This window comes from Actinoplanes sp. NPDC051388, from assembly GCF_055586225.1.
The window spans coordinates 131,503-189,173 of the sequence record NZ_JBVJIP010000007.1; the positions used below are offsets into that span (position 1 = coordinate 131,503).

At 71.7% G+C, this 57,671-nt stretch carries 49 protein-coding genes (2 of these 49 only partly in view); 29 read left to right on the forward strand and 20 right to left on the reverse strand.

The window, feature by feature from the left end:
• Positions 1-571, forward strand: partial view of a glycosyltransferase family 2 protein gene (locus ACZ6TI_RS19270; protein WP_465346442.1) — the 3' portion only. It extends 371 nt beyond the left edge of the window; 571 of the gene's 942 nt are visible here — the last part of the coding sequence; the start codon falls outside the window, past its left edge; its stop codon occupies positions 569-571.
• On the opposite strand, the gene ACZ6TI_RS19275 is transcribed toward ACZ6TI_RS19270, so the two are convergent.
• From ACZ6TI_RS19275 to ACZ6TI_RS19285, 3 genes are read right to left on the reverse strand one after another with little or no spacing between them, the layout of a single operon-like run.
• A complete protein-coding gene (locus tag ACZ6TI_RS19275; protein WP_465346443.1) occupies positions 555-1,211 on the reverse strand; it encodes a polysaccharide deacetylase family protein in 657 nt (218 codons plus the stop codon). The genes ACZ6TI_RS19270 and ACZ6TI_RS19275 overlap by 17 nt on opposite strands.
• A 5-nt stretch (positions 1,212-1,216) precedes the next feature.
• Positions 1,217-2,068 carry a glycosyltransferase family 2 protein gene (locus ACZ6TI_RS19280; RefSeq protein ID WP_465346444.1) on the reverse strand — a complete coding sequence of 284 codons (852 nt, stop codon included), beginning with the start codon at positions 2,066-2,068 and terminating at the stop codon, positions 1,217-1,219.
• Entirely contained in the window at positions 2,065-3,384 is a 1,320-nt protein-coding gene (locus ACZ6TI_RS19285; RefSeq protein ID WP_465346445.1) for a glycosyltransferase family 4 protein, read from the reverse strand. Before ACZ6TI_RS19285 ends, ACZ6TI_RS19280 begins: the two co-directional genes overlap by 4 nt.
• A 424-nt stretch (positions 3,385-3,808) precedes the next feature.
• Between ACZ6TI_RS19285 and ACZ6TI_RS19290 the strand changes: the two genes are divergently transcribed.
• From ACZ6TI_RS19290 to ACZ6TI_RS19340, 11 genes are all read left to right on the forward strand, one after another.
• Complete coding sequence (locus ACZ6TI_RS19290; RefSeq protein ID WP_465346446.1) at positions 3,809-4,777, forward strand: hypothetical protein; 969 nt, start codon at positions 3,809-3,811, stop codon at positions 4,775-4,777.
• Complete coding sequence (locus ACZ6TI_RS19295; RefSeq protein ID WP_465346447.1) at positions 4,774-6,153, forward strand: O-antigen ligase family protein; 1,380 nt, start codon at positions 4,774-4,776, stop codon at positions 6,151-6,153. The genes ACZ6TI_RS19290 and ACZ6TI_RS19295 overlap by 4 nt, the downstream gene beginning before the upstream one ends.
• A 111-nt stretch (positions 6,154-6,264) precedes the next feature.
• On the forward strand, positions 6,265-7,125 hold the full coding sequence (locus ACZ6TI_RS19300) for a hypothetical protein (RefSeq protein ID WP_465346448.1): 861 nt from the start codon (positions 6,265-6,267) through the stop codon (positions 7,123-7,125).
• An 11-nt stretch (positions 7,126-7,136) separates the two neighbouring features.
• Complete coding sequence (locus ACZ6TI_RS19305) at positions 7,137-8,693, forward strand: acyl-CoA ligase (AMP-forming), exosortase A system-associated (protein WP_465346449.1); 1,557 nt, start codon at positions 7,137-7,139, stop codon at positions 8,691-8,693.
• On the forward strand, positions 8,690-9,916 hold the full coding sequence (locus ACZ6TI_RS19310; RefSeq protein ID WP_465346450.1) for a pyridoxal-dependent decarboxylase, exosortase A system-associated: 1,227 nt from the start codon (positions 8,690-8,692) through the stop codon (positions 9,914-9,916). Before ACZ6TI_RS19305 ends, ACZ6TI_RS19310 begins: the two co-directional genes overlap by 4 nt.
• Positions 9,913-10,197 (forward strand): acyl carrier protein, encoded by a 285-nt coding sequence (locus tag ACZ6TI_RS19315; protein ID WP_465346451.1) that lies wholly within the window; start codon positions 9,913-9,915, stop codon positions 10,195-10,197. The genes ACZ6TI_RS19310 and ACZ6TI_RS19315 overlap by 4 nt, the downstream gene beginning before the upstream one ends.
• Before the next feature lie 363 nt (positions 10,198-10,560).
• On the forward strand, positions 10,561-14,199 hold the full coding sequence (locus tag ACZ6TI_RS19320) for a DUF4082 domain-containing protein (protein WP_465346452.1): 3,639 nt from the start codon (positions 10,561-10,563) through the stop codon (positions 14,197-14,199).
• A gap of 34 nt (positions 14,200-14,233) precedes the next feature.
• Positions 14,234-15,343, forward strand: coding sequence for a glycosyltransferase family 2 protein (locus ACZ6TI_RS19325; protein ID WP_465346453.1), 1,110 nt, complete (start codon positions 14,234-14,236; stop codon positions 15,341-15,343).
• Positions 15,340-16,350, forward strand: coding sequence for an ABC transporter ATP-binding protein (locus tag ACZ6TI_RS19330; protein ID WP_465346454.1), 1,011 nt, complete (start codon positions 15,340-15,342; stop codon positions 16,348-16,350). Before ACZ6TI_RS19325 ends, ACZ6TI_RS19330 begins: the two co-directional genes overlap by 4 nt.
• The gene (locus ACZ6TI_RS19335) at positions 16,347-17,177 is read left to right on the forward strand and encodes an ABC transporter permease (protein ID WP_465346455.1); all 831 of its coding nucleotides are present in this window, start codon (positions 16,347-16,349) and stop codon (positions 17,175-17,177) included. The genes ACZ6TI_RS19330 and ACZ6TI_RS19335 overlap by 4 nt, the downstream gene beginning before the upstream one ends.
• Entirely contained in the window at positions 17,174-18,385 is a 1,212-nt protein-coding gene (locus ACZ6TI_RS19340; protein WP_465346456.1) for a rhamnosyltransferase WsaF family glycosyltransferase, read from the forward strand. Before ACZ6TI_RS19335 ends, ACZ6TI_RS19340 begins: the two co-directional genes overlap by 4 nt.
• A gap of 2 nt (positions 18,386-18,387) precedes the next feature.
• Here the strand turns inward: ACZ6TI_RS19340 and ACZ6TI_RS19345 are convergent, their stop codons facing one another.
• The 9 genes from ACZ6TI_RS19345 to ACZ6TI_RS19385 all read right to left on the reverse strand — a co-directional run bounded on the left by ACZ6TI_RS19345 (position 18,388) and on the right by ACZ6TI_RS19385 (position 28,639).
• Positions 18,388-20,154 carry a hypothetical protein gene (locus ACZ6TI_RS19345; RefSeq protein ID WP_465346457.1) on the reverse strand — a complete coding sequence of 589 codons (1,767 nt, stop codon included), beginning with the start codon at positions 20,152-20,154 and terminating at the stop codon, positions 18,388-18,390.
• Positions 20,155-20,169: 15 nt separating this feature from the next.
• Positions 20,170-21,285 carry a hypothetical protein gene (locus tag ACZ6TI_RS19350; RefSeq protein WP_465346458.1) on the reverse strand — a complete coding sequence of 372 codons (1,116 nt, stop codon included), beginning with the start codon at positions 21,283-21,285 and terminating at the stop codon, positions 20,170-20,172.
• A 26-nt stretch (positions 21,286-21,311) separates the two neighbouring features.
• Positions 21,312-22,331: a TolB family protein gene (locus tag ACZ6TI_RS19355; RefSeq protein WP_465346459.1), complete on the reverse strand. Its 1,020-nt coding sequence runs from the start codon at positions 22,329-22,331 to the stop codon at positions 21,312-21,314.
• Positions 22,328-23,575, reverse strand: a complete 1,248-nt coding sequence (locus ACZ6TI_RS19360) for an MFS transporter (protein WP_465346460.1) — start codon at positions 23,573-23,575, stop codon at positions 22,328-22,330. Before ACZ6TI_RS19360 ends, ACZ6TI_RS19355 begins: the two co-directional genes overlap by 4 nt.
• Before the next feature lie 114 nt (positions 23,576-23,689).
• A complete protein-coding gene (locus tag ACZ6TI_RS19365; RefSeq protein WP_465346461.1) occupies positions 23,690-24,784 on the reverse strand; it encodes a DegT/DnrJ/EryC1/StrS family aminotransferase in 1,095 nt (364 codons plus the stop codon).
• A complete protein-coding gene (locus tag ACZ6TI_RS19370; RefSeq protein WP_465346462.1) occupies positions 24,781-25,452 on the reverse strand; it encodes an acetyltransferase in 672 nt (223 codons plus the stop codon). The genes ACZ6TI_RS19365 and ACZ6TI_RS19370 overlap by 4 nt, the downstream gene beginning before the upstream one ends.
• Positions 25,453-25,476: 24 nt before the next feature.
• Positions 25,477-26,589 carry a DegT/DnrJ/EryC1/StrS family aminotransferase gene (locus ACZ6TI_RS19375; protein WP_465346463.1) on the reverse strand — a complete coding sequence of 371 codons (1,113 nt, stop codon included), beginning with the start codon at positions 26,587-26,589 and terminating at the stop codon, positions 25,477-25,479.
• An 8-nt stretch (positions 26,590-26,597) separates the two neighbouring features.
• Positions 26,598-27,563 (reverse strand): NAD-dependent epimerase/dehydratase family protein, encoded by a 966-nt coding sequence (locus tag ACZ6TI_RS19380; protein ID WP_465346464.1) that lies wholly within the window; start codon positions 27,561-27,563, stop codon positions 26,598-26,600.
• Entirely contained in the window at positions 27,560-28,639 is a 1,080-nt protein-coding gene (locus ACZ6TI_RS19385; RefSeq protein ID WP_465346465.1) for a Gfo/Idh/MocA family protein, read from the reverse strand. Before ACZ6TI_RS19385 ends, ACZ6TI_RS19380 begins: the two co-directional genes overlap by 4 nt.
• A 346-nt stretch (positions 28,640-28,985) precedes the next feature.
• On the opposite strand from ACZ6TI_RS19385, the gene ACZ6TI_RS19390 reads away from it, so the two are divergent.
• A complete protein-coding gene (locus ACZ6TI_RS19390; RefSeq protein ID WP_465346466.1) occupies positions 28,986-29,597 on the forward strand; it encodes an acyltransferase in 612 nt (203 codons plus the stop codon).
• Here ACZ6TI_RS19390 and ACZ6TI_RS19395 read toward each other — a convergent pair.
• Together ACZ6TI_RS19395 and ACZ6TI_RS19400 are read right to left on the reverse strand one after the other, a co-directional pair.
• The gene (locus ACZ6TI_RS19395) at positions 29,587-30,762 is read right to left on the reverse strand and encodes a hypothetical protein (RefSeq protein WP_465346467.1); all 1,176 of its coding nucleotides are present in this window, start codon (positions 30,760-30,762) and stop codon (positions 29,587-29,589) included. The genes ACZ6TI_RS19390 and ACZ6TI_RS19395 overlap by 11 nt on opposite strands.
• A gap of 4 nt (positions 30,763-30,766) precedes the next feature.
• Positions 30,767-31,948 (reverse strand): PucR family transcriptional regulator, encoded by a 1,182-nt coding sequence (locus ACZ6TI_RS19400; RefSeq protein WP_465346468.1) that lies wholly within the window; start codon positions 31,946-31,948, stop codon positions 30,767-30,769.
• A gap of 90 nt (positions 31,949-32,038) precedes the next feature.
• Here ACZ6TI_RS19400 and ACZ6TI_RS19405 point away from each other — a divergent pair, with 90 nt between their 5' ends.
• Both ACZ6TI_RS19405 and ACZ6TI_RS19410 read left to right on the forward strand, forming a co-directional pair.
• Positions 32,039-32,818, forward strand: a complete 780-nt coding sequence (locus tag ACZ6TI_RS19405) for an SDR family NAD(P)-dependent oxidoreductase (protein ID WP_465346469.1) — start codon at positions 32,039-32,041, stop codon at positions 32,816-32,818.
• A 28-nt stretch (positions 32,819-32,846) separates the two neighbouring features.
• Positions 32,847-33,698 carry an alpha/beta fold hydrolase gene (locus ACZ6TI_RS19410; RefSeq protein WP_465346470.1) on the forward strand — a complete coding sequence of 284 codons (852 nt, stop codon included), beginning with the start codon at positions 32,847-32,849 and terminating at the stop codon, positions 33,696-33,698.
• Here the strand turns inward: ACZ6TI_RS19410 and ACZ6TI_RS19415 are convergent.
• From ACZ6TI_RS19415 to ACZ6TI_RS19425, 3 genes are all read right to left on the reverse strand, one after another.
• The gene (locus ACZ6TI_RS19415) at positions 33,670-34,836 is read right to left on the reverse strand and encodes an RNA polymerase sigma factor (protein ID WP_465346471.1); all 1,167 of its coding nucleotides are present in this window, start codon (positions 34,834-34,836) and stop codon (positions 33,670-33,672) included. The two genes, ACZ6TI_RS19410 and ACZ6TI_RS19415, sit on opposite strands and share 29 nt — an antisense overlap.
• Complete coding sequence (locus ACZ6TI_RS19420) at positions 34,818-35,198, reverse strand: YciI family protein (RefSeq protein WP_465346472.1); 381 nt, start codon at positions 35,196-35,198, stop codon at positions 34,818-34,820. The genes ACZ6TI_RS19415 and ACZ6TI_RS19420 overlap by 19 nt, the downstream gene beginning before the upstream one ends.
• 77 nt (positions 35,199-35,275) lie before the next feature.
• A complete protein-coding gene (locus tag ACZ6TI_RS19425) occupies positions 35,276-36,112 on the reverse strand; it encodes a hypothetical protein (RefSeq protein ID WP_465346473.1) in 837 nt (278 codons plus the stop codon).
• A 70-nt stretch (positions 36,113-36,182) separates the two neighbouring features.
• On the opposite strand from ACZ6TI_RS19425, the gene ACZ6TI_RS19430 reads away from it, so the two are divergent.
• Positions 36,183-38,207 (forward strand): alpha/beta fold hydrolase, encoded by a 2,025-nt coding sequence (locus tag ACZ6TI_RS19430; protein ID WP_465346474.1) that lies wholly within the window; start codon positions 36,183-36,185, stop codon positions 38,205-38,207.
• Here the strand turns inward: ACZ6TI_RS19430 and ACZ6TI_RS19435 are convergent, their stop codons facing one another.
• The 3 genes from ACZ6TI_RS19435 to ACZ6TI_RS19445 form a co-directional block, all read right to left on the reverse strand.
• Positions 38,208-39,299 (reverse strand): hypothetical protein, encoded by a 1,092-nt coding sequence (locus ACZ6TI_RS19435; protein WP_465346475.1) that lies wholly within the window; start codon positions 39,297-39,299, stop codon positions 38,208-38,210.
• Complete coding sequence (locus ACZ6TI_RS19440; RefSeq protein WP_465346476.1) at positions 39,296-39,805, reverse strand: SigE family RNA polymerase sigma factor; 510 nt, start codon at positions 39,803-39,805, stop codon at positions 39,296-39,298. The genes ACZ6TI_RS19435 and ACZ6TI_RS19440 overlap by 4 nt, the downstream gene beginning before the upstream one ends.
• A 72-nt stretch (positions 39,806-39,877) precedes the next feature.
• A complete protein-coding gene (locus ACZ6TI_RS19445) occupies positions 39,878-41,290 on the reverse strand; it encodes a diguanylate cyclase domain-containing protein (RefSeq protein WP_465346477.1) in 1,413 nt (470 codons plus the stop codon).
• A gap of 187 nt (positions 41,291-41,477) precedes the next feature.
• On the opposite strand from ACZ6TI_RS19445, the gene ACZ6TI_RS19450 reads away from it, so the two are divergent.
• The 13 genes from ACZ6TI_RS19450 to ACZ6TI_RS19510 form a co-directional block, all read left to right on the forward strand.
• Complete coding sequence (locus tag ACZ6TI_RS19450; protein ID WP_465346478.1) at positions 41,478-42,749, forward strand: alpha/beta hydrolase; 1,272 nt, start codon at positions 41,478-41,480, stop codon at positions 42,747-42,749.
• 68 nt (positions 42,750-42,817) lie between these two features.
• Complete coding sequence (locus ACZ6TI_RS19455) at positions 42,818-43,510, forward strand: hypothetical protein (RefSeq protein WP_465346479.1); 693 nt, start codon at positions 42,818-42,820, stop codon at positions 43,508-43,510.
• Between the two features lie 75 nt (positions 43,511-43,585).
• Complete coding sequence (locus ACZ6TI_RS19460) at positions 43,586-46,126, forward strand: M64 family metallopeptidase (protein ID WP_465346480.1); 2,541 nt, start codon at positions 43,586-43,588, stop codon at positions 46,124-46,126.
• A 36-nt stretch (positions 46,127-46,162) separates the two neighbouring features.
• Complete coding sequence (locus tag ACZ6TI_RS19465) at positions 46,163-47,407, forward strand: SGNH/GDSL hydrolase family protein (protein WP_465346481.1); 1,245 nt, start codon at positions 46,163-46,165, stop codon at positions 47,405-47,407.
• Between the two features lie 134 nt (positions 47,408-47,541).
• A complete protein-coding gene (locus tag ACZ6TI_RS19470) occupies positions 47,542-48,054 on the forward strand; it encodes an SMI1/KNR4 family protein (RefSeq protein ID WP_465346482.1) in 513 nt (170 codons plus the stop codon).
• A 146-nt stretch (positions 48,055-48,200) separates the two neighbouring features.
• Positions 48,201-49,301, forward strand: a complete 1,101-nt coding sequence (locus tag ACZ6TI_RS19475; protein WP_465346483.1) for a ScyD/ScyE family protein — start codon at positions 48,201-48,203, stop codon at positions 49,299-49,301.
• A 230-nt stretch (positions 49,302-49,531) separates the two neighbouring features.
• Positions 49,532-50,815, forward strand: a complete 1,284-nt coding sequence (locus ACZ6TI_RS19480) for an extracellular solute-binding protein (RefSeq protein WP_465346484.1) — start codon at positions 49,532-49,534, stop codon at positions 50,813-50,815.
• Positions 50,812-51,693 (forward strand): carbohydrate ABC transporter permease, encoded by an 882-nt coding sequence (locus tag ACZ6TI_RS19485; RefSeq protein WP_465346485.1) that lies wholly within the window; start codon positions 50,812-50,814, stop codon positions 51,691-51,693. The genes ACZ6TI_RS19480 and ACZ6TI_RS19485 overlap by 4 nt, the downstream gene beginning before the upstream one ends.
• Positions 51,690-52,508: a carbohydrate ABC transporter permease gene (locus ACZ6TI_RS19490; protein ID WP_465346486.1), complete on the forward strand. Its 819-nt coding sequence runs from the start codon at positions 51,690-51,692 to the stop codon at positions 52,506-52,508. Before ACZ6TI_RS19485 ends, ACZ6TI_RS19490 begins: the two co-directional genes overlap by 4 nt.
• Positions 52,505-53,569 (forward strand): glycoside hydrolase family 130 protein, encoded by a 1,065-nt coding sequence (locus tag ACZ6TI_RS19495; protein WP_465346487.1) that lies wholly within the window; start codon positions 52,505-52,507, stop codon positions 53,567-53,569. Before ACZ6TI_RS19490 ends, ACZ6TI_RS19495 begins: the two co-directional genes overlap by 4 nt.
• Positions 53,566-55,506 (forward strand): hypothetical protein, encoded by a 1,941-nt coding sequence (locus tag ACZ6TI_RS19500; protein WP_465346488.1) that lies wholly within the window; start codon positions 53,566-53,568, stop codon positions 55,504-55,506. Before ACZ6TI_RS19495 ends, ACZ6TI_RS19500 begins: the two co-directional genes overlap by 4 nt.
• Before the next feature lie 10 nt (positions 55,507-55,516).
• The gene (locus ACZ6TI_RS19505) at positions 55,517-56,617 is read left to right on the forward strand and encodes a DNA glycosylase AlkZ-like family protein (protein WP_465346489.1); all 1,101 of its coding nucleotides are present in this window, start codon (positions 55,517-55,519) and stop codon (positions 56,615-56,617) included.
• 101 nt (positions 56,618-56,718) lie between these two features.
• Positions 56,719-57,671, forward strand: partial view of a restriction endonuclease gene (locus ACZ6TI_RS19510; RefSeq protein ID WP_465346490.1) — the 5' portion only. The gene runs 595 nt beyond the window's last position; only the first 953 of its 1,548 coding nucleotides appear in the window; its start codon is at positions 56,719-56,721; its stop codon lies beyond the right edge, outside the window.

Genomic DNA, 57,671 nt, shown 5'->3' on the forward strand with positions numbered 1-57,671 from the left:
CGGCGACGGCGAGCTGATCCAGACGATGCGCCGCGAGCCGTCGATCCTGCGGACGCTCGGCGACGCCGTGCTCGGCGCCGGCCGGGCCGGTCGCCGCCCGGCGCTCGGCGAGGTGGTCACCGACGAGCGGCGGTACGAGACGCCCGCGGTCACCGACTGGGCCGAGGGCTCGACGGTCCTCTTCAGCGCGGAGTGCTGGGAGCGGTGCGGGCCGTGGGACGAGTCGTTCTTCCTCTATTCGGAGGAGACCGACTTCGCGTTGCGCGCGCGCGACGCCGGCCTGGTCACCCGTTTCACCCCGGCCGCCCGGGCGGTGCACCTGGAGGGCGACTCGCGGGTCTCCCCCGGTCTCTGGACGGTGCTCACGCTCAACCGGGTGCGGCTCTACGGCCGCCGGCACGGGCGCATCGCCACCGCGGGCTTCTGGGCCGCGCTGCTGCTGCGCGAGACCAGCCGGGCCGCCCTGGGCAAGGTGCCGAGCCGGCGAGCCGCCCGTGCGCTGCTGAGCCCGGCGCGCCTGCGCGAGACGCCCGGCCCGCAGATGGTGCAGCGAGTCAACGCAGGCGCTTAGCCACCCCGACCGCTTCGAGCTTCAGCTTGCGGAGCAGGCCGGGGCCGGCGAGCGCCTCGGCGCGCAGCGACTCGGGCGTGTCGTCGCGCCGCACGCTGTAGCGCGGCTGCAGCCAGTCGCCGGCCCGGGCGGCCCGGCGGTCACTGGTGAACACCCTCGCATAGCCGAGCCGGCGCATCCTGCCGATCAGCTCACGGTCATAGCGGCCGAGCGGGCAGGCGGCCGTGTCCACCGGCACGCCGGCCACGGCGGCCAGCCTCTCGCGGGCCACCACCAGCTCGTCTTCGCTGGTCGCCGCGTCCATCCCGCGCCACGGCCGGTGCCACATGCCGTGGCTGCCGATGGTCATGCCGGCGTCGTGCAGCTCGCGGACCGCCTTCTCGTCCAGGCTGCCGGGCAGCTCCAGGCGCGAAGCGAGCACGAAGAAGTCGGCGGTCAGCTCACGCTTCTGCAGCGCGGGCAGCCCGATCTCGACGTCCGAGGCGTTGCCGTCGTCGAAGCTGATCCGGATCGAGGGCCAGGTGCGGATCTCGTCGAGGACCGCGTGGAACAGGTCCTCGCCGATCCAGTAACGGTCCTCGCCCGGCTCCATCTCCCGCTGCGGTGTGCCGATGCCGTGGAAGCAGATGTTGATGACCATGACCCCTACCGTCCCACTGCCTGCCTGGATGACTCGTCCCGTCCCCACGCCGCGCCGCCGTCCCCGGCCCGGCGGGCGGCGAGCGCGGCCAGCACGGTGATCGCCACGTAGCACACGGCCGCGGGCGCCAGCCAGGGGCGTGGCAGCACCACGTCCCGCAGCCACGACATCCGGGCGGCCGACCGTACCGGCGCCGCCACCTCGCCGCTCGCCGCCGCCGAGCGCAGCGCGGCGTTGCCGCCGCGCACCCGCACCAGCCGGCGCACCAGATCGCGGGTGCGCCGGGGCGTGCCGACCGTCGCGGCGAAGGACGTGACGTGCCGCTTCTCGGCGCCGGTGAACAGCGAGTCGAGGAAGAGGTCGTCGGCGACCAGGTCCGGGAAGCGGTCGAACCGGGCGCGGCCCGCCGCGGACAGCGCGATCACGCCCCGGCCGAACAATCCGTCGCGGAACACCGGCAGTCGCCCGTGCACCGCGAAGTAGGCACGGACCGGTAGCGGCCGGCCCGTGAGCTCGAGTCGGCGGCCGACGGTCGCGGCCAGCCCGTTGTGCGCCAGGACCCCGGCCACCGACCGGGCCGCGGCGGTGGTCAGCACGATGTCGGCGTCCAGGTAGATCCGGGGGAAACCCTCGGCGACGTCGTCGCCGGCGTTGAGCGCGCCGACCTTGCCGGCGGCGGCGAGTTCCACCACGCGTACACCAGCCCGCGAGCCCGCCACCGCGGCGGTGTCGTCGGAGCATCCGTTCGCCACGACGGTCACGTCGAACTCGCCCGGCGCCGCGTCGGCGAGCAGCGCGTCGAGACAGCGGCCGATGACCGCCGCCTCGTCGTGCGCCGCGATGACTACGCTCGTCATCCCTGCTGCTTCGCGGTGAACTTCCGGTCGCCGGCCGCCTTGTGCGGCTCGGGAACCTTCTGATCGTTGACCGGGCGCCGCTGCGCGGGGATGCGCGGGGCGGGCGGCGCCGGCTTGCGCAGCCGCCGGGCCAGCAGCCGCTGGAACACCGCGGCGTAGGCGTCGGCCTGGTGCTCCCAGGAGAGCTTGCTGCGGAACCGGTCGCGGCCCAGCTTGCGCATCTGCAGGCGCTGGTCCGGGTCGTCGAGCAGGGCGTCGATGGCCGCGGCGAACTCGGCCGGGGCGCCGGTCGGCACGTAGACGCCGGCGTCGCCCAGGGTGCGGCGGGTCTCGGTCAGGTCGGCGGCGACCACCGGCACGCCCCGGCCCACGTATTCCACGGTCTTCGCCATCGTCGAGAGGTGGTTCATCCGGGTGGGCAGATCGGGCTGGATCGCGATGACGGCCTCGCGGAGCAGGTCGTCCACCGCGGCGCCGTCCAGCCAGCCGGCGAACGTCACGACGTCCTCGACCTTGCGGTCGGCGGCCAGCCTGCGCACCGAATCCATGCTCTCGCCGTCCCCGGCGAGGACCATCCGCCAGCCCTGGCGGCCACGCCGGCGGGCCAGCTCCTCGGCGGCCAGCACACAACCCTCCACGTTGTCCTGTGGCCCGAACACGCCGAGATAGACGATCGTCTGCACGTCTCCGGCCGGCTCGACGTCGTCCGGGTCGCCGGCGGTCGCGATCTCGGCCATTCGCGGACCATTCCGGACCACGGTCACCTTGTCCGGATTTATCCCACGGCGGACCGCGTTGTCCTTGAATGATTCGTTCGTCGCAACAACTTCGGTCGCGGTGCGCAGAGTGAGCCACTCGAGGGCCGACAATGTGCGGGAAACCCACTTCTTGGGCGTTCCGACACGGGCCGCATAAACCTCTGGGCAAAGGTCGTGGTGGTCGAATACCCAGGGCCGGCCGATGGCGCGGAGCAGCAGCGCGAGGGGCCAGTAGACGTCCGGTGGATTACAAACTTGGACGGCATGGGCACGTCCGGCGAAAACCTCACCGATAAGCCGGACCGCGATGCAGAGGAAAGACCAGCCGAATTCGAACGCATAGGACAGCACGCCGCCGCCGTACACCGGCACGGGGTACGGACGCAATCGGGTGTTTCGACTGCCCGGCAAGACGTTCAGGCTCCGGTCGCCACGTGGTGCGATGACCGTGACGTCGAACCCCTTCTCCTCCAGCGTGAGGCACTCACGAATCACCCGGCGGTCCCGCTCGGCCGGCAGATTGGCGATGAGAATGGTGACGTGCGGATTTCCGGCCATCGTCTCGTCCGTCCCCCTTGACTCGCAGCGAACTGGCTACGAAACAGTGCCGGGACAGAGGTGCCAGGAACAATTGGCCATCCGGGCGGGACCGAGTCATCCGTTTCTTTAAAGCGCTCGTCTTGCCAGGAATAGCAACCTTAAGCCCAGATTAAGCCGGACTTGGCGCTGATCCGCCGCGATCGTCCGGATTGGACTGAAGAGCTTGGCCGGATATGGCCGATATCGTGGTTTCGTGGGCGGAAGTGGCATGTCGTGCGATGGCTTGTCAGCTTGGTGACAGGTGCCCTGGTGGCAGCCGGTACAGTCCGGCTGGCTGATTGCCAAGTGGTCGAAAGCTGTTGAAACTTGGCTCCACCGCTGCCGCCTCGCATCGAGCAGCGACGGGTCTGCCACCGCGGCCCCGTGGAGGAAAGGGACTTCGTTGGATCTCTGGGATCTCACCAGGCTGCTGCTTCGCCGGTGGTACTTCGCCGTGCCGATGTTGCTGCTGTCGATCACGGCTGTGGTCATGGCCGCCCAGACGGTCTCGCCGGACTACAAGGCGATGGGTTACATGCAGCTGATTCCCGCGCCCAGCGCGGGAAAGCCGCAGAATCCGGACGCCAAGCCGCGGCCCGCCAACCCCTGGCTCGACCTGGGTTACGCGGCCCTCGGCAACGCGGCCGCCCTCACCGTCACCGACTCGACGGCGCTGGAGAAGCTCAAGGCCGACGGCTTCACCGACAGCGTCACGGTGGTCCTCAACGAGCGCACGCCGCTGTTCGAGATCGAGGCGGTCGGCAGCTCCAAGGACCAGGCCACGGGAACCGTGCGGCAGATCATCAACCTGCTGAAGACGGACATCGAGGCCAAGCAGAAGCAATACGGCGCGCTGCCCGAGGACACCATCTCCACATTGGTCATCAACGACGGCAGCTCGCCGGAGCAGGACAGCGGGAAGGTCAAGCGGGTCCTGATCGTCGCGGCCGGCGTAGGCGTGTTGCTGACCACCGCCTTCACCATCGCGCTGGACTACTGGCTGCGCCGCCGCTCGCGGCGCAGGGCAGGCGAGGACGATCCGGCCGACGAGCCGATCGAGCCGACCGGCAAGTCCGAGATGCCGGCACCGCCGGCCGCCACAGCGTCACCAAGGGCCGGGGCGGCCAAGGCCGAGGCGCCCGAACCGGTGCGGTCCGGCTCGCTCGAGTCGGCCGAGAAGACCCGCGTCATCCGCCCGGCCCGCACCGAGCCCCGCAAGGTGCCCGCCAACGGAAACGTCTACGGCGGGCGTCCGGCCAACGGGTCCTCGGAGCCCGCCGTGCAGGCTGATTCGCAGCCGAGCGTGGACGCCACCATCGTCCTGCCGACCTCGCACCCGGCTCGGCGGGCCGCGCAAGACAAGAGGCCATGACGACGTCGACGGTGCATCCGGTCGATCTCGAGCCGTCCCTGATCGCACCGAACACCTACACGTCCCGTCGCCTGCAGGTGCGGCTGGACGTGGCGACCGTCATCATGCTGCTGGTCTGCCTGCTCTACATGCTGCCCGCCCCGCTGATCGTGCCCGGCCTCACCTTCGCCGGGCGCCCGGCGCTGGTGCTGGCGCTGGGGCTCTTCGCGTGGTGGCTGCTCGCCCGGCTCAGCCCCACGCTGTTCCTGGTCGGCCCGCAGCCCTTGCGCTGGGCCAGCCTGTTCTTCCTGCTGTCGATCCTGCTCTCCTACATCGCCGGACTGCTGCGCGGTCTGCCGACCCTGGAGGCCAACCGGCAGAACTTCACGCTGCTGGTCACCTTCGAGTTCATCGGCCTGGTGCTGATGTCCGCCGACGGGGTGGCGAACTGGGCCCGGCTCCGGAAGATCCTGCGGATCTTCGTCTACGCCGCCGCCTTCATGGCGGTCGTCGGCCTGATCCAGTCGGTCTTCGAGTACGACATCGCGCAGCGCCTGATCCTGCCGGGCTTCGAGATCGCCGGCGACCTGGCCGACTTCCAGAAGCGTGGGGACGGTCTGTTCCGGGTGGCCGGCACCGCGATCCACTACATCGAGTTCAGCACCGTGCTGGCGATGGCCGTGCCGTTCGGACTGCACTTCGCCCGGTTCGCCCCGCGCAAGCGCAGCCGCCGCGTCTTCACCGTCCTCACCCTGCTGATCGCCGCCGCGGTGCCGGTGGCCATCTCGCGGACCGGCGTGGTGGCGCTCGCCGCGGCAATGGCGGTGATGTTCGTGGCGGCGTGGAACTGGCGGATGCGCTACAACATGCTCATCATCACGCTGGCGGTGACCGCCGCGCTGACCATCCTGCGGCCCGGGCTGCTCGGCACGCTGCAGTCGATGTTCATGGCCGGGGAGAAGGATCCCAGCATCACCGGGCGCACCGACGACTACGCGATGGTCGAGCATTGGTTCGCGCAGCGCCCGTGGCTGGGCCGCGGGCCCGGCACCCTGATTCCCGACCTCTACATCATCCTCGACAACCAGTGGCTGATGACCCTGGTGACCGGCGGCCTCATCGGGATCGCCGCGCTCGCGGTCTTCCACATCACCTGCATCAGCCTGGCGACCATCGCGCTGCGGCGCTCGGTCACCGACGAGGACCGGCACCTGTGCGCCGCGCTCATCTCCTCCCAGGTCGTCGCGGTCCTGGTCGGCGCCACGTTCGACTCGTTCAGTTTCACCACTTTCGCCTTCACTCTCGCCCTGATGTCCGGTCTGTGCGGCGCGGTCTGGCGCTTCACGCACCCGGCGCGGGTGATCCGGACGTCCACAGTCAACCGGCTGTTCGAATGAGCCGGGGACGCACGGACTGAGTCAGGCACGGTCCGGACCGAGGGCGCGGACGCCGCCCGGAACCGACAAGAATGTTCCTCGCGTACAGGAAAAAGGTCAGGAGCACACACGGTGGCCATCCGGGTCGAGCCCGTCACGACAGCCGAGATCCCGGCGGTGGCACGGTTCCTGCACGAGCATCTCAACGACCGGGTCACGCCGGACGCCTGGGAGCGGGCGCTGCAGGTGCCGTGGAAGGTGTCCGCACCCAACCACGGCTTCCTCCTGCGCGACGACGAGGGCGCCGTCGTCGGGGCCTATCTGGCGTACTACTCGGAGCGGACCATCGACGGCCGGGTGCGCCGGTTCTGCGACCTCGGCGCCTGGTGCGTGCTGCCGCAGCACCGCTTCCACAGCCTCAAGCTGCTCAAGGCGCTGACCGCCCAAGAGGGCTACGAGTTCACCGACCTCTCCCCCAGCGGCAACGTGGTGCCGGTGAACACCCGGCTGGGGTTCGAGTCCCTGGACACGGCCACCGCGGTCGCGCCCAACCTGCCGTGGCCGGCGCTGCCCGGTGGCGGGCGGCTGAGCGCCGACCCGGCCGTCCTGGAGAACACGCTCCGCGGCGACGATCTGCAGATCTACCGCGACCACGCCGAGGCGGCGGCCGCGCGGCACGTGGTGCTGACCCGCGGCGACCGCTACTGCTACGTGGTCTTCCGCACCGACCGCCGCAAGAACCTCCCGCTCTTCGCCTCGGTCCTCTACGTGAGCGACCCCGAGCTCTTCCACGCCATGCGCCGCCGGTTCCAGAGCCACCTGCTGACCCGGCACGGCGTGCTGGCGATGCTGGCCGAGCTGCGCGTGGTCGGCCGGCGGCCGACACCGTCCCGGATGCTGCCGAACCCGCGCCGCAAGATGTACCGCGGCGCCGGCCTGCGTGCCCGGGACGTCGACTACCTGTACAGCGAACTGACATGCCTGAGCTGGTGAGAGGCCCCGACATGCGCATCCGACTGCACGACCTGCTGGCCGGCGCCGCGGACCGGTCCGCCGACGCCCCGGCCCTGACCTACCGCGACGACACCCGCACCTACTCCGAGCTGTGGCGTGACGTGCGGGCGGCCGGCGCCGGTCTGCGCGCGCTCGGCCTGGCCCGGGGCGAACGGGTGGCGGTCTATCTCGACAAGCGCGTCGAGACGGTCACCGCCATCTTCGCGACCTCGGCGGCCGGTGGGGTGTTCGTACCCGTGAATCCGGTTCTGCGGGCGAAGCAGGTCGCCTACATCCTGGCCGACTGCGACGTGCGGGTGCTGGTCACCACGGCCGAGCGGCTGGCGGTCCTGGGTGACGAGCTGGAGCAGGTCAAGTCGCTGGAGCGGATCATCGTGGTCGGTCCGGGCGCCGCGGCCGACAGCCGGTGGACGGTGACCTCGTGGGACGACCTGCCGATCGGCGGCGATCTGAGTGCCGCCGCGGGGATCGACGTGGACATGGCCGCGATCCTCTACACCTCGGGCAGCACCGGCAAGCCGAAGGGCGTCGTGCTGTCGCATCGCAATCTGATGGCCGGCGCCGAGAGCGTCAGCAGCTACCTCGGCATGACCGCCGACGACGTGGTCCTGGCCGCCCTGCCGCTCAGCTTCGACGCCGGGTTCAGCCAGCTGTCCACGTCCTTCGCCGCCGGGGCACACGTGGTCCTGGTCAACTATCTGCTGCCCCGGGATGTGGTGCGGCTCTGCGGAAAGCACGGCGTGACCGGCCTGACCTGCGTGCCGCCGCTGTGGATCCAGCTGATCGAGCAGACCTGGCCGGAGGAGTCGACCCGGCGCCTGCGGTACTTCGCCAACACCGGCGGGCGGATGCCGAAGACCACTTTGGATCGTCTCCGATCGATCTTCCCGGCCGCGAAACCGTATCTGATGTACGGCCTCACCGAGGCGTTCCGGTCCACCTACCTCGATCCCGCGGAGGTCGACCGGCGGCCGGACTCGATCGGCAAAGCCATCCCGAACGCGGAGATCCTGGTGGTGCGGCCGGACGGCAGCCTCTGCGAGGCCGGCGAGGAGGGCGAGCTCGTGCACCGCGGCGCGCTGGTCGCGATGGGCTACTGGAACGATCCCGAGCGCACCGCGCAACGGTTCCGGCCGGTGCCGGGGGCCGAAGGGGCACTGCTGCCCGAACCGGCGGTGTGGTCCGGCGACTCGGTGGTCCGCGACGAGGAGGGCTTCCTCTACTTCGTGGGCCGCGCGGACGAGATGATCAAAACCTCCGGTTACCGGGTCAGCCCGACCGAGGTCGAAGAGGTCGTCTACGGCACCGGCCTGGTCCGCGACGCGGTGGCGCTCGGCGTGCCGGATCCCCAGCTGGGCCAGCGGATCGTGCTGATCGTCAGCCCGGCCGGCGACGGTGACCTCGATCCGACAGCGGTCAAGGCGCTCCTGAAGAAGGAGCTGCCGCTCTACATGTTGCCGAAGGACGTCGTGGTGCGTCCGGAGCTGCCGCGGTCGCCGAACGGCAAGTTCGACCGCAATCTGCTACGTCAGGAGTTGGACGCGTGACCCAGCAACCCACCGCTGTCGCCTTCGGGCAGATCGACGGGAAGCTGGCCGTGGGCGGCGTCCCGGTCGACCGGCTCGCCGAGCGGATCGGCAGCACCCCGTTCTTCGCCTACGACCGTGGCCTGCTGACCGGCCGGGTGGAGCTGCTGCGCGCCACCCTGCCCGCCGACGTGCAGCTGAGCTATGCCATCAAGGCCAACCCGATGCCGGCCGTGGTCCAGCATCTGAGCGGGCTGGTGGACGCGTTCGACGTGGCGTCGGCGCTGGAGATGCGGACCGCCCTGGACACCCCGATGCCGGCCACCCGGGTGAGCTTCGCCGGGCCCGGCAAGACCGACGCCGAGTTGCGCCAGGCGGTGGCGGCCGGCGTCACGATCGAGCTGGAGTCGGAGAACGAGGCGGCCCGGATCGCTGCGGTGGGCTCGGTTCTCGGCATCCGGCCGCGGGTCGCCGTGCGGGTGAACCCGGACTTCTCGGTCAAGGGGTCGGGCATGCGGATGGGCGGCGGCCCGCAGCAGTTCGGGGTCGACGCCGAACGGGTGCCCGCGCTGCTCAAGGAGCTCTCCACGACGGATCTCGAGGTGCTCGGCTTCCACGTGTTCGCCGGCTCGCAGAACCTGCGCGCCGACATCCTCGCCGAGGCGCAGCGCCGGACCGTGGAACTTTTGCTGCGGCTGGCCGGTGACGCGCCCGAACCGGTGCGGTACCTGAACCTCGGCGGCGGCTTCGGGATTCCGTACACCGACCGGGACGAGCCGCTCGACCTGGCCGCGATCGGCGCCAACCTGACCGGGCTGATGCGCGACGAGGTGCGGCCGCGGCTGCCCGAGGCGCGCGTCGTGGTCGAGCTGGGCCGGTTCCTGGTCGGCGAGTGCGGGGTTTACGTCACCCGGGTCGTCGATCGCAAGGAGTCGCGCGGGAAGACCTATCTGGTCGTGGACGGCGGGATGCACCACCAGCTCGCCGCGTCCGGGAACTTCGGTCAGGTGATCCGCCGCAACTACCCGATCGCGGTGGCGAACCGGATCGGCGCGGAGCCCGGCGAGCCGGTCACCGTCGTCGGCTCACTCTGCACCCCGCTCGACCTGCTCGGCGACAACGTGACCCTGCCCGCCGCGGACGTCGGCGACCTCATCGTGCTCTATCAGGCCGGCGCGTACGGCCTGACCGCCAGCCCGACCGCTTTCCTCAGCCACCCGGCGCCCGCCGAGGTGCTCCTGTGAACCCTTCGGAGGCCACTGCCATGGAACTGACCGAGACGACGACCGAGGGCGTCAAGGCCGTGCTGGTCGAGGTGCTGGGCATCGAGGACCGCGCCGCGTCCGTCCACGCCGGCACCGAGCTGCTCGGCAGCCTGCCCGAGCTCGACTCGATGGCGGTGCTGGAGCTGGTCGCCGCGCTCGAACAGCGGTTCGGGGTGGCCATCGACGACGACGAGGTGACCGCCGAGGTCTTCGAGACCCTGGGCAGTCTCGCCGCGATGGTCGACGAGAAGCTGCGCTGACCGCGTTCCGATCACGACAGTCCGCCCTCGCATGATCAACCCGGCGTTAACAGACGCCGGGATGAATTCGGGCTCTATTGTCATCGACCGGACCAGTCGGCTTTTCGCCACGGTGGCCGAACGGATGACCACCCAGACCTGTTAAGCGATCCTTTCCGGTTGGACGCGTGATGCGCGGATGTGTCATACGGCACTAGCGTCACGCCTATATTCACGGTGGCGTATCGGTTGCGTCCCAATCTTCATGGCGCGTGGGGAGTAATCGCGGTGAGCAAAGTGCCCGGAGCCTTACGGACGATTTCCGTGAGTGCGGGATCGGTAATCAGTTTCGTGCGTCGAACCGGTCACCCGAGGTGGCGTCCGGTGGTCGCGGTGGTCACCTCGGTGACCCTCATCCTGGCGGGCGGCATCTGGACGAGCTCAGCGTCCGCCGCCACCGACCCGTGCGCCGCCCCGGTGAACCTGATCGCCTGCGAGAACAGCAAAGCAGGATCGCCGGCCTCGGACTGGGACGACATCTGGGGCGCCGGCGACGACACCATCCAGGGCTTCACCACGGACATGAGCGTCAACGTCGGCCAGACCGTGAGCTTCAAGGTCAAGTCCGCCGCCGCATATCGCATCGACATTTATCGAATGGGTTACTACGGCGGCAGTGGCGCGCGGAAGTTGACCACGCTGAATCCGCCGCTCGGGGCCGCTCAGCCCGCCTGCGTGACAAACCCGACAACCGAGATCTACGACTGCGGCAATTGGTCCGTTTCGGCGAGCTGGGCAGTTCCGGCGGGCACTGTTTCGGGCGTTTTCGTGGCCAAACTCGTGCGTAACGACACGGGCGGCGCGAGCCAGATCCCATTTGTCGTCCGCAACGACGCCAGCACGTCGAAACTGTTCTTCAAGACCTCGGACGCGACCTGGCAGGCGTACAACACGTACGGCGGGTCGAACTTCTACTGGGGTGGCGCGCAGGGCCGGGCGCTGAAGGTCAGCTACAACCGCCCGTTCGAGACGCGCAACGTCGGCGACGGCCGGGACTACCTGTTCAGCAACGAGATCGCGATGATCCGGTTCCTCGAGCGCAACGGGTACGACGTCAGCTACACGACCGACGTCGACTCGGACCGGCGCGGCCAGCTCATCAAGAACCACAAGACGTTCCTCTCCGTCGGGCACGACGAGTACTGGTCCGGCAATCAGCGCGCGCAGGTCGAGGCGGCCCGCGACGCCGGCACCAACCTCGCCTTCTTCAGCGGCAACGAGGTCTACTGGAAGACCCGCTGGGAGAGCAGCGTCGACGGCACGAACACGGCCTACCGGACGCTCGTCTGCTACAAGGAGACCTGGGCGCAGGCCAAGATCGACCCCTCCGCGGAGTGGACCGGCACCTGGCGTGACCCGCGGTTCAGCCCGCCGTCGAACGGCAACCGGCCGGAGAACGGGCTGACCGGCACCGCGTACATGTCGAACAACACCGACCTGGCCATGCAGGTGCCCGCCGCGCAGGGCAAGACCCGGTTCTGGCGCAACACCACCGTGGCCACGCAGGCGGCCGGCGGGGTCGCCACGCTCGCGCCGCACACCGTCGGCTACGAATCCGACGAGGATCTCGACAACGGCTTCCGGCCGGCCGGCCTGTTCCGGCTGTCCACCACCACCGGGCCGGCGCCCGAATACCTCCGCGACTTCGGCTCGACGGTCTCGCCGGGCACCACGACCCACCACATGACGCTCTACCGGGCGCCGAGCGGCGCGCTGGTCTTCGGCGCCGGCACCATCCAGTGGGCCTGGGGTCTCGACGCCGAGCACGACGGCGTGCAGGCGCCGGCCGACCAGCGGATGCAGCAGGCCACGGTGAACCTGCTGGCGGACATGGGCGCCCAGCCCACCACGCTGATGACCGGGCTGACCGCGACGCCGGCCTCCACCGACACCACCGCGCCGGACGCCGCCATCACGTCGCCGGCCGAGAACGCGAAGGTGGGCAACGGCGCTTCGGTGACCGTCAGCGGCACCGCCACCGACGCAGGCGGCGGCGTGGTCGCCGGGGTGGAGGTCTCCACCGACGGCGGCACCACCTGGCACCCGGCCACCGGCACCACGTCATGGAGCTACACGTTCTTCAGCAACGGCGCCGCGGCCCAGGTGCTCAAGGCCCGGGCGGTGGACGACAGCGGCAACATCGAGCAGAGCCCGGCCACCCGGACCCTGGATCTCGACGGTCCCAGCTCGCTGTTCGGCTCGCGGGTGCCGCAGGTGCCGGCCGCCGACGACGGCTCCGCGGTCACCCTCGGCGTGAAGTTCGTGCCGCAGACCGACGGCAACGTCACCGGCGTCCGGTTCTACAAGGGCACCGGCAACACCGGCAGCCACCGCGGCGCGATCTGGTCCTCGACCGGCGAGCTGCTGCGCACCGGCACCTTCGCCGACGAGACGGCCACCGGCTGGCAGACCCTGAAGTTCTCCAGCCCGCTCTCGGTCGACAAGAACACCACCTACGTGGCGTCCTACTACGCGCCCAACGGCCGGTACGCGGCGGACGACCGGTTCTTCAGCTCGCTGCCGCACACCAAGTTCCCGCTGGTCGCCCCGCGTGGCACCACCTCCGGTGGGAACGGCGTCTTCCGGGTGGGCAACGGCTTCCCGGTCGAGTCCTCGTCGACGGACGCGAACTACTACGTCGACGTGCTGTTCGTGGACGGCGACACCGCGCCGCCGGCCGTGCTGGGCGCCACGCCCGAGGACGGCGAGAAGGGCGTCGACCTGGACGCCAACCTCTCCGCGCTGTTCAGCAAGCCGCTGGACGCCGCCACCGTCACGATGACGCTCAAGAACGCGGGCGGCACCTCCTTCGGCGGGGCCACGACCTATGACAGCGCCACCCGGACGGTGCGCTTCAACCCGACCGCCGATCTCACCGCCGGGGTGGTCTACACCGCCACGGTGACGGCCCGGGACCTGCAGGACCGGCCGATGGCCGCGCCGTTCTCCTGGTCCTTCACCACCACGCCGTACGCCGAGGTCATCACGCTGATGCCGGTCGGCTCGCTGCCGCAGAACGCGTCGTCGGGCGATGCGGACTCGGTGTCGCTCGGGGTGAAGTTCAGCCCGGCGGTCAGCGGCAAGGTGATCGGCGTGCGGTACTACCAGGGTCCGGGCAACACGGGCACGCACACCGGCACGCTCTATGCCGCCAACGGCACCCAGCTGGCCAAGGCGACGTTCGGCGCCGGCACCGGCTCCGGCTGGCAGAAGGTGTTCTTCTCGACGCCGGTGAACGTGACGGCCGGGACGACTTATGTGGCGGCGTACTGGGCATCCAACGGCAACTACTCGTACAACCCCGGGTTCTTCAACGAGGCGTACGCGACGGATGACCGATATCTGACCGCTCCGGCCGGTTCCAACGGGGTCTACACCTACGGTGGCGACCTCTTCCCGACCAGCAGCTACAACGCGACCAACTACTGGGTCGACCCGCTCTACGTGCCGGACGGCCCGCCGCCCGCGCCGCCCACCCAGCCGGAGCCTCCGGCCGGCGCGGCGACCATCCTCGGCGGCAACACGCCCGCGGTGGCCTCGTACAGCGACAACTCGTCGATCGAGGTCGGCGTGAAGTTCACGTCGAGCGTGGCCGGCACGGTTCGCGGCCTGCGGTTCTACAAGGGCGCCGAGAACACCGGAACGCACACCGGTACATTGTGGACCGCCGACGGTCAACAGCGGGCGACCGGGACGTTCGTGCACGAGACCGGGACCGGATGGCAGACGCTGCTGTTCGACCAGCCGGTCACGATCACGGCGAATACCAGTTATGTTGCGTCGTACCACGCCAACAACGGGCATTACGCGGTCGACGTCAACGGCTTCGCCGGCACCACGCAGAACGGTGCGCTGACGGTGGAGCCCGGCGGAGGCCTCTATCGGTACGGAGCCTCGGCCATCCCGGACGGCACCTCGAACCACAACTTCTGGGTCGACGTGTATTTCTTCCCGGGCAGCTGAGGCACCGGTAAACCACTAGTGAAGGAGTGAGTGGGTGGCCAGGAAGGTGGCGCCGCGTCCGCTGACGAGCCGGCCCAGGGTCACGGTCGTGATCCCGTGCTACAACTACGGCCGCTTCCTGGCCCCCTGTTTAGCCAGCGTGCTGGACTCGGAGGGGCTCGACGTCGACGCGATCGTCGTCGACGACGCGTCGCCGGACGGCAGCGCGGCCGTGGCCCGGGAGATCGCCGAGCGCGACCCCCGGGTCCGGGTCATCGAGCACGCCACCAACCAGCGCCACATCGCCACCTACAACGAGGGTCTGGCGGCCGCCGAGGGTGAGTACGTCATGCTGCTGTCCGCAGATGACGTGGTCGCCCCCGGCGCGCTCACCCGGTCCGCCGCGCTGCTGCAGGCGCATCCCGAGGTCGGGATGGTCTACGGCTTCTCGCGGCGGTTCACCGACGAGCCGCCGCCGGCCCGCGACACCGTGCGGTCCTGGACCATCTGGGACGGCCCGGAGTGGGTGGAGAAGGTCAGCAGCCGGGTCAGCAACCCGATCTACACCCCCGAGGTGCTGATGCGCACCTCGGTGATGCGGGAGCTGGTGGGCTATGACGCCCGGCTGCCGCACGCCGCCGACTTCCTGCTCTGGATGCGGGCGGGCACCCGGGCCGGGATCGGCCGGGTGAACGGCGTGGACCAGGCGTTCTACCGGATCCACGGCGCCAACATGCACGTCGAGCAATACTCCGGCGCGGTGCTGGACATCAAGCAGCGGCGGGACACGCTGGAGATCCTGTTCGCCGAGGACGGCCACCTGCTGCCCGACGCGGCCGGCATGCGGGAGCGGGCGCTGCGGGCGCTGGCCCGCGAGGCGCTGGTGCTCGCCCGCCAGCCGTACGAGCACGGGCTGCCGGCCGACGAGCTGCGCGCCCAGGCCGATCAACTGGACCAGCTCGCCGCGCTCGCGGCCGAGATCTGGCCCGAATCGAAGGAGACCAAGCTGAGCCGCAGCTACCAGCGTCACGTCGCGCGGGTCCGCGAGGGCAAGGGGCCGGTCGTGACCGCCCCGGTCAACGCCTTCCGCGACCGCGTGGTCCTGCACCTGGGCTGGCGGCGCTGGCGCCGCTCCGGCGTCTCCCCGGCGGTGCGGTCGCTGTGACCCACGAGCCGCCCGACGACCCGGACGCCGTGATCCACCTCTCCGGGCTGACCAAACTCTACGAGCCGACCCCGCGCTGGATGCGGGTCTTCGCGCGCTCGCACATGACCGAGCCGGTCCGCGCCCTGGACGGCATCGACCTGACCGTCCGGGCCGGCGAGATCTGCGCGATCGTGGGTCCGAACGGCGCCGGCAAGACCACGATGTTCCGCATCCTGGTCGGTCTCACCACGGCCACCGGCGGGCACGCGAGTGTGCTCGGCTTCGACGCCGACCACGACTCCGAGCAGGTGCGCCAGATCGTCGGCTGGATGCCGTCCGAGGACCGGAGCCTGCTGATGCGGGCCACCTCCAAGGAGAACCTGCAGCTGCACGGCCGCCTCCAGGGCATGCCGCGGCGGGAGCTCGCCGAGCGGATCCCGTACGTGCTGGAGACGGTGAACCTGACCGCCCAGACCGAGTCGGTCGTGGCCGGCCTCTCCGCGGGCATGCGCGCGCGGTTGCGGCTGGCGCGCGCCCTGCTCCCAGGCCCGCGCGCCCTGATCCTGGACGAGCCGACCGGCGCGGTGGACCCGATCGCGGCACACGGCCTGCTCACGCTCATCATGGACCTGGTCAAGCAGGAACAGCTCGCGGTGCTCATCTCCTCGCACCGGCTGGAGGAGATCGAGGCGCTGCAGTCCAAGGCACTGCTGCTCGACAAGGGCCGGGTGAAGTACTCCGGCGATCTGGAGAGCCTGCGCCGCGAGTGGGACCGGCCCGAGGTGGAGTTCGTCCTGGACAGCCCGCTGACCGCGCGGGACCTGGCGGACAACCTGATCACCCAGGGCCTCGAGGTGACCGTGGACGGCGACAGCGTGCGCTGCCGGCCGAACGTCAACGAGCCGGTCGGCGCGGTGCTGTCCCGCCTGGGGCACCTGACCTCCGCGGTGCAGCACGTCCGCGAGGTGCCGATGCCGCTGCGCGATCTGATCGCCCAGGTCTACGAACGCGGAGAGACCCGATGAGCCTGGCCTATCCCAGCGCGGTGCACCGCCGCAGCCGGGCCCGCAAGATCATGGACACGTTCGAGGGCTACATCCGGATCGACCTCGTCGAGGAGCGGATGTTCCCGGCCTCGACGGTCCTGCGTTACCTCGCGGTCGCCTTCCCGGTGCTGCTCTACTACTTCCAGAGCACCTTCCTATCGATCAGCAACGACCTGTTCATGACGATGCTGATCGGCACCGCGGTGATCGCCGGCCTGCAGGACGCCCTCACCGGGCTCACCAGCCGGCTCAACTTCGCGATGGAGCGCGGCACGCTGGAGACCTATCTGGTCGAGCCGGTGCCGTGGGCGCTGATCCCGGTCGCCATGAACATCTGGCGCAGCTTCACCGGCGCGCTGCTGGCCTGCGCGATGGTCGCCCTCGGCTGCCTGCTGGGCGCGCCGATCGAGACGTCGGCGATTCCGCTGGCGCTGGTGGTGCTCTTCATCGGCATCGCGGCGTGCAACGCGCTGGGCTCGTTCGCCGCGGCGTTCATCCTGCTCTTCAAGCGGGGCGAGCCGGTGGTGGCGCTCTACAGCCTGGCCGCGTCGGTGCTCGGTGGCGCGCTGTTCCCGATCGACGTGCTGCCCGGCTGGATCCGCTGGGCCAGCTATCTGGTGCCGCACACCTATGTCATCGACGCCGAGCGCCAGCTGCTGATGGGCGACGCCGCGGTCGGCCACATGTCGCCCGTGCTGTCCATCGGCATCCTCGCGGTCTTCACCGTGGTTTCCTTCGTCACCGGCCTGTGGGTCTTCGACCGGGCCCTCCGCCTCGCCCGCCGACTGGGGATTCTGAGCATATGAGTTCACTCTTCGACCGCCGCCGGGACGCGATGCGGGTGCTGCGCACGGCGGGCGCGCGCGGCCTCGCCCAGCGTGCCGTCCGGCAGATGTACACCCGGCTGGGAGCGTCCGAACTGGACGCCAAGCTCGACCTGGATCTGATCGCCGACTCGCACCGGCTGAATCTGCCGGTGCCCGCGCGGCGACCGGCCCGGGGCACGCCGTTGACCGTCGGCTGGATCTGCACTCCCCCGGCGCCCGGCTCGGGCGGCCACACCACCATGTTCCGGATGATCGAGGGCATGGAGGTCGCCGGCCACACCTGCGTGCTCTACAGCCACGACGTGTACGGCGGTGAGCTGGCCCGGCACGAGCGGGTGATCCGGGAGAACTGGCCGGGGATGCGCGCCGAGGTGCGCTCGGTGTCCGACGGGCTGGGGCCGCTCGACGCCTATGTGGCGTCGGGCTGGGAGACCGCGCACGTGCTGGCTTCGCACACCGAGCCGGCCACCCGGCGGCTCTACTTCATCCAGGACTTCGAGCCGTTGTTCTATCCGTCCGGCTCGCATTACGTGCTGGCCGAGGACTCCTACCGGTTCGGCTTCCGTTCGATCGTGGTCGGGCCGATGCTCGCCGATCTGCTGCGCGACAGGTTCGGCATCGAGGCGGCCGTCGCCGAGTTCGGCTGCGACACCTCGGTCTACCGGCTGACCAACCCGGATCCGCGCAACGGCGTGGTGTTCTATGCCAAGCGGGACTACGCCCGGCGCGGCTTCATCCTGGGCGCCCTGGCCCTGCGCGAGTTCCACCGCCGGCACCCGGAGCAGGAGATCCACCTGTTCGGTGACGCCTCGGTGCAGCTGCCGTTCCCGCACACCAATCACGGGACTCTGCGGCCGGCCCAGCTCAGCGAGCTCTACAACCGTTGCGCGGCGGGCATCGCGATGTCGTTCACCAACCTGTCGCTGGTGCCCGACGAGATGCTGGCCTGCGGGGTGGTGCCGGTGACCGGCGAGTCGGAATACGCGAAGGCGAGCATGGACAACCCCTTTGTCCGCTGGGTCCGCCCGACCGGCTCGGGCATCGCGGACGCGCTCAGCGACATCGTCTCCGGTGGCGGGCCGTCGCCGTCCCAGGTCGCCGCCAACATCCGGCAGACGCCCTGGGAGACCGCCAAGCGGGTGACCCGCGAGACCATCGAGGACGAGGTCTACGGGCCGGCCGCCTGAGCCTAGGCCGGCTCGGTCGCCAGCAGGTTGATCAGGAAGGCCACCGTGGTGGCGTCCGCGTCGTGCCCGCCGTCGAGCAGGCCGTCCAGCCACTCGTCACGCAGCATCGGCACCGAGTAGAGCGCGGCACACGCCTTCGGCTCGGCCCGCCAGTGCGTGAGCACCAGCGCCGCATATTCCGTGGCGCCGAGCTGAGGCCGTCGCCCGCTGGTGAGCCGCTGACCCACCTTGCGCGCGATCTTGCGCGCCTCGACCGTCCGGGTGGCCACCCGGGTGCGCAGCGAGCGGGTGCCGAGCCGGGCGGGCACCAGGCCGCTGTCCAGCGGCACCGCGGCCAGCGCCGGGTCCAGGTTGGTCATCAGCCGGCCGAGGAGCTGCGAGTCGCGCTTGTCGGCCGGTGCCACCGCGAGGGCGAGTTCGATGAAGCGCCGGTCGAACATCGGGTTGATGAAGTGCCGGCGCACCGCCGCCACCGTGCCGTGCACGCCGGCCCAGCGGTGCATCCGGTGCATCAGATAGAAGTCGTCGGTGGCGCGCAGCCAGTCCCCCGGCGCGATCACGTCGTTGAGCCGCCCGAGCGTCGACTCCCGGGCCGCGGCGAGCACGGCGGGGTCGAGCGCGTCCGGCGTGACCGCCTCGTTGGCGAACAGCCGCCACCCGGCCAGCCGTTCCACCAGCTGCGGCGAGGTGGTCGCCTGGGCCGGCTGGCCGGCGTAATAGAAGCCGCGGGCCACCTCGCCACCCAGGCCGGACAGCCGGTGTCCCTGCTCGAGGTGGCTCTCGGCGAGCAGCAGCGGGGCCAGCGCGAGCGGGCTCGCCAGGCACTCCAGCGCGCGGGCGGCGGCCAGCGCGAGCGTGTGCGCCTCCTCCGGCTCGGGCCAGCGCTGCTCGTCCATCCGGTGGATCTGGTGGATCATCCCGTGCTTGTGGGACAGTTCGGCGGCGATCGCCACGTCGGCGCTGCGGCCGGCGCCGAGGGTCAGGGTGCGCAGACCGGCGCGCAACTCGGCCGGCACCGCCGCGAGCAGGATCCGCGAGTCGTGGCCGCCGGTCAGCTGCAGCACGGCGTCGGGGTGCGCGCCGAGATAGCTGGATTCGAAGGTGCGCAGGATGTCGGCCATCTCGGCCACTGCGTCGTCCAGGTCCGGCGCGTGGTCCGGGCGGGCCGGTGGCTCGGCGTACTGCCGGCAGGTGAGCTCGCCGTCGTGCAGCGTGGCGATGGTGGCCGGCGGGAGGGCGCGCACGCCGGGGAAGATGGTGGCGTCGCCGATCTGCCAGCCGATCAGCGCCTGGGCGCCCAGGCCGTCCGCGTCGAACCCGCCGCCGGCCAGCGCCGCCAGGGCACGGGCGCTGGTGGACACCGCCGCGATCCCGGGTCCGGTCCAGCGGTAGAGCTGGCGGAAGCCGAGCCAGTCACCGGCGACCACGACCGGGGCGCCGGGCGATGCGCGGTGGGCGGCCGCGAACGGGGGCAGCATGTCGACCAGGCCGGTCCCGGCGGTGATCAGCGCGCCGAGCTCGGCGGTCGGCACGTCCGCCAGCCGGGTGCGCACCGCCCGGGAAAGCCGCATGGTGAAGCCGCCGCCGCCGGCGGCCGGAAGCAGATCGCCGGGTTCCGCGCCGGCGCAGGCGATCCAGCCCCGGTCGGACTCCTCGACGTGGTCCACCACGGTCTCCGCGTCGGCCAGGCAGGCCAGCGCCGCGGGCAACGGGCGGCGCAGGTGGGCCGGGGCGCCGGGCGCGAGGGACACGCTCAGGAAGGCTCTCATCGGATCTCGCTCTCGTCAGTTGGCCGACTCGACGGGCGAACCGTCCTCCCAGACGTTGCCCTTCCAGCTGTTTCCGGGGCGTCCGGGATCGAAGCTGGTGACCGGGCCGTAGCCGCCGCACTTGCGGTTGCCGCCCCGCTCGAACACGTTGTCCTCGATGACGATGTCGCGCACGCCGTCGGTGTGCGCCTTGCCGGAGGTGGAGCCGCCGTAGACGCAGTACGAGATGTCCTCGTTCGCGCCCAGGAAGTTGTCCCGGACGGTCACCTTGGACACCGGGCCGAAGTCGGCGAACAGGTTGACGTTGCCCGAGCAGCCGCCACCGGCGCTGTTCGTCTTGCCGTCGCAGACGATCGTGTTGTGCACCAGCGTCACATCGGTGTCGCCGCTGCTGTCGGCGTCGTTGGCGAGGAACCCGCCGAGATGCCAGTCGGCGCCGTCCGGCAGCCGCTGGCCGTGCAGCCAGGAATCCCGGATGTCGCAGTTGGCATAGCAGAGCACGGCGGTCTGTCCACCGTGGATGTTGGAGCGCCGGATGGTCATGTTGGTGCTGCCGACCGCCGGCCCCTGATAGACGCCGGCGTCCACCTCCGAGTCCTGGAGTGTGAACGAGAACGAGGTGGCCTCGGTGGTGACCAGGCTGCCGAAGATGCGGCTGCCGCTGATCGTCACGTCGCGGGCCTTGATCATGAACGGGTCGCAGTTGATCGTCTTGTTGGACACCACGGTCTTGTTCTTGGTGATCGTGCACGGCCCGGTGTATTTCGACAGGTTGGTGCCGGCCGGCACGCCGGTGTTGCTCGCCCCGGGGAAGCCCCCGGAGCCCGCCTTGCGGTTCTCCGTCGCCTTCTTGGAGGCCGAAGCGGACGGCTTCCGGCTGATCGAGATGCCACCCGGGGCCACCGATGGCTGCACCGACGGGGCTTCGCCGAAGACGACGGGTGCCGACCGGCTCGGGGTGGGCGCGCCGGGCACCGCGGCGACCGGCTCCTGCCCGGCGGCATCGTCGCGGTACTGGGCGACCAGGAATCCCCCACCGAGCACCACCACCGCGCCGACAGCCGCGATCGCCGCCCGCACACGCCATCGCGGACCGTCCTTGGTCGGGCTCTCTGCACGCGTGTCGGTCAACGTTCTGCCTTCCTGCTGATGGCTCATCAGTTGCGCACCACGGCCGGGGACCAGGCGTCCTGGATGGTGAGCTTCGGCGCGCCGGTGCCGTCGGCCAGGACCTGCCATACGTCGCTGGACGCGGAGCCCTCGGTGTCGCGGGGCAGGCCGTAGACGATCGTCTTGTCGTCGAGCCACTCGACCTGGTCGTCGACGCTGCGGGTCTCGGACAGCACGGTCTCGGTGCCGGTGCCCAGGTGGTAGACCGCCAGCCGCCACTTGCCGGCCGGCAGATCGCCGTGCTTCTTGAACGCGATCCGGGTGCCGTCCGGCGACAGCGACGGGCACTCCACGTCGCCCCGCAGCGCGGTCACCGTGCGCTTGGACAGGCTGCCCTCGACCAGCCAGGTCCTGCGCGCGGACGCCGCCGTCGCATAGAACCGGTCGTCGTCGACGAACGTGACGCCCCACAGGTTCTTGTCCGCGGCGGTGACCGCCTTGCCGCCGACGACCAGCTTGAACTTCTCGATGTCCCCGACGACCTCGCCGTCGGTGCGGGTCACGATCGTGCGGGTGGAGAACTGGCCGGGGTTCGCGTAGGAGTCGCCGAACACGAACGTCGTGGTGGCGACCAGCGAGCCGTCGCGCGACAGCCGGGCCCGGCTCGGCGCGCCGGTCAGCGGCAGATCACGGGCCGCCGCCCAGGTGGCGTCGAGCAGCTGCGCCTTGTAGGTGGTGACGATGCCGCGGTCGGCGGACAGGCAGATCGCGTCCTGCGCGGTGGCGTAGACCCGTTCGCACGAGGCCGTGGTGAAGGCGCGCGGGCCGTCCGGCGCCGAGATCGGCACCACCGCCACACGGCCGTACTCGGCGCCGAGCGCGGTGCTGCGGAAGACCAGATGCGGTTGGGTGCGCAGTGCGGCCAGATCCCCGCCCTGCGCCACCGCGGGCGCGCTGGCAAGCGTCTTCGCCTGGCTCTGCCGCACCGACCAGACATATCCGCCCGCGCCGAGCACCGCGGCCACCAGCACGGCGGTCAGCAGGGCGAGGCGCAGCCGGGTGGTCACGCGGCGGCCTCGGCCCGGTCGATACCGCGCAGCAGCCACGCCGCCACCGGCACGGCGGCGGCCAGCAGCGCGCCGAAGAGCAGCAGCGAACGGCCCGGCCCCTGCACCGCCCAGAGCAGCCCGAACATCACCGAGGACGCGAACCGGGCCACCGCGACGACGGTCTGCGCGGCGGCGATGCCGCTCCCCCGGGTCTCACCCGGCACCAGCCGGCTGATCAGCGCGGGCAGCACGCCGTCGGTGGCCGCGTAGAAGACGCCGAGCAGTAGCAGGACGGCCAATGTCAGGCCCACCCCGCCGGCCGGCAGCGCGGCCAGCAGGTAACACGTGAAGAGGGCGCCGTGCCCCGCCACCAGGACGCGCGCGCGGCCCACCCGGTCGGCCAGCCGGCCCAGCGGCACGGCGAGCGCCAGGTAGGCGATGTTCGTGCCCACGTACAGCAGGGGGAAGTAAACGGCGGCGAAGCCGTCGCGATCCTGCAGGGAGAGATAGAGGAAGCCGTCGCCGACGGTCAGCAGGCCGAGCACCCCGGCGGCGAGCAGCGGGCGGCGCAGCCGGCGGCCGCTGATGTCGCGCATCGCGCGGCGCAGCCCCACCTTGGCGACCCCGGCCGCGGTGCGCAGGTTCGGCACGAAGAGCACGAGCACGGCCACACCCAGCATGGCGAACGCGAACGACACCACGAAGATCGAGTCGTAGCTGCCCGGCACGGTCGCCAGCAGCGCGAACGCCACCAGCGGGCCGAGGGCCGCGCCGAAGGTGTCGAGCGCGCGGTGCACGCCGAACGAACGACCCAGCATGCTCGGATCGGACGATTCGGCGATCAGCGCGTCACGCGGCGCGGTGCGCAGACCCTTGCCGAGCCGGTCGGTGGTGATGACCGCGGTGATCGCCGCGAATCCGGCGGCCGGCAGCATCGCCAGCCGGGTCAGCGCCGAGGCGCCGTAGCCCAGCACCGCGACCCACTTGGGTTGCCCGCCCCGGTCCGCCGCGTAACCGCCGGCGATCCGCACGAACGCGCTGACGCCCTGATAGATCCCGTCCAGGAACCCGTAGGCCACCGGGCTGAGGCCGACCGCGACGGTCAGGTAGAGCGGCAGGACCGAGGACACCATCTCGGACGAGACGTCGGTCAGCAGGCTCACGATGCCGAGCAGCACCACGGTCGACGAGACCCGGCGAACGGTCTTGCCGGTCTCCGTCGCCGAGTCGGCTCCGGGCCGGTCCCGCAGCGAGACGTACACGTTGCTTCCCCACCCCTTCGGCCAGTCCGGACCCCACGCTAATGGCGCGGGAACCCCACGGCTGCGGCCTTTCCGCCCGACCTGTCGTCAGATCGGGCGGCGTCACTACGCCGTTCAGGCAGCCAACGCCGCGGTCAGGACCTCCGCCACCCGGGCCTGCTGGTCCGGGGTGATCTGCGGGTAGATCGGCAGCGACATGATCTCTCCGGCCGCCTTCTCCGCGTTCGGGAACGAGCCGCCCAGATCGGCGAACGCCCCCGTGCGGTGCACCGGCACCGGGTAGTGGATGGCCGCGCCGATGCCGGCCTCGTTCAGATGGGCCACCACCCGGTCGCGGTCGGCCACCCGGATGCAGTAGATGTGCCAGACGTGCTCGTTGCCGTCCAGGGTCACCGGCAGCGTCACGTCGAGATCCGCCAGCAGCGCGTCGTAGCGGGCCGCGGCGGCACGCCGCTGGGCGTTCCAGCCGGCCAGGCGGGCCAGCTTGGCGCGCAGCACGACCGCCTGCAGGCCGTCCAGGCGGCTGTTCACGCCGACCAGGTCGTGGGTGTACTTCTTCAGGCCGCCGTGGCTGCCGAGCGTGCGTACCGTGGTGGCGAGCTCCTCGGAGACCGTGACCACCGCGCCCGCATCGCCGTAGGCGCCCAGGTTCTTGCCCGGGTAGAAGCTGGTCGCGGCGATGCCGTCGGCGCCCGCGGTCCGGCCGAAGCGGGTCGCGCCCTGACTCTGCGCGGCGTCCTCGACGATCGCCACGTCCCGTCCGGCGAGGCCGGCGCGCAACCGCTCGACCGGCGCGAGCTGGCCGTAGAGGTGCACCGGCGCGATCGCCCGGGTGGCCGGGGTGACGGCGGCGAGCGCGGCCTCGGCATCGATCAGATAGGTACGCGGATCGCAGTCCACCAGCACCACCTCGGCGCCGGCCCGGGCCACCGCCTCGGCGGTCGCGATGAACGTGTTGGCCGGCAGGATCACCTCGGCGCCGGGACCGACCCCGACCGCCCGCAGCGCGAGCTCGAGGGCGTCCGTGCCGTTGGCCACGCCGACGCAGTGCGGCAGGCCGGAGAACGCGGCGTAGTCCTGCTCGAAGGCCGCCACCTCGGCGCCGCCGACGAACGCCGTCTCGGCGATGATGCGCTTGAAGCCGGTCTCGACCTCCTCGGCCACCTCCGCGTGGGCGGCGGCCAGGTCGACGAGCGGGATCCGGGTCATGAAGCAGAACTCCTCACGATGCGAAGGACGGCGGGCAGGTCGGCGTTGCGGAGCTTGCGGGCGGGGCTGCCGGCCCAGATCTCGCCGGGCGGCACGTCGTGCAGCACCACCGAGCCCATGCCGACGAGGGACCAGGCGCCCACGGTCAGGCTCTCGCGGATGAGGGCGCCGGAGCCGACGTAGGCGCCGCGGTCGAGGACCACGCCGCCGCCCAGCCGGACCCCGGAGGTGATGGTGACGAAGTCCGCCACCCGGTCGTCGTGGGTCAGCACGGCCTGCGGCATCACCGCGACGTGCGCACCGACCTCGACGTCGGCGGTGAGCACCGTGCCCGCGAGGAGCACGCTGCCGGGCCCGACGACGCTGCCGGCGCCCACCTCGGCGGCCGGGTGCACCACCGTGGCGTAGCGCTCGGCCGGCAGTCCGAGCCGTTGCACGATGTCCCGCCGGGCGACGTAGTTGCGCGGATTCCCCACGCACACCACGACCTTGGCGTCGGTCATCGCGGTGACGCTGTCGACCGGGCCGAGGATCGGCAGCCCGGCCCGGGTGGTGCCGTGCAGCGCCGGGTCGTCGTCGACGAAGCCGAGGACGCGCCAGTCGTGCCGCGCGGCCGCGGCCGTCTCCCGGGCGAAGCCGCCCGCGCCGACGATGACCAGATCCCTCACCGGCGGGCCCTCATCGACGGGCCCTCATCGGCGGGCCAAGTCTCGCAGGACGCCGACGATGTGCATCTGGTCGTCGTCGGTCAGGGCGTGGTGCAGCGGCAGGATCAGCGATTCGCGGGTCAGCCGCTCGGTCACCGGCAGCGGGCCCGGTGTCACGTCGGCGTAGGCCGGCTCCAGGTGAGCGGCCATGATGCCGCGCCGGGCCGACACGCCCTGGGCGGCCAGCTCGGTCAGCACCTCGTCGCGGCCCACCGGGAAGCCGTCGAGCAACACCCAGAAGGACTGGTAGTTGGTCTGCCCGTAGGCCGGGTCGCGGACCGGCACCAGGCCGTCGATGTCGGCCAGCAACTCCTGATAACGGGCCGCAAGCTCGCGGCGCTGGGCGACCAGACCGGCCAGCCGGCCGAGCTGGACCAGCCCGACGGCGGCCTGGATGTCGGTCATCCGGTAGTTGTAGGCGGTCTCCAGATAGGCCTCCAGCACCGGCTGCTTGCTGGTGTGCCGGTCGGCGGCGGAGACGTTCATGCCGTGCTCGCGCAGCCGTCGCAGCCGGGTGGCGGCCGCGGCGTCGTCGACGGTCACCATGCCGCCCTCGCCGGTGGTGATGAGCTTGCGCGGATGGAAGGACCACGCGGCGATCTTCGCGCCGGCGCCGGCCGGTTGCCCGTACGCCGTGGAACCCGCCGCGCACGCGGCGTCCTCGACCAGGCCGACTCCCCAGCCGTCCGCGGCCTTGCGCAGCGCGGCCGTGTCGAACGGGACGCCGCCCTGGTGGACGGCGATGACCGCCCGGGTGCGCGGGGTGCGGACCGCGTCGATGGTCTCCACGGTGAGGTTGCCGGTGGCCAGGTCGACGTCGGCGAAGACCGGGGTCGCGCCGACGTAGCGGACCGCGTTGGCGGTGGCGATGAAGGACAGCGACGGCACGATCACCTCGTCGCCCGGGCCCACGCCCTCCAGCACCAGCGCCAGATGCAGCGCGGTCGTGCACGAGCTGACCGCGACACCGTGGGCGGCGCCCACGATCGCGGCGAACTCCTGCTCGAAGCGCGCCACCCGCGGCCCCTGGGCGACCCAGCCGGACCGGACGGCGTCGGCCGCGGCCAGTGCCTCCTCCTCGCCCAGCATCGGGATCATGACCGGAATCATTTTGAGGACCGCCACCAATCAACGAGGCCTTCGAGACCCTGGTGCAGGCCGATCTCGGCGCGGAAGCCGAGCTTCTCCGCGGCCGTCTCGGTGTGCGCCAGGCGGCGAGTGACGCCGTTGACCGCGCGGGCCGGGCCGTGCTCCGGAGCGAGGTCGGACTTCATCGCCTCGCTGAGCGCCTGGGCCAGCTCCTCGAGGCTGGTCTCGGTGCCGCTGGCGATGTTGAACACCTCGTCGGTGACGTCGGCGCGGGCGGCCAGGATATTGGCCCGGGCGATGTCCGCCACGTGCACGAAGTCCATCGTCTGCAGGCCGTCCCCGAGGATCAGCGGCGGGGTGCCCGACTCGATGCGCTCCATCCAGCGGATCAGCACCTCGGTGTAGAGGCCGAAGATGTCCATCCGGGGGCCGTACACGTTGAAGTAGCGCAGCGCCACGTAGTCCAATCCGGACATGCTGTGGAAGCTGCGCAGCGTGGCCTCGTTGAACGCCTTGGCGGCGCCGTAGAACGTGTCGTTGTTGTACGGGTGGTGCCGCTCGGTGGTCGGGAACTCCTCGGCCAGGCCGTAGACCGACGCGGACGACGACGCGATCAGCTTCTTGACGCCCGCGGCGGCCGCCGCCTCGACCACGTTGAAGGTGCCGTCGACGAGCACCTCGTTCGCCAGCCGGGGCTCCTCGGCGCACTGGGTGATGCGGATCGCGGCCAGGTGGAACACCAGGTCCTTGTCCGCGGTCACGTCCCGCACCAGGGACTGGTCGCGGATGTCGCCCTCGACCAGCCGCACCGGGCCGTTCGCCAGCGCCCAGGACAGATTCTCCCGCCGGCCGCGGACGAAGTTGTCCAGCACGACGACCTCGGCCGCACCGCCCCGGACCAGCTCGTCCACCACGTGCGAACCGATCGTGCCCGCTCCGCCGGTGACCAGGGCACGGGTGCCCTCGATCGCTACCCCCGTCACGCCATCCGCCCTTCGTCGAGCTTGATCATCGTGCCGCCCTCGGTCAGGCTGCGCGAGGCGGCCTGCAGGATCTCCAGCACCCGGAGGCCGGAGCGGCCGTCGGTCAGCGCGGGTTCGCCGGTGGTGATGGCCCGGGCATATTCCTCGACCATCGTGCGCAGCGCCTCGCGCTCGCCGAGCGCCGGCGCCACCATGTCCCCGGAACGGTAGGAGACCAGCATGTCCCGCCGCTGCTCGTCGCCCAGCTCCTCGGACGATGCCACGTCGACGCCGCGGTCGTAGATGGCCAGCCGCTGGCTCGGGTTGAGGTCGTCCCACACCAGGGTCCGCTTCGAGCCGCCGAAGATGGCGGTGCGGATCTTGACCGGGGACAGCCAGTTCACGTGGATGTGCGCGATCGCGCCGGTGTTCAGTTCCAGAGTCAGATAGGCCACGCAGGCCCGGCCGGCCCCGATGCCGTCGGCGCCGTGCGCGGCGACCGCGATCGGGTGCACGCCGGGCGGCAGCACGAAGTCGAGGATCGACAGGTCGTGCGGCGCCAGGTCCCAGACCACGTCGATGTCGCGCTGCACCAGGCCCAGGTTGATCCGCACCGAGTCGAGGAAGTGCAGCTCGCCCAGCTCGCCGGAGCGCAGCAGCTCGCGGATCCGCAGCACCGCCGGGGTGTAGCAGTAGGTGTGGTCGCACATCAGGGTCAGGCCCAGCCGGTCGGCCTCCTCGACGAGCTCGCGCCCCTCGTCGTAGGTGGCCGCGAGCGGCTTCTCCACGAGCACGTGCTTACCGGCCCGCAGTGCGGCCCGGGCGACCGCCAGGTGGGTGCCGGCCGGGGTGGCGATGGCGACCGCCTTGACCTCGGGGTCGGCGAGGACCTCGTCGAGATCGGCGGAGACCTGCACGGTCGAGTAGCCCCCGAGGACCCGCCGGGCCCGGTCGACGTCGAGATCGCAGAGCCAGCGCAGCCGGAAGGCGGACGTGGCCTGGAAGTTGCGGACGAGGTTGGGGCCCCAGTAACCGGCCCCGACGACGGCGACCCCGATCGAGAAGTCGGGTGCGGGTGGCGGAGGAGTCACAGACATCCGTTTCGTTCTGGAAGCCGAGGCTTCGTCGGGAAAGCGGCGAGCACGCCGGATCGGGCCCGACGGTGAACGGGCACAAGGATTTCCAGCGCTGATCCGAGCGCAAGTTATCGATCCGGCCGGTCCCGCCGCCAGGGTGCTGACGGATTAACGGCGGAGCCGGGAGGGCAAGTCGGTACCTTCGGTCATCACGGCCACTCCTGTCGGTCAGCCGGGACGCCGACCGTCGGTCAGATCAGGTCCGGGCGTCGGCCATTCGATATCAATCAGCCCGCGCCGCAACTACTCTGGCCGCATCCGCTGATGGCCCGGCCGCCGCGGAAACGAGTGTCTGGAAAGGACCGACATGACCGACGAATCGCCGATTCGGACCGGCGTCACGATCGCGCCGACCGCCGATGTCGACGCCAAGGCGGAAATCGGTAGCGGGACGCGAATCTGGCATCTCGCCCAGATCCGTGAGGATGCGACACTCGGCCGCGACTGCAACGTCGGGCGCGGCGCCTATGTCGGCCCCGGCGTGGTCCTCGGCGACAATTGCAAGCTGCAGAACCACGCCCTGGTCTACGAGCCGGCCCGGCTGGGCGACGGGGTGTTCGTCGGCCCGGCCGCGGTGCTGACCAACGACGAATATCCGCGGGCTATCACCCCGGAGGGCCGGCTCAAGACCGGCCACGACTGGACCGCGGTCGGCGTGACGATCGGCGAGGGCGCGGCGATCGGCGCCCGGGCGGTCTGCGTCGCGCCGGTCACCGTGGGCCGCTGGGCGCTGGTCGCGGCCGGCGCGGTGGTGACCAAGGACGTGCCCGATTTCGCGCTCGTGGTGGGCGTTCCGGCCCGCCGGATCGGGTGGGTCGGCCGGGCCGGGCGCCCGCTCACCGCCAAGGGCGACGGAGTGTGGGTGTGCCCGGAGACCGGCGCGGAGTACACCGAGGCCGACGGCCTGCTCACCGAGTAGGGCCGTCCCAGACCAGTTCGGCGCTGCCGTCGCCGCGGCTGACCGTGACCGTCAGCGTCACCGGTGCCCGGTTCGTCCGCCCGCAGATCGGGCAGACACCGCTCAGCGTGCCCGGGTACCCGTCGTCCAGATAGCCGGTGTGGTCGTCGTCGCGGTAGGCGAACGGGACCTCGGCCTCGCCCTTGTGCCAAATGCCGCAGCCGATGCAGCGCAGGCTCCGCACCACCCGCTCCGGGCGGAGGTCCGCGGCCACCGCGATCGGCCGGCCGTACCGGAGGGAGATCCAGCGGCGTTGCGAGGTGAACACCACGAGCGTGTCGTGCTCGGGCACCAGGCGCCGATAGCGCATCAGGAGGCTGAGCACGTAATCGTCGGGCTCCTCGGTGACGCGCCGGGCGACGGTGTTCGCGACGACCGAGTCGCGCACCTCGCGCAGCGCCTCGGCGGCGTCCCGGCGGTGGGTCTTGACCGGCGAGTCGAGGAAGGCCGCGAGCGCGTGCGCGTTGGCCCGGTCGTGCGTGCGGCGGGCCAGGCAGGACAGCAGCATCGAGCGCAGCGCCGGGTCGGTCGCCTGCTCCGCGGCGGCGATGAACGGCGCACTCCCGACGTCCGGCGCGAAGCGCAGGTTGCGGGCGGCCACCAGGCGTACCCCGGGATCGGGGTCTTGGGCCAGCAGCCGCAGGCAGAGGTCGTCGCCGAGCAGATCTCTGGGCGCTCTCAGCGCCTCCCGCCGCACTTCGGCGGCGGGGTCGCCGAGCAGCCTCTCGACGGTCTCCGCGGTCCATAGCGTGCCCCGGAGTGCGCGAAGGCGAAGCCGGCCCAGTTCATGCTCGGCCAGCTCGCGGCGCAGCGGCTCGTACGACGGACCCAGGCAGGACAGCAGCAACGCCACCCGGTCGTCGTCCTCGGCCGGGTCCAGCGCGGCGGCCCGGACCCGCGGGTCGATCTCCGCGCGCAGCAGTCGGCCGACCACCCGCGCGGCCTCCTCGGCGAGGCTCTCGAACGACTCGGACAATCCGCCGGGAATGCGGACCTCGGCGCCGTCGTGCAGCGCGATGTCCAGCAGCGCCTCGGCGATGCCGGGCTCGGCGCTCGTCCCGGCCCGGCGGATCGCCCGCAGGCGCACCTCGTCGCGCGGATCGCGCAGCTGGTCGAGCACGGACATGCCGTCAGGGTAGGCGCGCCTGGGAAGCGATCAGATCGGTCAGGGCGAGACCGAGATGCAGGGTCAGACGGGTGCGCCCGTCGTCCAGGTCCAGCCCAGTGCGCTCGCGCACCTGCCGCAGCCGGTAGTAGAGCGTGGTCCGGTGGATGTGCAGGGCCTCCGCGGCGTCCGGCCCGTTCCCGCCGTGATCGAGAAAGGCCCGGACGGTACGCGTCAGCTCGCCACCCGGATCGGCCCGCAGCAGTCGCCGCACCTCGTCCGGCAGCACGCTCGCGTCCAGCTCCGGCAGGCGCAGCAGCACGCCATAGGGGCCGACGTCCGCCCACGCCGCGACCGGCGCGCCGGGCATCGTGGCGGCGAATCGGCGCGCCAGCCCGGCCTGGGTCGCGGACTCCCCCGCCCGTTCCAGCCCGGCCACCGCGCCGCCGATGCCCGCCCGGCAGTCGAACCGGCCGGCCGACAGGTCGCGCACCCGGTGCAGCAGCCGGTCGGCGTAGTCGCGCAGCTCGCCGGGCGGGATCGGCACGGCGCTGCCGAGCAGGACCAGGGCGACCCCGTCCTGGACCGCGGACAACCGGCTGCCGGCGACGGCGGGCGCCGGCAGCCGCAACGCCGTGCGCAGGGCCATCTCGGCATGTCCGGACACCGCGCCCGCAACCCCCAGCTGCACGGCGGTGACCTGCGGAAAGTCCGGGACGGCGAGGTCGGCGAGCGCGCGCCGGCGCAGCAGCGGGTCGGCGCCGACCAGGTCGAGCACGGCCGGCTCGGTGGGGTCCGGTCCGCCCTGCGCGTGCGGCGCCAGCAGCGGCGCGACCTCCTCGGCGACGCCGGTGATCACGGCCAGCTCGCGGGTGGTCAGCGAACCGTCGGCGTCCATCACGATGAGCAGGCCGAGCAGCTCGCCCTGCCAGCGGACCGGCAGGCAGACCCGGGACGCCATCTCCAGGGCCGGGTTGGGCGGGATCAGGCCGGCCGTGGTCCAGCCGGCCACGCCCTGGGCCAGCACGTGCCCGATCACCTTGGGATCGGCCTCGCGTTGCAGCACGGCCCGGATCCGGACCGGATCCTCGTCGCCGTAGTGGGCGGACGCGTACATCAGGTGGACGCCGGGATCGTTGATCACCACGGACCGCCGGAGCCGCGCCGCCAGCTGATCGACGGCGGCCTGGATCGGGTCCTGCGCCACGCCCGGATTCTACAGACGGTGCAAGATCCGCTCGGGCGTCTCGTCTCCAGTCGGTGCCGCGGCCCGAAGGTTTCCGGCATGTTAAGGGGCGTGAGCGGAGATCTCGACGGCCGGGTCGTCATCGTCTTCGGCGCGGGCTCGAGCGGGGCCGCGATCAGCAACGGCGAGGCGGCCGCGCTCGCCTATGCCCGGGCCGGCGCCGTGGTGGCCGCGGTGGACCGCAGCGCCGACGAGGCGGACCGGGTGGTCAAGGAGATCACCGACGCCGGCGGCGCGGCGCTGGCTGTGGTCGCCGACGTGACGCGCGAGGCCGAGGTGGCCGCCGCGGTGGCCGCCGCCGCCCGCGAGCTTGGCCCGCCGCACGTGCTGCACAACAACGTCGGCGACCCGCGGCCCGGCCCGGTGCCGGAGGTCGGCCTGGACGACTGGAACGCCGCGCTGGCGGTGAACCTGACCAGCGCCTTTCTCACCTGCCACCACGTCCTGCCGCTGATGCTGGCGGCCGGCCGCGGGGTGATCGTGAACGTCTCCTCGGTGGCCGGGATCCGGGACACCGGTTACGTCTACCCCGCTTACAGCGCGGCCAAGGCGGGCGTCGACCAGCTCACCGTCTCGATCGCGCTGACCTATGCCGCCCGGGGCATCCGGGCCAACGCGATCCTGCCCGGCCTGATCGACACGCCGCTGGCCGGGCACGGCCTCGCCACCGGCGCGGCGGCCGTGGCGGCCCGGCACGCCCGCAGCCCGACCGGCCGGATGGGCACCCCGCACGACGTCGCGAACGTCGCCGTCTTCCTCGCCTCGGACCGGGCCGCCTACGTCAACGGCGTCTGCCTCCCGGTCGACGGCGGCCTCACCGCCCGCTGCTAGTCGCATTCAACAGAACGAGGAGCCTGCCATGACCATCTTCACCACCTCCGACGGGTGCGACCTCGACTACCGCGTCGACGGACCGGCCGACGCCGCCGAGACGCTGGTGTTGCTGCACGGCTGGTCGCAGTCCCGGGTGATGTTCGACCGGGCGCTGCCGACGCTGTCCCGGGACGTCCGGGTGATCACCTTTGACCAGCGCGGCCACGGCGAGTCCGCCAAGCCGGAACACGGCGCCCGGATCGCCCGGCTCGCCGCCGACCTGCGGGAACTGCTCGACCACCTGAATGTGGCGGACGCGCACCTGCTCGGGCACTCGATGGGCGCGTCCGTGCTGTGGAGCTTCATCGACATGCACGGCACCGCGCGGCTGCGCTCGCTGATCGTCGTGGACCAGCCCAGCGCCTGCGTGGTGCTGCCCTGGATGGACGCGACCGAGGGCGGCGAGGCCGGCGCGATCCTGGACTTCCCGGCCGCCGAGGGCTTCGTCCGGGCGATCGCGGTGGACGACCGGGACACCCGGGCCGCGTTCCTGAAGTCGATGCTGACCCCGGACATCCCGGCCGACGACCTGGCCTTCCTGGGCGTGGAGAACCTGAAGATGCCGGCCGGGTGGGGCGCCCGGCTGCTGCTCGACCACGTCATGCAGGACTGGCGGGACGTGCTGCCCCGGATCGACGTGCCGGCCATGGTGCTGGCCGGCGAGGTCAGCCACGTCGCGCCGGAGTCGCAGGCCTGGACCGCGGCGCACATCCCGGGCGCCCGGCTGCGCACCTTCACCAAGACCGAGGGCGGCGCGCACTTCCCGTTCTTCGAGGAGCCGGCCGCCTTCTGCGCGGAGGTCGCCGCCTTCATCGGGACAGCAGGTAGGCCCGGGTAGCCGGATCGGTGCTGAGCTCGGCGGCCCGCGCGAAGGCGGCGGCCGCATCGTCCCGGCGGCCGGCGCGGGCCAGCAGGTCGGCCCGGACCGCGTGGTACGGCTGGAACGTGTCGGCCGGCGGCGGCATCGCGTCGAGGCCGGCCGCGGGACCGTCGAGGCGCCCGATCACGGCGGCCAGCGCGACCCGGCCGCCCAGGCTGGGGTGCACCGTGACCAGGGCGGTGTAGAGCGTGCGCAGCGCCGCCCAGTCGGTCACACCGGTGCCGGCCCGGTCGCAGTGCACCGCCTGGATCGCCGCCTCGAGCTGGAACCGGCCGGGCGGTCCGGGCCGCGTCGCCCGGCGCAGCTGGGACTCGCCCTCGGCGATCAGCCGGGCGTCCCAGCCGGCCGGATCCTGCTCGTCCAGCGGCACGAAGACGCCGCCGCGGCCGCCGGCCCGGGCCAGGGACAGCGTGATCAGGGCGGCCAGGCCCCACGCCTCCGGCTCGTCGCCGAGCAGCCCGGCCAGCGTCACCGCGAGATAGTGCGCCTCGGCGTCCCAGGTGATCGCGTAACAGCCGTACACCGCCTCGAGGACGGCCGGGAGACGGGACGGCATGGCCTGCCGGTCGGGGACGACGAACGGGATCCGGGCGTCCCTGATCTTCCGCTTGGCCCGGACCAGCCGCTGTGCCACGGCGGCCGGCGGCGTCGCCAGCGCGGTGGCGATCCGAGCCGCCTCCAGGCCGAGCACGGTCTGCAGCATCAGCGGCGTGCGGATGGCCGGGTCGATGGCCGGGTGCGCGCAGACGAACAGCAACCGCAGACGCTCGTCCGGAATGGCGTCGAGGTCCAGGTCCTCGATCGGCGCGGGCCGGTCGGAGGCCGCCGACAGCGGCGCGGCGGTGCGGTACGCGGCCGACTTCCACACGTCCCGCAGGCGATTACGGGCCACCGTCATCAGCCATCCCTCCGGGTTGCCCGGCACACCGTCCTGCGGCCAGGTGCGCAGCGCCCGCTCGAAGGCGTCGGCGAGCGCGTCCTCGGCCAGCGCCAGGTCACCGGTCGGCGCGGCGAGCAGGGCGGTCAGGCGGCCGTACGCGACGCGGGCGACGTGCTCGGCCGCCGCCCGCGCGCCGGTCAGGTGTTCGGCATCCACACGCCGTCCACGGTGTGCGTCGCGCCCGGCCGGATCTCGACCGCTCCCCAGGCCAGCGATGGCGCCTGCCGGGCCCAGCCGATCGCCGCGTCGAGATCCGGCACGTCGATCACGAAGCTGCCGCCGAGCTGCTCCTTGGTGTCGGCGAACGGCCCGTCCTGGATTCGCACCCCGCCGTCCGCGGTGGTGAGCGTGGTGCTGTTCGCGGACGGCTGCAGCACCTCGGCGGTGAGCAGCGCGCCGGCCTGGTGCAGGGTGGCCGCGTAGCTCGCGAAGGCCCGCTGCGCCTCCTCGATCACCTCGGCGCCGAGCGACTCGGGCGATTCCGGCTCGGCGTAGTGCAGCAGCAGCGTGTAGCGCATCTCGACATCCCTTCGTGGTTGGTCCGTGTCACCGTGATGACGACCGACGACCCACCCGATCGACATCCACCGGCAGATCAACCGCTGCGATGGTGTTTCTTGACGAAGGTGTAGCCGGGCTCGAGCGGGCCCGGATGCAGCGCCACCTGCTTCTCCGACGGATGCGCGCCCGGCGGCAACCGGCGGACGAAGCCGTTCACCCAGTGCTCGCGGCGCTCGGAGCCCTCGGCGTCGTCGTCGGGGTATTCGGCCGGCTCGACCATCGGGGCGTAGAACAGCATGTCCGCGGGCTTCTGCCCCTCGACCGCCGGGTAGTAGGGGTAGCCGGCCGGGTCGACGCTGCCCGGCACCCGGGTCAGGTAACCCTCGCGGATCAGCTGGTCGAGGGCGTTGCTCAGCAGGAACGCCGCCTTCGCCCCGCGGCCCAGCCCGACGTGCGCGGCGAGGCCCGACTCGGCGAGCACCGCGCTGCCGTCCTCGAAGACGCGGCCCTGCCGGCGCACCGCGCGCAGCACCCGGCCACGGTTGGACTTCCCGGCGTCGAACTCCCGGGTGACCACCCGCGGGTCGTACTCGTGGAAGTAGTCGACGCCGTCCACCTGGGTCGGCTCGTCCAGCGGGTCGGTGCGCACCACGATCTCGTCTTTGGCGGCGGCCTGCCAGGTGACCGTGACGAACGCGCCCGGGCGCAGGTCGTCCGGCCAGGCGATGTCCCCGAACTGCCACTCCACGTCGTGGCGCAGCGCGGTCTCGAAGACCCGGGTCATCGGCGTGCGGCCGTGGAAGTGGTGCTCGAGCACGACCGCGACGCTCTCCCGCTCGCGCAGGTCGTCGACGCACTCCTCCGGGGCGGCGCAGACACCGGCGTCGAGGTCTGCCTGCCACAGGGCGAATCGGCGGGTCACCCTCCGCATGATCCACCTCCGTCTGCCCGTAGAGGCAAACGAACATACCCCGTCCACCCCCCGGTGGTATGAAGACTCGATGCTCACCGATGCCGATCCTTTCAGCGATCTCGACGCGTACGCGGCCCTGCCCCGGCTCGGCGGTCTGGTGCTCGCACCGGACGGGCGGCGGCTCGTCGTGGGCGTGGCCACCCCGGACCGCAAGAACACCAGGTACGTGACGTCGCTGTGGGAGGTCGACCCGTCGGGTGAGCGTCCGGCGCGGCGCCTGACCCGCAGCGCCAAGGGCGAGTCGGGGGCCGCATTCACGCCTTCGGGTGACCTGCTGTTCGCCTCGGCGCGCCCGGACGACGGCGCCCCGGACGACGCGGACGACGAGGCCGCCGCGCTCTGGCTGCTGCCGGCCGGCGGCGGCGACGCCCGTGTGGTGGCCCGCCCGCCGGGTGGCGTGCGCGGCCTGCTGACCAGCGCTTCCGGGGCGGTGCTGCTGGGCTCGGCGATGATGCCGTCGGCCACCGGCGCCGACGAGGACAGGGAGATCCGCGAGCAGCGCAAGGAGGCCGGCACCTCGGCGGTCCTGCACGGCGACTATCCGGCCCGGCACTGGCACCACGACCTGGGCCCGGACCGCACCCGGCTGCTGGCCGCCGAGCTGACGGACGACGACGAGATCCTGCAGCCGCGGGATCTGACCGGGCACGCGGACGGCGCGCTGGCCGACTTCTCCGACTGGGACATCTCCCCCGACGGCCGCACGGTGGTGACGATGTGGACGGTCTACGCGGCCGGGCAGCGGCGGTTCACGCTGGCCGCGATCGACGTGGCCACCGGCGAGCGGCGGACGCTGGCCGACGACGCCGGGTTCGACTACGACACGCCGCGGATCTCCCCGGACGGCAGCCGGGTCGCGTTCGTGGCGCGGACCCGGGCCACCCCGGCCGGGCCCAGCGACGGCTGGCTGGCGGTCGTGCCGCTGGCCGGTGGGCCGGTGCGCGCGCTGACCGAGGGGTGGGACCGCCGCCCGGAAGCGCCGCGCTGGACGCCGGACGGCGCCGCGCTGATCGCCGTCGCGGACGATCAGGGCCGCTCCCCGCTGTGGCGGGTGGACGCCGGCACCGGCGCGGTGACCCGGCTGACCCCGGACCACGGCGCCTACACCGAGCCGTGGGTGTCGCCGGACGGGCAGTGGGCCTATGCGCTGCGGTCCGCAGTGGACGCCGCGCCGGCGCCGGTGCGGGTGGCGCTGACCGGCGAGCCGTCGGTGCGGCCGCTGCCCGGACCGGGCCCCGACCTGGACCTGCCGGGCCGGCTCGACGAGGTCACCACGACCGCGGCCGACGGGGTGCCGCTGCGCGCCTGGCTGGCGCTGCCGCACGCGGCCGGCCCGGAGTCGCCCGCGCCGCTGCTGCTCTGGGTGCACGGCGGCCCGCAGCACTCGTGGAACTCGTGGTCGTGGCGGTGGAACCCGTGGATCGCGGTGGCCGCCGGCTATGCCGTGCTGCTGCCCGACCCGGCCCTGTCCACCGGCTACGGCCGCGACTTCATCCGCCGCGGCTGGGGCGACTGGGGCCGGGCGCCGTTCACCGACCTGATGACCATCACCGACGCCGCCGAGGTGCGGCCCGACCTGGACGCCGGCCGCACCGCCGCGCTGGGCGGCTCGTTCGGCGGTTACATGGCGAACTGGATCGCCGGGCACACCGACCGCTTCTCGGCGATCGTCACGCACGCCGCGCTGTGGGCGCTGGACCAGTTCGCCGCCACCACCGACACCGCGGACTACTGGGCGCGGGAGATGACCTCGGAGATGACCGGGGCCAACTCCCCGCACCGGTTCGCCGACGCGATCACCACGCCGATGCTGGTGATCCACGGCGACAAGGACTACCGGGTGCCGATCGGCGAGGCGCTGCGCCTGTGGTGGGACCTGCAGAGCCGGGCGGCGGCGGACGGACCGAGCCCGCACCGCCTCCTCTATTTCCCGGACGAGGGCCACTGGATCCTCAAGCCGGGCAACAGCAAGGTCTGGTACGAGACGGTCCTCGCGTTCCTGGCCCACCACGTGCGCGGCGAGAAGTGGCAGCCGCCGGCCCTGCTCGGCTGATCAGCCCAGCCAGGGTTGCTCCTCCGGAGCGATCCACACCGCCTCGGCCACCCGGCCCAGGTCCTCCAGGGTGATCCCGCCGCCCGAGCCGATCAGCGTCATCAGCCGGCCCCCGCCGAGATCGACCACGAGGTAGGTGAGGGACCGGCCGCGCGGGTCGGAGCGCACGGGGTGGCGGGCCGGGCGTCCGCCGACGGTGAGCTTCTCGCCGCCGTCGGGGGCGTCGGTGGTGTCGCCCACCACGACGGACAGGCTGCCGGCCGAGTCCGGGCCGGGCTCCTTGAGGGCCTTGCCGGTGGCGCCCTCGGGCGCGGGCTTGCCGGCCGCGATCTCGGCGCGCCAGGAGGCCGCCGACGGTCCGCTGACCGTGGCCGCGGTGGTCGACCAGCCCTCGGGCAGCCCGCCCACGGAAACCGGCGTGATCATGGTGGTCGAGTCGGCGCGCACCGACCGGGCCATCCGCAGCAGGTCCCGCTGGGAGATGGCGAGGTGGTTGGCGGTCAGCATCAGCAGGGTGCCGTCGGCGGCGATCCACCGGACCGACGACTTCTGATCGCCCTGGGCGGGCGAGTAGTAGCCCCGGGCGCCGCCGATGTCGACCTTCGAGCCGGTGGTGTCCAGCGGAGGGACGACGTTGACATAGAGGGTCAGCTCCGCGCCGCCGAACGGGTCACCGGCGCCGACCTGCCGCTTCCAGACCCGTTGCATGGGCGGTCCGGAATCGCTACCCGGCTCGACCTTGGAGATGGTCCTGATCTTCTCGGTGAATCCGGCCGGCGCCCAGGTCGGCCGGTGGCCGAGCCGCATGAACGGAACCAGGATCGGGTCGGTGCCGGGCGGCGGGTCGACCATCGCCGACGGCAGCGGCGGGCTGGGCTGATCGGTCGGCGCCTGCGCGGTAGTCCCGCCCATGGTCAGCGTCGGAAGCGTGATCGCCGCCGCCACGGCCACCGCGGCGGCCACGAGGCCACCCCGGCGACGCCGGACCGCGCGGGCCTTGCGGAAGGGCAGCGCGGCCCGGATCCGCTCGGCCGGCACCGCCCGGTCGGCCTGCAACTCCTGGGTTTCGCGTACCAGATCTTCGAGGTTCATCGGCTCTGCTCTCCGGTTGTCGTCAGCGTGGCGGGCAACGCCTGATGCAGGGTGGCCAGCGCGCGCGAGAGGTGGGTGCGGACCGTGACCGTCCGGCAGCCGAGGAGGTCGGCGATCTGTTCGGTCGTCAGATCCTCGTAGAAGCGCAGGGCGATCACCGCTCGCTGCCGGGGTGGCAGTGTGGCGATCAGCCGCAGTATCGCGTCCCGGTCGTCGCGCTGCGCCATCCGGTCGGGCGCCGGGGGCATCAGGCCGGCCAGCGACTCCCCGGCCAGCGGGATCGACCGGGACGCGCGGCGGCGCCGCCAGGACAGGAACTCGTTGACCACCATGCGCTTCACATAGAGCTCGGGCGCGTCCAGCCGGCTGATCCGCGGCCAGCGCGCCTGCGCCCGGACCAGCACGTTCTGCAGCACGTCCTCGGCCAGGTGCGGATCCCAGGTGACCACGGTGGCATAGCGGATCAGCGCGGCCAGGCGCGCGGACACGAACTCTTCGAACGTCACGGCAGCGAAACGCCCCACCGGCCTGGGATGATGACACGCGAGGCAAACTTTCCGGCGCGGCCCGGCGCGGCGTCAACGGGCGGCGGAGCTCTCCTCGTGCAGTCGCCAGTGGGACCCCTGGTCGCGCTTCGCGTGATACATCGCGATATCGGCCCGGTGCAGCAGCACGTCGGTGTCGACCGGCCCGTCCGCCAGCGCGATGCCGATGCTGGCCCGCGGCGTCACCGTGGTGGCGCCCGCCTCCACCGGCTCGGCGAGCTCGGCGAGGATGCGGGTGGCCACCGCGATCGCGTCCTCGGGCAGGGTGATCCGCGACAGCACCACCGCGAACTCGTCGCCGCCGAGCCGGCCGACCGTGTCCCAGCCGAGCACGCAGCGGTGCAGCACCCGGGCCACCGCGATCAGCAGGGCGTCCCCGGCCTCGTGCCCGAAGGTGTCGTTGACCTGCTTGAATCCGTCGAGGTCGAGATAGAGCACGGCGACGCCCTGGCCGGCGTTCCCGGTCAGCTGGCGCTCCAGCGCCCGGATCAGCTCACCCCGGTTGACCAGCCCGGTGAGCGTGTCGTGGGTGGCCTCGTATTCGAGCCGGTCCAGGAAGGCGCGCCGCTCGGTGATGTCCCGGTGGTTGATCACCAGCCCGCCGACCGCCGGCTGCCCGCTCAGGTCGCGCACCGCCACCTCGTGCCAGTGCCAGGCGCCGTCCGCGTGCCGGGTGCGCACCTCGGCGCGAAAGCCCGCGCCGCGATCGGCGACCGCGCCGGTCAGCCGCGCCTGATCGTCGGGATGAATCAGCGTCTGGTAGGCGAGGCCGACCAGGTCGTCGCCGCGGTAGCCCATGATCCGCTCGACGGCCGCGCTGACCGAGGCGATCCGGCCGGACGGGTCGACCACCGTGATCACGTCCGAGGAGTCCTGCACCAGCGACTCGTACCGTTCGGCGCTGCTCCGGAGCGTGCGCTCCGCCTCGGCCCGCACCCGGTCGGTCTCGGCCTGGGCGCGCTCGCCGAACCGCCAGTAGACGATCTGCACCGCGCACCCGCCGAGCACGAACGCCGCGTGCAGGACGGCCAGCTGGATCCAGTGGTCGCCGGCGTGCGCGTCGGAATAGAGCAGGCCCGGGTCGAGCAGGCCCATCAGCAGGTGATGGGCGACCACCAGGAAGACCGACAGGGCCAGCGGCAGCCAGTCCTGATAGAGGCTGATCAAGCCGACCATCAGGAAGAACGCGAAATGCAGGTCGGTGCGGCCGCCGCCGACCGAGGTGAGCAGCGCCGCGGAGAACAGCAGCCCCAGCGAGACCACCACGGCGGCCGCGCGGCGGGCCCGGAACACCAGGCTGAGCCCGGTGCAGATGACCAGGCCGCCCGCGGTGGCGGCGACCACCAGGTCCGCGCCGCCGTGCGTCATGCCGGCCATGGCCGCCGGTTCGGAGGCGTGGTGCCACCAGGCGACCAGCCCGAGAATCGGGCACTGCGCGAACAACACGACACGCAGGGCACGATGCCGCGAACGGAACGCATCGTCCGACAACCGGACGCGGGGCAGCACCGTCGCTCTGATCCGACCCACAGAGTGCACGACTGCCCATTCGGCACACCCACCGGATTCCTGAATGGCGTTATAGTTGCACTCTTAGTGCAGCAATGATCACCGTCGATCAAAGGGGTCTCGGATGAACGCGATGCTCAGCGTGCTGCTGGCACTGGCCGGCGGGCTCGCGCCGGCTCCGGCGGCGGAGGCCCCGATCCGGCCGGTCGTCTTCGTGCACGGCAGCGCCGGGTCGGCCGCGCAGTTCGAGACCCAGGCACAGCGCCTGGCGAGCAACGGCTACCCGGCCGGGATCATCGAGGCGCACGAGTACGACTCACCCAGCATCGCCACCATCCTGCCGCAGGTCTACGCGGGTCTGGACGCCCGGATCGACCGGCTGCTCGCCACCACCGGCGCCGACCGGATCGACCTGCTCGGGCACTCCCTCGGCACCTTCGTGATGCAGGGCTACCTGAACAGTTCGGCCGAGCGCGCGACCCGGGTCGCGCACTACGTCAACCTGGACGGCCGCCCGGCCACCGCTCCCCCGGGCGGCGTGCCGACGCTCGCGATCTGGGGCGAGGGCGACCCGGCCCGGCAGATCATCGGCGCCACCAACGTGCACCTGCCCGACCAGTCGCACACCCAGACCGTGTCGTCGGCGGAATCCTTCACCGAGGTCTTCCGCTTCTTCCGCGGGCACGCGCCCCGCACCACCCGGATCGTCCCCGAGCCGTCCGCGAAGGTCTCCGGCCGCGCGGTGATCTTCCCGAGCAACACCGGCGTCGAGGGCGCGACGCTCGAGATCTTCCCGGTCGACCCGGTCGGCGGGCGGCGGCTGTCGGCCCGGCCGCAACACACGGTGACGCTGGGCGAGGACGGATCCTTCGGGCCGTTGCCGGTCCGGCCCTTCTCCCGGTACGAGTTCGCGCTGCTGCGCCCCGGCGTGTCCACCCACCACTTCTACTTCCAGCCGTTCCGCCGCTCCGACACCTTCGTCCGGCTGCTGGCCGGCCGCCCCGGCGAGGGCCTCGGCGCGCTGGTCGACACCAGCGACCGGCACACCGCCCTGATCATCAACCGGCAGAAGGAGTGGTGGGCGGGCAGCGACCACCTCTGGATCAACGGCCGGGACATCCTGAACGAGGCGAACGCGCCCCGCACCAAGCGGGTGATCGGCATCTTCGCGTTCGACGACGGCAGCGACCGCGTCACCGACCTGACCGCGCCGCTGCCGGAGTTCTTCGCGCAGACCTTCATCACCGGCATGGACGTCTTCATCCCGGCCGCCCCGGCCCACCTCGGCACCGTCTCGATCGTGGCCGGCCGCCGCGGCGACGGCCCGGAGTGGGCCACGGTGCCGAACTGGCGATCCAGCGAACACCGCGTCACGGTGAACGTCAGCGACCACTGAGGGGCCGCCGCCCCGGTCATCCGTTAACATTGCCGCGTTCTTCCGGCAGCGGGCTGAAACGGGGCGACATGCGGTGGTTGGGGCTCCTGGGCCGCAAGCGGGTGGCGGCCGACCCGGAGCAGCAGCAGGCGCTGTTGCGGCAGGTCCGGCAGGGGTTCGGCGTGCAACAGCCGGTGTCGTTCCGGGAGCAGGCCGAGGCGGTCGCCCGGCTGCTCGACGGCGATGACGGGCTGGCGGTGGCGGGCGCGGTGCTGCGTGAGTTCACCGACGCGGCGCACGCCGACCTGAGCGCCCAGGCGGCCGGTCTCGGGCTCCCGGTGGACCGGGCGAACTACCGGTACCTGTTCCAGGCGTCGGCGCGGCGGCTGCGGTGGAACCTCTTCGCGCTGCCCGGTGGCCTGCAGCCGTACATCCAGGTGGCCGGCGCGGTGACCGCGCTCGGCCGGCAGGCCCGCCGGGCGGAACGGGTGCTCGACCCGGAGCCGCTGCTGGCCCGGCTCTTCGAGGTGCTCGACCTGACCGTGTCCGGCTGGGAGTACGGCCGGGTGCTGGTCGACGCGGACGCCGCCGCCCTGGCCGACGGCGTGATCGTGGCGACCCGTGAGCTGTGCGCGGCGATGTCCGATCCGCCGCCGCTGCCGCAACCGGTGCGCGAGATGATGCGCCGCAGGTACATCGTCGAGGTGCGCGACCCCAGCGGCGGTCAGGTGGTCGGCAGCTACGACCCGGGCCGGGCGATGCGCGAGTCCCTCCTGCTCTGACCGTCGCAATGCGACGGTGGACTTTCCGACAGGCATCGGAAGCCCTCGCGCGGCGACGTCGCTACGGTCAGTGCCGTGAAGCGATCTCTGTTCGCCACCGCTGTCCTGATCCTCGCCTCCGGACTGTTCGCCGCACCGGCCTCGGCCGCCGCCGCCGAGCTGCCCGCACCCACGGTCCACCCGATCCAGGTCACCGGCCCGGCGGCCGAACGCCTCAACCTGATCATCCTGGGCGACGGCTACCAGGCCGACCAGCAGGCCCTCTTCCGTGGCGACGTGGACCGCAACCTGGCGGTCATGTGGGCCACCGAGCCGTTCCGCACCTACCGCGACTTCATCAACGTCTACGCCGTCGAGGTCGCGTCGATCGACTACGGCGTGCGGTGCGACCCGGACGGGCGGGTGCGCTCGCCGGACGGCACGGTGCGCGACACCGGCGTCCGGGAGGGCCCGATCGACGGCAAGGACACCGCGCTTCGGATGATCTTCCAGAACGGCTGCGCGGACCCGCTGGCCCGCGGCGTGGTCTACGGCGGCGCGCCGGTCGGCTGCGAGAGCCACCCGGGCCCGGCCCCCTGCGAGACCGGCAACCAGGCGCTGAACCGGATCCTGGACACCTATGTGGCGCCCGCGCTGGGCATCCCGCGCACCTCGCAGAACCTGCAGACGCTGGCCGTCTTCAACACCTTCACCTACGGCGGCATCGGCGGCACCAGCGCGACCACGTCGGGCGGCTCGCCGCAGGGCCCGCTGATCTCGCTGCACGAGCTCGGCCACTCGCTCGGCACCCTGGCCGACGAATATCCGTACAGCTCGCGGGACGTGGTGCGGCCCTGTTACACCGGGCCCGAGCCGAGCAGCTTCCACCACACCGTCTTCACCGACGAGCAGCAGATGATCGCCGCCCAGGCCAAGTGGTTCCGGTGGCTGGGCGAGGAGAGCCTGTCCGGCGGGCGGATCGGGCTGCACGAGGGCGGCGGCACCTATCCGTGTGGTCAGCGCCGGCCCAGCGAGCACTCGATGATGCGGTGGCTCGGCTTCGACCTGGACCAGATCGGCCGGGAGAACATGGTCGCCCGGATCACCGGCATGCGCAACGAGGGCCGGCTGAACGTCCTTAGCACCCCACCCGGCACGGTGGCGCGCGACGGCGTGCTCTGGGCCGAGGCGGGCCGGCCGCGCTTCCACGAGCTGCGCTACACCTGGACGGCGGGCGGCGCGGTGGTCGGCACCGGTCAGCACCTCGACCTGGCCCCGCTGCGCCTGGCCGCGGGCACGACCGTCGGCCTCGAGGTGCGTGATCCGGTCGGGCCCGACGGCATCGATTGGGTACGCAACCCGTCCACGAACAACGCGGCCGCCGACTCCGGCTTCAACGGCCCCCGCTTCGTGCAGACGCGGCAGTGGACGGTGGGCGACACCCGCGCCGTGCCGTCCGCCCCGGCCGCCGAGATCACCGCGGCGACGCCGACCACCCAGCCGGTCGCCGGTGACGAGATCGTCTTCGTCGAGACCAACCACCCGGCCGACCGGATCGTCACCGTGAAATGGGCGCTCGACGGCAAGCCGATCGGCGGCACCCGCAACAGCCGTACCCTCGATCTCGGCTCTCGGAATCTCGAGCCCGGCACCCATCGGCTGACCGCCGGCGTGACCGACCCGGCCGACCCGGGCGGTGTCTCCGACCAGATCAGCTGGACCGTCGACAACGCCCTGCCGACCGCGCCGCGCACCCTGTCCACGCCGCTGACCACGCTGCCCGGCAGCGTCGAGCACCCGGTCTACTTCGACGGCTGGGACATGTGGCTCGCGCCGCAGGACGACCAGGAGGGCTACGACCGGCAGCGGTACGTCGTCGGGCAGCTGCGGCTGGACCACGACGGCTGGTTCAACTACTTCGGGTTCCCGGAGCGGCCGATGCCCGAGTCGCCGTTCCACTTCAGTCACTCCGGCACGGTGGTCAAGGCACTGACCTACGGCAACCTGGGCACCGGCGGGCTGTCCCGGGCGGCGTTCGAGCAGACCCTGCCGGACGACCACCCGTCCGGCGGCTTCGTGCCCGGCTTCGGCACGCACGAGGTCGAGCACCGGGCGATCGACCCGGCGGGCAACGCCGGGCCGGCCGGCAGCTACCGCGCCACCGTCCTGCCGGGCGCCTCGCCGGCCTGCACGACCACGCTGACCGGGCGGGTGGCCGGGGTGATCGCGGCCCGGGGCGTCACCTGCCTCACCGGCGCCGACGTCCGCGGCACCGTGACGGTCCGCAACGGCGCCTCCGTGGTGGCGAAGGACAGCAAGGTCAGCGGCACGCTGGTCGCGAACGGCGCCGAGGCCGTGCAGCTGTTCGGCACCACGGTCACTGGCGCGACCCGGATCGTCGGCACCACCCGGGACGTGACCGTCGCCGGCAGCACGTTCCGCGGCGCGCTGACGATCAGCGGCAACACCCAGGTGTCGGCGAACGAGCGGTTCACCCGGCTGGCCGGCGGATATGGTCCGATCCTGGCCGGCAGTGCGGTGATCGGCACGCTGACCTGCTCGGGCAACAGTGCCACGGTGTCCGACTTCGGCGCGCCGAACGAGGTCTCCGGCCGCATCGCCGGCGACTGCGGGTAGTTGGCTTTTGGTCGCCATTGATGGACGATCTTCGATATGAAGACGCTGGCGGCCACCATCGCCGCACTGCTCGCGCTGTCCGTTCTCGGCTCGGCCGACCCCGCCCGGGCGGCCGAGCCGGTGCGCGTCATGCCCCTGGGCGCCTCGATCACCTGGGGCACCTCGTCCTCGGACGGCAACGGCTACCGCGAGGAGCTGCGCAAGCACCTCGCCGGCGACGCCGGGATCGCCATCGACTTCGTCGGCTCGCAGCGCTCGGGCACGATGGCCGACGGCGACAACGAGGGGCACCCGGGCTTCCGGATCGACCAGGTCGCCGCGAGCGCCGACGCGTGGCTGGCCGCCGCCCGGCCGGACGTGGTGCTGCTCAACGTCGGCACCAACGACATGATCCAGAACACCGACCTGCCGAACGCGCCGGCCCGGCTGCGCGCGCTGATCCAGCAGATCGTGGCGGCCCGGCCGACCGCGACCGTGGTCTTCTCCACGCTGGTGCGGTCCGGCAACGCCACCAACGACAGCCGGGCGCAGGCCTTCAACGCGCAACTCCCGGGCATCGCCCAAGCCGAGGCGGCGGCCGGCCACAAGGTCCACCTGGTCGACTTCTATCACTCGCTGTTGCCCTCGGACACCGGCCCGGACCAGATCCACCCGACCGACGCCGGCTACGTCAAGATGGCCAACGTCTGGTATTCCGGGCTCCGCCCGGCGCTCGGAGCCGGCCGGAGCTGGCCGCTGTTCCTGGCGGACTTCGGCGACGCCGCTCCCCCGCTGACCTGGACCGACAGCGTCGTGGGCAGCCTCAACGTGGGCGGTTTCTGCTGCGGGCTGACCGCGATGGAGTCCGGTCGCCGCGCCGAGACCGCGCACGGCGGCACCTACGCGCTGATGTACTCCGGCAACGACCTGAGCGCCGCCGGGTCCTACTCCTACAACCGGCTGTTCGACGTGCACATCCCGATCGCCGCGGACACCACGCTGACGTACTGGATCCACCCGACCTATCCGAACGGCACCTCGGTCGCGCTCGACCTGTTCCTCACCGACGGGCGCAGCCTGCGCGACTCCGGCGCGGTGGACCAGTTCGGCGTCCGGGCCCACCCCCGGTTCCAGGGGCAGGGCGGACGCCTGGTGCCGAACCAGTGGAACCTCGTGCGGGTCGGCATCGGCGCCCTGGCCGGCGGCACGATCGACCAGATCCGCGTCGGCTACGACCAGCCCGCGAACACCGGCCTGTTCCGCGGCTACGTCGACGACATCGACATCGTCAGCGGACCGTGAGGGTGTCCGACGAGCCGCCGACCTCGTCGAGCCACGCCAAACGCACCTGCCGTGCGCGAACGTTCGCGCAGACCTGCTGTCAGGTCGTACACAGTGGATGGTCGTGGGCCGGTGCGACGCCTAGCCTGAGCGACATGACGCCCGGTTCCGCCGACCAGCCCGCCCACATCATCGCCGCGGAGCTGTCCGCCTCCGACTTCCGGTTCCGCGAGGTGATCCTCGGCCGCCGCGCCGCGAGCTGCGCCGACGTCCAGGCGCTCGAGCAGCGCATCGGCCGCCGGTTGCCGCCCGGCTACCGCCGCTTCTTCGAGCTGGTCGACGGCTGGCCGCACGCCGGCCCGGACGGCGCCTCGATGTTCCGGGCCGCGGACGTCGACCGGCTGTCCGAGCATCACCCGTCGCTGCCCGACCGGGTGGTGTCCGACCTGGTGCGGGTCACCGACACCGAGTTCGTCGCACTGCAGTACATGACCACCCCGCCCGGCCTGGTCCACATCGGCGGCGCCGACGACGTCTATGCGCTCAACCCGTCGGTGCGCAACTCCTGGGACGACTGGGAGGCGTGGCTGCTGCCGGCCGGCGAGCCGAGCGCGATCCGCTTCCCCGGCTTCTGGGATCTGCTGCTCCACCTGCTGCGCCACAACTGACCGGCGGCGACCACCCGCAGGGTCGGCCGAACGCACCTGAGTAGCACCTATGAATGCGCGGTTCCGACCATCCGATCGGTGGCTTGTCCCCCTCATCCGCGCTTTCTAGGTTGAGGGTGAACATCCGATTCGAATTCGGAGGACGGATGAAACTCCACCATGCGGTAAGAACGTTGGCCGTCATCGGAACGAGTGCTTTGACGGTGCTGGCCAGTGCGCCGGCGCACGCCTCCGGCGGACATTCCCGACAACCGGTCCGCACCATCGCGACCGGATTGGACGGACCTTTCGGCCTCGACATCCTGTCCTCGAAGCGCGCCCTGATCACCGAGTCCGACGCCGGCGAGATCACCGCGGTGGACCTGCGGTCGGGGATCACGCGCACGCTCATCACCGGCCTGGCCGGCCCGGCCGGGGTCGCCTCCTTCGGCGACAAGATCTATGTGGTCCAGGGTGGCGGCGCCGGGCCGGACGAGGGGCCACCGCCGGAACCGGGCCCCTATCCCCCGGCCTCGGTGCTGGTCGCGGACCGGAACGGGAAGCACGTTCGCGTTCTCGCCGATCTGATGGCCTACGAACTGAAGCGCAATCCGGACGGACAGGTGCAATTCAATGACGAGGGGGTGCCGTACGACGCCCTGTCCAATCCATTCAGCATGATCGCCACGAAATGGGGGCTGCTGATCGCGGACGGCGGCGCCAACGATGTGTTGCGCGTGAATCCGCGTACCGGAAAGATCTCGACGTTCTTTGTCCCGCCGAATCCCCGGACGCCGGAATGTCTGGCCGAGGGGGCGCAGGCCAACCCCGGCACGGTCGGCTGCGACTCGGTGCCGACCGGGCTCGCCGTGGTGGGCGATGACGTCTACGTGTCGACGCTCGGCGCGGAACAGCCCGGCGCGTCGGCCGTGTGGAAGCTGGACGGTCGCACCGGCCGGGTGCTGCGGGTGTGGCGCGGCTTCACGTCGCTGACCGGCGTCGCGGTCACCCCGCGCGGCACAATCTATGCCTCCGAGGTGCTGTTCGGCTTCCCGCCGGGCCCGCCGCCGCCGGACTTCGACCCCTCGTCGGTCGGCCGGTTGACCCGGATCCAGCACGGCCGGGTCACGCACGCCCAGGTCACCATGCCGACCGGGCTGGAATTCGCCGGCGGCAAGCTCTACGCGTCGAGCGGAGGCCTGGCCGGGGCGTTCGGGATCGAGCACGGCGGAAAGCTGGTCGAGGTCCGGGACGGCGCGTTCCACTAGGCACGTTCGAGGGCGATGAGCCGGGGTGACGCGGTCACCCCGGCCTTTCTCTGCCCTGCCGACCGCGCCGTGCGGGCGTAGGCTGCGAAGATCGCGCCCCGGACCCCGGCGTAGCTCGCAGCTGGTGCCGCCCTCCGCCGCTTCCGATTCGCACGGCTCTCCCCTTCGCTCGCGTGCACTCCGCCGCGCGCCGGCATTGCCGTGCCCAATCGCCTTCAAGGGAGAAGACGATGAAGTCACGCATGCCGCTCGCCGGGCTCGCCGCCCTGACCCTGTTGCTCTCCGTCGCGGCCTGCGGCAGCGACGACGCCTCCTCGGGCGCGGACGCCGCCCAGGCCCGCGGCCCGATCAACGTCTGGCTCTCCAACAACGAGCAGGAGGTGGCCTGGGGCAAACAGGTCGTGGACGCCTGGAACACCGCCCACCCCGACGAGAAGGTCACCGCACAGGAGATCCCGGCCGGCCAGACGTCCGAGGCGGTGATCTCGGCCGCGATCACGGCGGGCAACGCGCCCTGCCTGATCTACAACACCTCGCCGGCCGCGGTGCCGAACTTCCAGGCGATGGGCGGGCTGGTGCCGCTGGACGACTTCGCCGACGGCGCGAGCTATGTCAGCACCCGGTCCGGCGCGCAGGGCGACCAGTACAAGTCGCCGGACGGCAAGCTCTATCAGCTGCCGTGGAAGGCCAACCCGGTGATGCTCTTCTACAACAAGAAGATCTTCGCGAAGGCCGGGCTGAGCACCACCGCTCCCCCGCTGGGCACCTACGCCGAGTTCCTGGCCACAGCGCAGAAGATCGTGTCGAGCGGCGCCGCCAAGTACGCGATCTACCCGTCGCCGTCCAGCCAGTTCTTCCAGTCCTGGTTCGACTTCTACCCGATGTACGCCGCGGAGAGCGGCGGCAAGCAACTCGTGGTGGACAAGAAGGCCACCTTCGACTCCGACGCGGGCAAGGCGGTCGCCGGCTTCTGGCAGCAGCTGTACGCGCAGAACCTGGCCGGCAAGGAGGCCTACAACGGCGACTCGTTCGCCGACGGCACCGCGGCCATGTCCAGTGTCGGGCCGTGGGCCATCGCGGCCTATGAGGACAAGGTCGAGTGGGGTGCGGTCTCGCTGCCCACCACCGCCGGGGCGGCCGACGACCAGGCGACCTTCAGCGACGCGAAGAACGTGGCCGTCTACGCCGCCTGCGCGAACCGCGGCACGGCGTGGGACTTCCTGAAGTTCTCCACCGGCAAGGAGCAGGACGGCAAGCTGCTGGAGATGACCGGCCAGATGCCGCTGCGGCAGAACCTGGCGAGCGAGTTCGCCGGCTACTTCACCGAGAACCCGCAGTACAAGGCGTTCGCGGCCAAGTCGGCGCACGTGGTCGAGGTGCCCAACGTGCCGGCCTCGGTCGAGGTGTGGCAGGCCTTCCGGGACGCGTGGTCGAACTCGGTGATCTTCGGAAAGGCGGACCCGAACCAGTCACTGACCGACGCCGCCGCCAAGATCAACAAGCTCGTCGAATGACCTCGAAGGTGTTCGGCCGGCAGCCGATCGGGTTGCTGCTGAGCGCGCCGTACGCGGTGTTCATCGTGGCCGTCTTCGCCTATCCGCTCGGGCTCGCGGTGTGGATGTCCTTCCACAAGTACATCTTCACCGCGCCCGGGGTGAGCGTGCCGCGCCCGTTCGTCGGCCTGGACAACTACACCGCCGTGCTCAGCGATCCCGCGGTGCGCCAGTCCTTCCTGAACATCCTGGTGTTCCTGGTGATCAACGTGCCGCTCACCGTGGTGCTGTCGCTGGTGCTGGCCAGCGCCCTCAACGCGGCGATTCCGTTCCGCACCTTCTTCCGGATCAGCTTCTATGTCCCCTATGTGACCGCGAGCGTCGCCGTGGTCGGCGTCTGGCTCTTCCTGTTCAGCTCGGGCGGCCTGGTCAACCAGGTGCTCGGCGGCCTCGCGCCGGAGCCGTCCTGGCTGATCAACGAGCGCTGGGCGATGCCGTCGATCGCCGTCTACGTCACCTGGAAGCAGCTCGGCTTCTTCATCCTGCTCTACCTGGCCGCGTTGCAGAACGTGCCCAAGGAGCTCTACGAGTCGGCCGCGGTGGACGGCGCCTCCCGCTGGCGCAGCTTCCGGGCGGTGACCATTCCCGGCGTGCGCCCGGCGACCACCCTCGTGACCCTGCTGGCGATCATCACCGGCGCCAACCTCTTCACCGAGCCCTACCTGCTGACCAACGGCGGCGGCCCGAACGGCAGGTCGGCGTCGCCGGTGCTGCTGATGTATCAGCGCGGCATCGAACAGGGGCATCCGGACGTCGCCGCGGCGATCGGCGTGCTGCTGGTGGCCGGCGTGCTGCTCATCGCCGGTGCGCAGCGGCTGCTCGAACGGAGGCAGGGATGACCAAGCGCATCGTCGCCCTGTCGGTCGGCGCGATCCTTTTCCTGTTCCCGTTCTACTACATGATCGTCGGCTCGCTGCAGGAGCGGGCGGACACCTCGCCCGGTGGCGTGCTGCCGATGCCCGGCAACCTGGGGCTCACCAACTACCGGGAGATCAACGCCGCAATCGACCTGGGCCGGTCGCTGCTCAACTCGGTCATCTTCACCGCCGGCGTGGTGGCCGGCACGCTCGTCTTCGGCGTGCTGGCCGGCTATGCGCTGGCCCGGCTGCGCTTCCGGGGCCGCGGCACGCTGTTCGCGGCCATGCTGCTGATCCAGGTGATCCCGTTCCAGCTGCTGGTCATCCCGCTCTATGTGCAGATCGTCCGGGCGTACGGGCTGGCGGACTCGTACCTGGGCATGATCCTGCCGTTCGCGATCAACTCGGTCGCGGTGTTCGTGTTCCGGCAGTTCTTCCTGCAACTGCCGGCCGAACTGTTCGAGGCGGCCCGGATCGACGGCGCGAGCGAGTTGCGGGTGCTGCGCAGCGTCGCGCTTCCACTGGTGCGCCCGGCCGTGCTCACCGCCACGCTGCTCACCTTCATCGGCCCGTGGAACGAGTTCCTCTGGCCGTTCCTGGTCACCAAGGAGGCCGGCATGCAGCCGCTCGCCGTGGCTCTGGCCAACTACATGAGCACGGTCGCGGCGGCGGCGACCAACCCGTACGGCGCGATCCTGGCCGGCGCGTGTGTCCTGGCCGGACCGGCGGTGGTGTTGTTCGTGGCCTTCCAGCGGCACTTCGTCTCGTCGGACCTCGGCTCGGGAGTGAAGGGATGACCTTCCCTTATCGACTGGAACGGCTGGGCGTGGTGATGCGCCCGGATCCGGCGGCGCCGTTCGAGGCCGAGGGGGTGCTCAACCCGGGCAGCGGCCGCACCGCCGACGGCCGGCTCTGGCTGCTCCCCCGGATGGTGGCCGCGGGCAACGTGTCCCGCGTCGGCCTGGCCGAGGTGATCGTCGAGGACGGGGTGCCGGTCGGCGTGCGCCGCGACTCGGTGGTACTCGGCCCGGACGCCGGCTGGGAGCGCGGGCACACCCACGGCGGCGTCGAGGATCCACGGATCACCTGGCTCTCCGCACTCGGCCTCTATGCGATGGCCTATGCCGCGTTCGGTCCGGGCGGACCGAAACCGGCCCTGGCCGTCTCGGTCGATCTGCGGGTCTGGCGCCGGCTGGGACCACTGCATTTCGAGTACGCCGAACCGCTCGACACCGACCTCAACCTGTTCGCCAACAAGGACGTGGTGCTCTTCGGAGACCCGGTGCCCGGGCCGGACGGTCGTCCCGCGTATGCCGTCCTGCACCGTCCGATGTGGAACCTGGACGCGCTGGCCGACGGCTCGGACGTGTACCTGCCGGCCGGCGTGACCGATCCGCGGCCCGGCATCTGGATCTCCTATGCGCCGGCCGGCGCGGTCCGGGCCGATGTCCGGGCGCTGACCCACCTCGGCGGTCACCGGCCGGTCGCCACCGGAGAATTCGGTTACGAGGAGCTGCGGATCGGGGCCGGGCCGCCGCCGATCCGGGTGCCCGAGGGCTGGCTGCTGATCCACCACGGCGTGTCCGGCACGCAGGCCGCGGGCTGGGGTCTGCAGGAGAACGTGCACTATGCGGCCGGGGCGATGCTCCTCGATCCGGCTGATCCCGCGCGCGTGCTGGCGCGTACCGAAAAGCCTCTGCTCGAGCCGCAGCTCGCGGAAGAGCGCGACGGCGCGGTGCCCAACGTGGTCTTCCCGACCGCGATCGAGGAGATCGAGGGGCAACGGTTCGTCTTCTACGGCATGGCCGACTCCAGCATCGGCGTCGCACGGCTCGACCGGCTATCGGAGAAATCATGATCAAGCGCTTGATCGTCGCCCTGCTCGCCGCCACCTTCCTGACCGCCACCCCGGCCACCGCCGCGCCACCGGCGCCGCTCACCAACCTGGCGCACCTCGACTTCCTGACCGCCGCGGTGACGCCGCCCGCGCAGGCCGGCCACACCACTTACCGACTCGACCGGGAACCGTCGATCGGCGTGCTCTGGGTCTATGCCGACGATCTGCCGGAGGGCGGCTACCGCCGGGTCGGTGGCGGCGCCTACGACGCGGCCACGGACACCTGGGGGCAGGGCGCCTTCGACGCGGACGACATCTCCCGGGCCGCGGTGGTCTATCTGCGGCACTGGCGGCAGTTCGGCGATCGGCACAGCCGGGATCAGGCCTATCAGCAGTTGCGCGGGCTGACCTATCTGCAGACGGCGACCGGACCGAATGCGGGCAACGTGGTGCTGTGGATGCAGCCGGACGGCACCCTCAATCCGAGTCCGACGCCCACCGAGACGCCGGATCCGTCCGACTCGGCCGAGTCCTACTGGCTGGCCCGCACGATCTGGGCGCTCGGCGAGGGATACGCCGCGTTCCGGGACGCCGATCCGGCGTTCGCCGCGTTCGTCCGGGCGCGGCTCGACCTGGCCATCGCGGCGCTGGACCGGCAGGTGCTCGGGCGCTACGGCGAATTCCAGATCGTCGACGGCGCGCGGGTGCCGGCCTGGCTGATCGTGGACGGCGCCGACGCCAGCTCCGAGGCGGTGCTGGGCCTGAGCGCCTATGTCCGGGCCGGTGGGCCGCGCACCGCACGGGTGGCGCTGGCCCGGCTCGCGGACGGGATCGCGCGCATGGGCGGCGGTGATCGGGACGACTGGCCGTACGGCGCCCTGCTGCCCTGGGCGCTGTCGCAGTCGCTCTGGCACGCGTGGGGCGCGCAGATGCCGTCCGCACTGGCCGAGGCCTCGACCACGCTGCGTTCTCCCCGGCTGCTGGCACCTGCCATCGCGGACGCCGCGGCGTTCACCCCGCGGCTGCTGACCTCGACCGGGCCGGTCAACGGCCTGCTGCCGGCGCCGATCGACGGCTCGCAGATCGCCTATGGCGCGGACGCGCGCGTGCAGGGGCTGCTGTCCGTGTCCAGGGCGGCGCACTCGCCCGGCCTGCGGCAGCTCGCCGGGGTGGCGGCCGGCTGGTTCTTCGGCCAGAACCCGGCCGGCGCGGTGATGTACGACCCGGCGACCGGCGCCACCAACGACGGGGTCAGCGGCAGCGGCGAGGTCAACCGGAACTCGGGCGCCGAGTCCGCCATCCACGGGTTGCTGACCATGCTGGCCCTGGATGCGAACCCGGACCTGCGGGCGCTCGCCCGATCCGCCGGCGGCGTGGTCGGCCGGGACGGACAGCGCACGGTCGAGGCCGAGGCGGCACGGCTCTCCGGGCCGGCCGCGATCGTCACCCCCGATTCCGCGTGGACCGGCGAGTCGCAGTGGAGTGGCGGCGCCTACGTCCGGCTGGGCGACGGCCGGGCCACCTGGACGGTGCCCGCTCTCGCCCAGCCGAGCCTGGTGGCGGCGATCGTCAACCGCGTGCCCGGGCCCGGCGGCACGAGCACGTTCCGCGGTCTGGGCACGATCCGCTATGGCGGTGGTGGCGCGCAGGGCGTGTCCGCGGCGCCGGGCATGCTGTTGCCGGTGGCCGTGCCTCGCAACCTGCCGGCCGGCGCGACCGGACTGACCGCCACCGGCGGCGGCGACCTCGACGCGCTGCTGCTCACGCCGCTCGTCTCGACGCTGACCATGCCGGGGGTGACGCTGTATTCGAGTGTCGCGGGGACCGGTCGCCGGGTCACCGCCCCGACGGTCGCGCGCAGCTACGACGCCCGCGGCCGGCTCGCGGACACCGGGGTCACGGTCGTCATTCCGCCGGGTGGCTTCGCGATCGCCGGTTCTGTCGTACCGCTGGATTAGCCTTTTCGGCATGGCCATCCACCAGCTGACCCGGGTGGACGCGCGCCGCATCGCGGTGCGCGCCCAGCTCCTCGACGGCGTCCGGCCGCACGACCTGATGACGGTCGTGCGGCACCTGGCGCTGCTGCAACATGACCAGACCGCGGCCGTCGCGCCGAGCGCCGACCTGGTCCTGTGGAGCCGGCTGGGTTCGTCCTATGCGCCGGAGGAGCTGGCCACCCTCCTGCGCGACCAGGAGCTGATCGAGCTCGACGGCTTGATCCGGCCGGCCGAGGACATCGCGCTCTTCCGCGCCGACATGGCCGACTGGCCGGGCCGCGGCGAGGTCAAGGAGTGGCAGGCCGCGGTGGAGGACTGGGTGCGTGCCAACGACGAGTGCCGCCGCCACATCCTGGACCGGTTGTTCGAGGAGAACCCCCTGCCGGCGAGCGCCTTTCCGGACCTGACCATCGTGCCGTGGCGCTCGTCGGGGTGGAACAACGACCGCAACGTGGGCCGGCTGCTCACCCAGATGGTGGCCCGGGGCGAGGTGGCGGTGGCGGGCCGGCGCGGCCGCGAGCCGCTGTGGGACCTGGCCGAGCGGATCTACCCCGACGACCCGCCGGTCCCGTCCGAGGAGGCCCACCGGGTGCGCGACGAGCGGCGGCTGCGAGCGCTCGGCATCGCCCGCCCCCGGGCGACAGCGACGCCGACCGAGCCGAACCACGTCGGTGACGCGGGCGAGCCGGCCGTCATCGAGGGCGTGCGCGGCAAGTGGCGGGTCGACCCGGCCTATCTCGACGGCGGGTTCGAGGGCCGGGCGGCGCTGCTGTCCCCGCTGGACCGCCTGGTCTTCGACCGCAAGCGGATGGTCGAGCTGTTCGAGTTCGACTACACCCTGGAGATGTACAAGCCGGCGGCCCAGCGCCGCTTCGGTTACTGGGCACTCCCGATCCTGTGGGGCGACACCCTGGTGGGCAAGGTCGACGCGACCGCCGACCGAGCCCAGGGAGTCCTGCGAGTCGACGCGATCCACCGAGACGTCCCGTTCACCCGCAAGATGACGACCGCGATCGACGACGAGCTGACCGACCTGGCCGACTGGCTGTCACTCGACCTGCTGGTCAAGTAGTCGGCCAGGAGACATGGTCGAAACCTTCTCGCAACCCGCTTCCCACCTCGAATGGTGACAACTGTTCACAGAGTGACGCGTCGATTACTCTACGAATCGACGTGGGGGTGGACATGTCATCGAGTTCGCGATCGAACAATCTCCGGCGAGAGATCGCGGCGCAACAGCGCGCGGCTGATCAGGCGGCTCGGCAACATGCACGCGATCAAGCCCTGGCCTACGAGCAAGGCCGCAAGGAACGGGCGTCATTGATGACGACTGCTGCGGAGCAGCGCGTGGCTGAGCTGACCGGGATACTCGCAGCCTCCCTGTCGTCCCCATCTCCGGCGATCAACCTGGACAGACTCAAGAAACGCCCGGTGACCGTGCCACTCGTTCTCGGCCCCGACGCTCAACCTGCGCCTACGCCTCGCTGGCAGGACTTCGAGCCGGCACCGCCGGGATTGGTGGGGCGCTTCTTCGGCGGCGAGGCGCGTCACCTGCGAGATCGCGAAGCTGCTGAACGGGATTTCGCCGCGGCGGCAGAAGAACATCGGTCCGGCGAGATCGCGCGCCGGCACCGGGTATCCCAGGCAAGAGCCGCTCAGGCGCACCGCCAAGACGAAGTCGACGCACAGATTTCACGGCACAACCGCGAGGTCGAGGCATTCGCCGCGGCGGTCAGGGACGGCGATCGGCACGCGGTCAGCCGGTACTTCCAGATGGGAATCGACCAGGTCCTGGACCCGTCCGGCTTTCCCCGCGAGCGCCGTGCCGGTTACGTTCCGGAATCCACCCTCCTGGCCCTCGAGTGGCGACTCCCCACGCCCGAGATCGTTCCGGCGGACAAGTCGTTCAGGTGGATCAAGACTCGGGATGAGTTCACCGCGGCGCCGCGTCCTCCGGCAGAAACCCGGAAGATCTACCAGACAGTGGTCGCGCAGATCGCTCTGCGGGCACTGCGCTCGGTCTTCGGGTCCGACGACTTGTCGCTGGTCAGCACCGTCGTCTTCAACGGCCTGGTGGATGCGATCGATCCCACCACGGGCAAGCCCGTGCAACCGTGCCTGATCAC

Coding starts and splice junctions, on each gene's coding strand:
- ACZ6TI_RS19375 (WP_465346463.1), bottom strand. CDS start 26,589: ATGATCCCGATGCTGGGCGAGGAGGAGGCACTGGCCGCGGCCGACGCC.
- ACZ6TI_RS19480 (WP_465346484.1), top strand. CDS start 49,532: ATGAAGTCACGCATGCCGCTCGCCGGGCTCGCCGCCCTGACCCTGTTG.
- ACZ6TI_RS19390 (WP_465346466.1), top strand. CDS start 28,986: ATGACCGACGAATCGCCGATTCGGACCGGCGTCACGATCGCGCCGACC.
- ACZ6TI_RS19305 (WP_465346449.1), top strand. CDS start 7,137: ATGCGCATCCGACTGCACGACCTGCTGGCCGGCGCCGCGGACCGGTCC.
- ACZ6TI_RS19295 (WP_465346447.1), top strand. CDS start 4,774: ATGACGACGTCGACGGTGCATCCGGTCGATCTCGAGCCGTCCCTGATC.
- ACZ6TI_RS19335 (WP_465346455.1), top strand. CDS start 16,347: ATGAGCCTGGCCTATCCCAGCGCGGTGCACCGCCGCAGCCGGGCCCGC.
- ACZ6TI_RS19455 (WP_465346479.1), top strand. CDS start 42,818: ATGCGGTGGTTGGGGCTCCTGGGCCGCAAGCGGGTGGCGGCCGACCCG.
- ACZ6TI_RS19410 (WP_465346470.1), top strand. CDS start 32,847: ATGACCATCTTCACCACCTCCGACGGGTGCGACCTCGACTACCGCGTC.
- ACZ6TI_RS19505 (WP_465346489.1), top strand. CDS start 55,517: ATGGCCATCCACCAGCTGACCCGGGTGGACGCGCGCCGCATCGCGGTG.
- ACZ6TI_RS19475 (WP_465346483.1), top strand. CDS start 48,201: ATGAAACTCCACCATGCGGTAAGAACGTTGGCCGTCATCGGAACGAGT.
- ACZ6TI_RS19420 (WP_465346472.1), bottom strand. CDS start 35,198: ATGCGCTACACGCTGCTGCTGCACTACGCCGAGCCGGAATCGCCCGAG.
- ACZ6TI_RS19285 (WP_465346445.1), bottom strand. CDS start 3,384: ATGGCCGGAAATCCGCACGTCACCATTCTCATCGCCAATCTGCCGGCC.
- ACZ6TI_RS19430 (WP_465346474.1), top strand. CDS start 36,183: ATGCTCACCGATGCCGATCCTTTCAGCGATCTCGACGCGTACGCGGCC.
- ACZ6TI_RS19435 (WP_465346475.1), bottom strand. CDS start 39,299: ATGAACCTCGAAGATCTGGTACGCGAAACCCAGGAGTTGCAGGCCGAC.
- ACZ6TI_RS19495 (WP_465346487.1), top strand. CDS start 52,505: ATGACCTTCCCTTATCGACTGGAACGGCTGGGCGTGGTGATGCGCCCG.
- ACZ6TI_RS19500 (WP_465346488.1), top strand. CDS start 53,566: ATGATCAAGCGCTTGATCGTCGCCCTGCTCGCCGCCACCTTCCTGACC.
- ACZ6TI_RS19450 (WP_465346478.1), top strand. CDS start 41,478: ATGAACGCGATGCTCAGCGTGCTGCTGGCACTGGCCGGCGGGCTCGCG.
- ACZ6TI_RS19490 (WP_465346486.1), top strand. CDS start 51,690: ATGACCAAGCGCATCGTCGCCCTGTCGGTCGGCGCGATCCTTTTCCTG.
- ACZ6TI_RS19395 (WP_465346467.1), bottom strand. CDS start 30,762: ATGTCCGTGCTCGACCAGCTGCGCGATCCGCGCGACGAGGTGCGCCTG.
- ACZ6TI_RS19470 (WP_465346482.1), top strand. CDS start 47,542: ATGACGCCCGGTTCCGCCGACCAGCCCGCCCACATCATCGCCGCGGAG.
- ACZ6TI_RS19345 (WP_465346457.1), bottom strand. CDS start 20,154: ATGAGAGCCTTCCTGAGCGTGTCCCTCGCGCCCGGCGCCCCGGCCCAC.
- ACZ6TI_RS19365 (WP_465346461.1), bottom strand. CDS start 24,784: ATGACCCGGATCCCGCTCGTCGACCTGGCCGCCGCCCACGCGGAGGTG.
- ACZ6TI_RS19275 (WP_465346443.1), bottom strand. CDS start 1,211: ATGGTCATCAACATCTGCTTCCACGGCATCGGCACACCGCAGCGGGAG.
- ACZ6TI_RS19485 (WP_465346485.1), top strand. CDS start 50,812: ATGACCTCGAAGGTGTTCGGCCGGCAGCCGATCGGGTTGCTGCTGAGC.
- ACZ6TI_RS19280 (WP_465346444.1), bottom strand. CDS start 2,068: ATGACGAGCGTAGTCATCGCGGCGCACGACGAGGCGGCGGTCATCGGC.
- ACZ6TI_RS19425 (WP_465346473.1), bottom strand. CDS start 36,112: ATGCGGAGGGTGACCCGCCGATTCGCCCTGTGGCAGGCAGACCTCGAC.
- ACZ6TI_RS19465 (WP_465346481.1), top strand. CDS start 46,163: ATGAAGACGCTGGCGGCCACCATCGCCGCACTGCTCGCGCTGTCCGTT.
- ACZ6TI_RS19385 (WP_465346465.1), bottom strand. CDS start 28,639: ATGTCTGTGACTCCTCCGCCACCCGCACCCGACTTCTCGATCGGGGTC.
- ACZ6TI_RS19340 (WP_465346456.1), top strand. CDS start 17,174: ATGAGTTCACTCTTCGACCGCCGCCGGGACGCGATGCGGGTGCTGCGC.